This window comes from Paenibacillus chibensis (genome assembly GCF_004001045.1).
Taxonomy (GTDB): domain Bacteria; phylum Bacillota; class Bacilli; order Paenibacillales; family Paenibacillaceae; genus Paenibacillus_AQ; species Paenibacillus_AQ chibensis.
This window is the reverse complement of the sequence record NZ_BIMK01000030.1, coordinates 1-57671: the sequence shown is the minus strand read 5'-3', so window position 1 is coordinate 57671 and position 57671 is coordinate 1. Positions and strand designations below refer to the sequence as shown.

At 53.3% G+C, this 57671-nt stretch carries 45 protein-coding genes (1 of these 45 running past the window's edge); 17 read left to right on the top strand and 28 right to left on the bottom strand.

Annotated features, from left to right (window positions below; translation table 11 throughout):
- From PCH05_RS20200 to PCH05_RS27390, 4 genes are all read right to left on the bottom strand, one after another.
- Positions 1-1098: the 5' portion of a peptidoglycan D,D-transpeptidase FtsI family protein gene (locus PCH05_RS20200; RefSeq protein ID WP_127605221.1), read on the bottom strand. It extends 1029 nt beyond the left edge of the window; 1098 of the gene's 2127 nt are visible here — the first part of the coding sequence; it begins with the start codon at positions 1096-1098; its stop codon lies off the left edge, out of view.
- Positions 1099-1372: 274 nt separating this feature from the next.
- Positions 1373-2338: a helix-turn-helix transcriptional regulator gene (locus PCH05_RS20195; protein ID WP_127605219.1), complete on the bottom strand. Its 966-nt coding sequence runs from the start codon at positions 2336-2338 to the stop codon at positions 1373-1375.
- Positions 2339-2505: 167 nt separating this feature from the next.
- On the bottom strand, positions 2506-3204 hold the full coding sequence (locus PCH05_RS20190) for a hypothetical protein (RefSeq protein ID WP_127605217.1): 699 nt from the start codon (positions 3202-3204) through the stop codon (positions 2506-2508).
- A 372-nt stretch (positions 3205-3576) separates the two neighbouring features.
- On the bottom strand, positions 3577-3738 hold the full coding sequence (locus PCH05_RS27390) for a hypothetical protein (protein ID WP_164766731.1): 162 nt from the start codon (positions 3736-3738) through the stop codon (positions 3577-3579).
- A 289-nt stretch (positions 3739-4027) separates the two neighbouring features.
- On the opposite strand from PCH05_RS27390, the gene PCH05_RS20185 reads away from it, so the two are divergent.
- From PCH05_RS20185 to PCH05_RS20175, 3 genes are all read left to right on the top strand, one after another.
- On the top strand, positions 4028-4462 hold the full coding sequence (locus PCH05_RS20185; protein WP_127605215.1) for a hypothetical protein: 435 nt from the start codon (positions 4028-4030) through the stop codon (positions 4460-4462).
- 42 nt (positions 4463-4504) lie between these two features.
- Entirely contained in the window at positions 4505-5206 is a 702-nt protein-coding gene (locus tag PCH05_RS20180) for an AIM24 family protein (protein WP_127605213.1), read from the top strand.
- A 69-nt stretch (positions 5207-5275) separates the two neighbouring features.
- Positions 5276-6541 carry an MFS transporter gene (locus PCH05_RS20175; protein WP_127605212.1) on the top strand — a complete coding sequence of 422 codons (1266 nt, stop codon included), beginning with the start codon at positions 5276-5278 and terminating at the stop codon, positions 6539-6541.
- 94 nt (positions 6542-6635) lie between these two features.
- Here PCH05_RS20175 and PCH05_RS20170 read toward each other — a convergent pair whose 3' ends face one another.
- Positions 6636-7490, bottom strand: a complete 855-nt coding sequence (locus PCH05_RS20170; protein ID WP_127605210.1) for an EcsC family protein — start codon at positions 7488-7490, stop codon at positions 6636-6638.
- A gap of 121 nt (positions 7491-7611) precedes the next feature.
- A complete protein-coding gene (locus tag PCH05_RS20165; RefSeq protein ID WP_127605208.1) occupies positions 7612-8067 on the bottom strand; it encodes an Lrp/AsnC family transcriptional regulator in 456 nt (151 codons plus the stop codon).
- Between the two features lie 207 nt (positions 8068-8274).
- Here PCH05_RS20165 and PCH05_RS20160 point away from each other — a divergent pair, with 207 nt between their 5' ends.
- Both PCH05_RS20160 and PCH05_RS20155 read left to right on the top strand, forming a co-directional pair.
- On the top strand, positions 8275-9108 hold the full coding sequence (locus PCH05_RS20160; protein WP_127605206.1) for a sulfite exporter TauE/SafE family protein: 834 nt from the start codon (positions 8275-8277) through the stop codon (positions 9106-9108).
- Positions 9105-9464 (top strand): DUF1634 domain-containing protein, encoded by a 360-nt coding sequence (locus PCH05_RS20155; RefSeq protein ID WP_127605204.1) that lies wholly within the window; start codon positions 9105-9107, stop codon positions 9462-9464. Before PCH05_RS20160 ends, PCH05_RS20155 begins: the two co-directional genes overlap by 4 nt.
- Before the next feature lie 77 nt (positions 9465-9541).
- Here the strand turns inward: PCH05_RS20155 and PCH05_RS20150 are convergent, their stop codons facing one another.
- Complete coding sequence (locus tag PCH05_RS20150; protein ID WP_127605202.1) at positions 9542-11086, bottom strand: potassium/proton antiporter; 1545 nt, start codon at positions 11084-11086, stop codon at positions 9542-9544.
- Between the two features lie 320 nt (positions 11087-11406).
- Here PCH05_RS20150 and PCH05_RS20145 point away from each other — a divergent pair, with 320 nt between their 5' ends.
- Positions 11407-12537: a GNAT family N-acetyltransferase gene (locus tag PCH05_RS20145; protein WP_127605200.1), complete on the top strand. Its 1131-nt coding sequence runs from the start codon at positions 11407-11409 to the stop codon at positions 12535-12537.
- A 71-nt stretch (positions 12538-12608) separates the two neighbouring features.
- On the opposite strand, the gene PCH05_RS20140 is transcribed toward PCH05_RS20145, so the two are convergent.
- Positions 12609-15155: a beta-mannosidase gene (locus tag PCH05_RS20140; RefSeq protein ID WP_127605198.1), complete on the bottom strand. Its 2547-nt coding sequence runs from the start codon at positions 15153-15155 to the stop codon at positions 12609-12611.
- Between the two features lie 308 nt (positions 15156-15463).
- Between PCH05_RS20140 and PCH05_RS20135 the strand changes: the two genes are divergently transcribed.
- Positions 15464-15739 carry a hypothetical protein gene (locus PCH05_RS20135; RefSeq protein WP_127605196.1) on the top strand — a complete coding sequence of 92 codons (276 nt, stop codon included), beginning with the start codon at positions 15464-15466 and terminating at the stop codon, positions 15737-15739.
- Here PCH05_RS20135 and PCH05_RS20130 read toward each other — a convergent pair.
- Positions 15717-17576, bottom strand: a complete 1860-nt coding sequence (locus tag PCH05_RS20130; protein ID WP_164766730.1) for an ATP-binding protein — start codon at positions 17574-17576, stop codon at positions 15717-15719. The genes PCH05_RS20135 and PCH05_RS20130 overlap by 23 nt on opposite strands.
- Before the next feature lie 264 nt (positions 17577-17840).
- Here PCH05_RS20130 and PCH05_RS27385 point away from each other — a divergent pair, with 264 nt between their 5' ends.
- Both PCH05_RS27385 and PCH05_RS20125 read left to right on the top strand, forming a co-directional pair.
- Entirely contained in the window at positions 17841-18011 is a 171-nt protein-coding gene (locus tag PCH05_RS27385; RefSeq protein WP_164766729.1) for a hypothetical protein, read from the top strand.
- A gap of 146 nt (positions 18012-18157) precedes the next feature.
- Complete coding sequence (locus PCH05_RS20125) at positions 18158-18550, top strand: hypothetical protein (protein WP_127605192.1); 393 nt, start codon at positions 18158-18160, stop codon at positions 18548-18550.
- A 56-nt stretch (positions 18551-18606) separates the two neighbouring features.
- Here PCH05_RS20125 and PCH05_RS20120 read toward each other — a convergent pair whose 3' ends face one another.
- Positions 18607-19638: a YeiH family protein gene (locus PCH05_RS20120; protein ID WP_127605190.1), complete on the bottom strand. Its 1032-nt coding sequence runs from the start codon at positions 19636-19638 to the stop codon at positions 18607-18609.
- A 315-nt stretch (positions 19639-19953) separates the two neighbouring features.
- Here PCH05_RS20120 and PCH05_RS20115 point away from each other — a divergent pair, with 315 nt between their 5' ends.
- Entirely contained in the window at positions 19954-20844 is an 891-nt protein-coding gene (locus tag PCH05_RS20115; protein WP_127605188.1) for a LysR family transcriptional regulator, read from the top strand.
- Here PCH05_RS20115 and PCH05_RS20110 read toward each other — a convergent pair.
- From PCH05_RS20110 to PCH05_RS20095, 4 genes are all read right to left on the bottom strand, one after another.
- A complete protein-coding gene (locus tag PCH05_RS20110; protein WP_127605186.1) occupies positions 20841-21656 on the bottom strand; it encodes a formate/nitrite transporter family protein in 816 nt (271 codons plus the stop codon). The two genes, PCH05_RS20115 and PCH05_RS20110, sit on opposite strands and share 4 nt — an antisense overlap.
- A 309-nt stretch (positions 21657-21965) precedes the next feature.
- The gene (gene moaA, locus PCH05_RS20105) at positions 21966-22979 is read right to left on the bottom strand and encodes a GTP 3',8-cyclase MoaA (RefSeq protein WP_127605184.1); all 1014 of its coding nucleotides are present in this window, start codon (positions 22977-22979) and stop codon (positions 21966-21968) included.
- Between the two features lie 119 nt (positions 22980-23098).
- Positions 23099-23932 (bottom strand): formate dehydrogenase accessory sulfurtransferase FdhD, encoded by an 834-nt coding sequence (gene fdhD / locus PCH05_RS20100; RefSeq protein ID WP_127605182.1) that lies wholly within the window; start codon positions 23930-23932, stop codon positions 23099-23101.
- A gap of 6 nt (positions 23933-23938) precedes the next feature.
- Positions 23939-24286 (bottom strand): Na-translocating system protein MpsC family protein, encoded by a 348-nt coding sequence (locus tag PCH05_RS20095; RefSeq protein WP_127605180.1) that lies wholly within the window; start codon positions 24284-24286, stop codon positions 23939-23941.
- A gap of 384 nt (positions 24287-24670) precedes the next feature.
- Between PCH05_RS20095 and fdhF the strand changes: the two genes are divergently transcribed.
- Complete coding sequence (gene fdhF, locus PCH05_RS20090; RefSeq protein ID WP_371860567.1) at positions 24671-27586, top strand: formate dehydrogenase subunit alpha; 2916 nt, start codon at positions 24671-24673, stop codon at positions 27584-27586.
- An 18-nt stretch (positions 27587-27604) separates the two neighbouring features.
- On the top strand, positions 27605-28078 hold the full coding sequence (locus PCH05_RS20085; protein ID WP_127605176.1) for a helical membrane plugin domain-containing protein: 474 nt from the start codon (positions 27605-27607) through the stop codon (positions 28076-28078).
- 144 nt (positions 28079-28222) lie between these two features.
- Here PCH05_RS20085 and PCH05_RS20080 read toward each other — a convergent pair whose 3' ends face one another.
- From PCH05_RS20080 to PCH05_RS20030, 11 genes are all read right to left on the bottom strand, one after another.
- Positions 28223-32647, bottom strand: a complete 4425-nt coding sequence (locus PCH05_RS20080; protein WP_127605174.1) for a DUF4855 domain-containing protein — start codon at positions 32645-32647, stop codon at positions 28223-28225.
- Between the two features lie 409 nt (positions 32648-33056).
- Positions 33057-34352, bottom strand: coding sequence for a Gfo/Idh/MocA family protein (locus tag PCH05_RS20075; protein WP_127605172.1), 1296 nt, complete (start codon positions 34350-34352; stop codon positions 33057-33059).
- 85 nt (positions 34353-34437) lie between these two features.
- The gene (locus PCH05_RS20070) at positions 34438-36105 is read right to left on the bottom strand and encodes a response regulator transcription factor (RefSeq protein WP_127605170.1); all 1668 of its coding nucleotides are present in this window, start codon (positions 36103-36105) and stop codon (positions 34438-34440) included.
- 16 nt (positions 36106-36121) lie between these two features.
- The gene (locus PCH05_RS20065) at positions 36122-37852 is read right to left on the bottom strand and encodes a sensor histidine kinase (RefSeq protein WP_127605168.1); all 1731 of its coding nucleotides are present in this window, start codon (positions 37850-37852) and stop codon (positions 36122-36124) included.
- A gap of 39 nt (positions 37853-37891) precedes the next feature.
- Entirely contained in the window at positions 37892-38770 is an 879-nt protein-coding gene (locus PCH05_RS20060) for a carbohydrate ABC transporter permease (RefSeq protein WP_127605166.1), read from the bottom strand.
- Between the two features lie 21 nt (positions 38771-38791).
- Positions 38792-39697, bottom strand: a complete 906-nt coding sequence (locus tag PCH05_RS20055) for an ABC transporter permease (protein ID WP_174806283.1) — start codon at positions 39695-39697, stop codon at positions 38792-38794.
- A gap of 131 nt (positions 39698-39828) precedes the next feature.
- Positions 39829-41475, bottom strand: a complete 1647-nt coding sequence (locus tag PCH05_RS20050) for an extracellular solute-binding protein (RefSeq protein ID WP_127605347.1) — start codon at positions 41473-41475, stop codon at positions 39829-39831.
- Positions 41476-41841: 366 nt separating this feature from the next.
- The gene (locus PCH05_RS20045; RefSeq protein WP_127605164.1) at positions 41842-44997 is read right to left on the bottom strand and encodes a PAS domain-containing hybrid sensor histidine kinase/response regulator; all 3156 of its coding nucleotides are present in this window, start codon (positions 44995-44997) and stop codon (positions 41842-41844) included.
- Positions 44998-45273: 276 nt separating this feature from the next.
- Entirely contained in the window at positions 45274-47709 is a 2436-nt protein-coding gene (locus tag PCH05_RS20040; RefSeq protein WP_127605162.1) for a glycoside hydrolase family 94 protein, read from the bottom strand.
- Positions 47710-47814: 105 nt separating this feature from the next.
- Entirely contained in the window at positions 47815-48861 is a 1047-nt protein-coding gene (locus tag PCH05_RS20035; protein WP_127605160.1) for a LacI family DNA-binding transcriptional regulator, read from the bottom strand.
- Positions 48862-49026: 165 nt separating this feature from the next.
- Positions 49027-49572 (bottom strand): glutathione peroxidase, encoded by a 546-nt coding sequence (locus PCH05_RS20030; RefSeq protein WP_127605158.1) that lies wholly within the window; start codon positions 49570-49572, stop codon positions 49027-49029.
- A gap of 263 nt (positions 49573-49835) precedes the next feature.
- Here PCH05_RS20030 and PCH05_RS20025 point away from each other — a divergent pair, with 263 nt between their 5' ends.
- Positions 49836-50579 carry an SDR family NAD(P)-dependent oxidoreductase gene (locus tag PCH05_RS20025; protein WP_127605156.1) on the top strand — a complete coding sequence of 248 codons (744 nt, stop codon included), beginning with the start codon at positions 49836-49838 and terminating at the stop codon, positions 50577-50579.
- Positions 50580-50679: 100 nt separating this feature from the next.
- On the opposite strand, the gene PCH05_RS20020 is transcribed toward PCH05_RS20025, so the two are convergent.
- On the bottom strand, positions 50680-52029 hold the full coding sequence (locus tag PCH05_RS20020; protein ID WP_127605154.1) for an N-acyl-D-glucosamine 2-epimerase: 1350 nt from the start codon (positions 52027-52029) through the stop codon (positions 50680-50682).
- A 134-nt stretch (positions 52030-52163) separates the two neighbouring features.
- Between PCH05_RS20020 and PCH05_RS20015 the strand changes: the two genes are divergently transcribed.
- Complete coding sequence (locus tag PCH05_RS20015) at positions 52164-52562, top strand: hypothetical protein (protein ID WP_127605152.1); 399 nt, start codon at positions 52164-52166, stop codon at positions 52560-52562.
- A 9-nt stretch (positions 52563-52571) separates the two neighbouring features.
- On the opposite strand, the gene PCH05_RS20010 is transcribed toward PCH05_RS20015, so the two are convergent.
- Both PCH05_RS20010 and PCH05_RS28120 read right to left on the bottom strand, forming a co-directional pair.
- Positions 52572-53051, bottom strand: coding sequence for a TraX family protein (locus PCH05_RS20010; protein WP_326069295.1), 480 nt, complete (start codon positions 53049-53051; stop codon positions 52572-52574).
- Complete coding sequence (locus tag PCH05_RS28120) at positions 53042-53206, bottom strand: TraX family protein (protein WP_326069296.1); 165 nt, start codon at positions 53204-53206, stop codon at positions 53042-53044. Before PCH05_RS28120 ends, PCH05_RS20010 begins: the two co-directional genes overlap by 10 nt.
- Before the next feature lie 142 nt (positions 53207-53348).
- Between PCH05_RS28120 and PCH05_RS20005 the strand changes: the two genes are divergently transcribed.
- From PCH05_RS20005 to PCH05_RS19995, 3 genes are all read left to right on the top strand, one after another.
- Positions 53349-54539 carry a MalY/PatB family protein gene (locus PCH05_RS20005; RefSeq protein ID WP_127605150.1) on the top strand — a complete coding sequence of 397 codons (1191 nt, stop codon included), beginning with the start codon at positions 53349-53351 and terminating at the stop codon, positions 54537-54539.
- A 116-nt stretch (positions 54540-54655) separates the two neighbouring features.
- Positions 54656-55447, top strand: a complete 792-nt coding sequence (locus PCH05_RS20000) for an SDR family oxidoreductase (protein ID WP_127605148.1) — start codon at positions 54656-54658, stop codon at positions 55445-55447.
- Positions 55448-55659: 212 nt separating this feature from the next.
- The gene (locus PCH05_RS19995) at positions 55660-57627 is read left to right on the top strand and encodes a methyl-accepting chemotaxis protein (RefSeq protein ID WP_246049795.1); all 1968 of its coding nucleotides are present in this window, start codon (positions 55660-55662) and stop codon (positions 57625-57627) included.
- Positions 57628-57671: the final 44 nt, after the last annotated feature.

Below are 57671 nucleotides of genomic sequence, written 5' to 3'. Positions count from 1 at the left end.
CGTCGAAGCGGACCCGGTCTTCCATATATTCGTATCGTAATCCGGAATGCTGGCCATGGCCACGATATTGCCCGTATCCACTTCCATCGCGACCGCGTAGCCCGTCACCGCCTCGGGATGTGTTTTCCCGGACACCGGATGGGTGTGGAGCCATGCCAGCTGATCCTTGATCGCCTGTTCCGTCTGCAATTGAACTTCTTTATTGATCGTCAGCCACACGTCATTCTCCTTAACCGGGGGGACGATTTCCTCGACCTCCTCCGGAATGTTGGCCGAGCTGACGGACATGACTTTATAGCCGTTCTGCCCCCGCAGCTCCTTTTGGAAGGAGGCCTCCACGCCGTCGACGCCGACAAGCTCATCCCTCATATAGATATTGCCCAGGTTCTCTCCGCTCGCGGTTTGCACGCGGGCATCGTCGTATGCCTTCATGCTTTCCGTACGCTTGAAGGTCTTGACGTATCCTACCGTCTGTACGGCCACCGTTGCCGGATCATAGAGCCGGATGGTCTCTTCAACGATCTCTATCCCGGGAAAATCGGATTTATGCTCCATAAAATATTGGATCTCCTTTTGGTTCAGATCCGATTTAATCCGGCGCGGGATATATCCTTTGTCGACCCGGGATTCCAAATCCATGGCGCCGATGATCTCCTCCTTGGTCATCCGTTTGTCGGGGCTGCCGAGCTTATTGAAGGCAGCCGCCATCTGATCGGCCATTTTTTCCGCTTCCGGACGGTTCTTCTTCCCCTTGTCGGTTCCTGAATTGTAATCCTTCATAAGCGTAATATAAAGGGATTCAACCGGCTTGGAATAAGCAAGTTTGCTTCCCGTGGCATCACGAATGCTCCCGCGGTCGGACGGGAGGGGAATGTTCTTTGTGTTCTGATTCTCCTCTTTTTGGGTAAGGGTGGGCGCTTCCACGAACTGGATGACCGCCAGACGGACAATAATGACGCAAAAAATGATGAACGTGCTGAAAAAGAACATATTAATTCGCAAATTCAAGCTGTTTTTCTGATCGTTTTCCGTTTCTTCTGGTGATTTTCCTGACGAAAAAAAGCTCAATGTCCTCTCCCCGTTTCCTTGAATATCCATAATTTAGGGTATCGTCATATCAATTTTAACATATGAAACCATAATAAGGAAAATCATTTCCCGGGCTATAATAGATCTTCTTTAAAGCTCCAGTCATGAAAAGTGAGTTGGAGATTTCGGGAGGGAAATTCCGTGCGTAAGGGGAGGGTCGGAAACGGCCCAGGGCAGGATAACGGAATTCAGCCAGAGATGCGGGCCGGCATATCGGCTGTATAAATGGGATGCTGGCCTTTTCTCTGGTGAATTGATGTAATAAAGCGCTAAGACCCATGAATTACCCATACACCGCAAGCCATTTTTTCAATTGGCGTTTCATCATTTCACGATACTGGACAGGCTCAACAATTTCCGCGTCGGACCCATATTGGGACAGCCAGCTCATGAACCCGGGTACATCCGAGACCACGAGCTCTATGACGACACTGCCATCCGGTTCAATGGTTTCCGCAATGGGTGTAATCCATTCCTTGTCTTTGTACTTCGGAATGATCGCAGAGGACAGCCTGATTTTAACGACTGCCGCTTCTCCTTCGCTTTCGCGAAAATATTCATGCCCTTCTTGCTGGATGTGAGTATGTACTTTCATAAAAACATCATCAAGCACGACGACACGCTCAAAATGCTTTAACCTGTAAGTATGGAGCTTCCCGGTATTATGGTTTCGTCCTACCAGATAAAAGCGCCTCTGCCACGGAACCAACAGATACGGATCTATTTTCCCGTAAAGCAGCTCATTGCGCTCCGGAACATAATACTCGGCTTGAATGATCTGCTGTGTCAAGGTGGCAAGCAAAATCGGAATCAGGTATCGTGATTGTCCATCTTGGGATACTTCACCGGCAGCTTTTCCTGAATGAAGCTGACCTCTGACCTGGAGCTCTGTTTCTATTCGATCGGTTCGCTGCTTATGATGGGCTGCAACGACCTTCTCGTATGCCCCTTCGAATTTGTCAGGCAGCAGAGGTTTGACCTGATTCATCACTTGCGCAAGAGCGTTGAAGCTCTCCGCTTCTTCATCCGTCCAATCGAAAGGATATAATGCGAATCTGCCGATAAACTGATATCCTTTCCCGTAACCCAAATGGGTGATCGGGATATGCATTGCGCTCAAGGCTTCCATATCACGATAAATGGTGCGTTCGCTGGTACTGCATCTTTCCGCCAGCTCCCTGGCCAATATTCCTGGTTTTGCTTGCACAAGGGTAATAATGCGCATTAATCGAATCAGTCTGTCAGTCATGTGGATTCTCCTAGCTCATATAGTAAATTAGACTCATATTAACTGCTTGATGTAGTCCATTCGACTTGTGGCAAAGTGAATCCTTCCTAAAAAAACCAGTTCCGTTTCACCTCATGGCTTGTCCTCTAAGCTTGGTGTATGAAACTTCGAAATGAAGCGAACCTGGTTTAACCGTTTTTTGTTTTCAGGACCTTTCGATTCCGGTAGGTGCTCACATAATGTTCGCTTAGCTGATAGAGCATATCTGCCTCTTCAAGTAAACGTTCGTCCGTAAATCGCAAGGCATCAATGAGCAGTTCATCTCCTTTCCTTCGCAGCAGCCATTCTCCGCGGTCAATATTTCCATATTCAAATAGATGGATGGCCTCCTTCAGGACGCTTTGGGTTTCCAGCAGCTTAACGTGTTTTCTCACATGAAAATTTTCCGGCTGCTGCAGCAGACCGGTATGATAGGTGTAATTCATATATAATTCCTTCACAGGAAGTTCCTTGATTCTTTCCTTATTCTTTTCCTTGTATTTCCATTGGGCAGACAAAACGCCATGCATGCCGGTATGCTGGGGTTGAAGCGCTAGCTCAATAGCTATAAACTGTTTGACGCCATCATACAGATGGCCGAGTGGAATCATGATTGACTGCCCCAGGTTTTTCATCGCCTTCGCTCCATACACACGGATTAATGAAACTTGCGGTTCAAACCATAAATGGAGCTGCATGTCCTGGGCGATCAGTTTCGGTGTGCTTCTCTTTCGGGTTTGACGGAAGGATCCCCCATACCATTCAACCAACAAAATCACTCTATTGGAGCCGCTTGCAAGGATGTGACTGCGGTTCCATGTAAAATTTTCCTGAATACCTGACTGCATGGATTTCACCCCTTTTCGTGTCATCTCTATATCGTACCAATATGGACTGACAGCATACTGTCACGAAACATATGTTCGTACAATATATTTCTTTCATACTAGCATATGTGTAGCAAAATTGGTGAATATATTTATTTATTCGCATCTGACCCTCCATTCTTAATAACATGCGCAAAAATACCTAAACAACCAAATCAACAATAGTATATAAGAACTACACAAAAATATATGTCGAAATATGTAACTTTCTTCTAAATAAAACGTTTTTATTTAGACATTTTTAAGAGCCCTCGGGGCCGGCATCAATAAAAACCCGCGATCTCAAAAGGATCACGGGTTTTTAACGCCTAGTTATGATATTATGGTACAAAATCAGCTAACGGCGGCTGCTTCCGCATTTACCTCTGCGGATTCGACATTCCGTTCACCGATTCCTACCGGTGCGTACGTAATTTTATCAATCCAGATTTCTCTGCCTACTGGTTTGTCATTCACGGTAATTAGCAATTTTTTGTATTGTTGTTCTTTTTCCATGTGGATCTTCTCCTTTTCACATTGCATAGCATGCGCTGTAGACTACGGTGTCGTCCACAGCTTGATCTATGTTATTTGTTCTGCGTATTTTTTTATGGATAGGTTCATTAGATAAAGCGGGTAAACACAAAAGGACAAGGAAGGCTACTTACTAGATATACCCTTCCGAAGCCGTTATTAAACTTTGAAAACGTTCGCCCGAAAAATCCGTATACCTTTCAAATACGAAGGATTCGGGGTAATGATCATATACCAGGCTCATTCATACTATGCGGCAGGTGATGAAAATATGAAAAAAAACAAGAAAACTCATTCCGGATCCAAGGTGCGCGCGGCCGCCTTGCTCTTCATTTTGATCGCTGGTCTGCTCGCGGCCGTCCCTTCGGCCCATGCGAATTACTTTCAGGATTTTTACAATGGGGTCGAAAAATTCTCCGATCTGCCCGGGCAGGTGAACCAGCTGAAAGAAAGCTACCAGGAAACGCTCGATGAGCTGGACCGGACGAAGCAAAACGCCAAGGCATTCGAGGAGCAAAACGCACAGCTCATGGAGCAGAACCGCCAGCTTGCCGAAACGGTCAGCCAATTAAAGCAAATCAACGAACAGAAGGAAGCCAAGGCCAAAAAACTGAAGGTGACACTCATCACCGTCATCCTGCTGGTAGCCGGTTATTTTGTCGGCATTCGGCTGCTGCGGCTTCTTATGCGGCGTTCCAATCGATAAGGGAATATCATTCATGAAGACCATAGAAGGAAGGGAAGAGGCTTGAATATCAGAATACGGGAATCCGGGGGCGGTAACGGACAGGCTGTCGACTTCTCGCTTGGCGGTGGAGAAACGATGCACATTCTGCATCCCGAGCAAATTATCGCTTACCGGGGACCGTCCGATGGACGCAGCGACCGTTTGATGAACGTGAAGGGGATGTACCGCAAAAAAAGGCTCGTTCAGGCTGATCTGGCCGGCCCCTGTCAATTTACCACAGCCGTTCCCCCCGGATTCGCCATCAAAACCGTTGAACTGAAGGAATACAGCGACCTGCTGTACGATTTTCGCAACCTCTTTTTTTACAGCTCCGGGATCGAGATGCATTCCAAAATATTGAAAATCAAAAACATGCTGATCACCAAGGATGCCATCAAAATGAAATTTTCCGGCTCCGGAACGATCGGGCTTTTGACGGAGGGCGCAGTTTATGAAACGGAGCTCCATCCTTCGGAGCCGCTGTACGTCGATGCCAGCAGCCTCGTCGCATATCCCGAGAACGCGAAGGTCGATCTGACCGTCTACGGCAATACGCTCGCCAGCCAGCACATGAATTATCACTGGAAAATGACCGGCAGCGGAACGGTGCTGTTTCATGCGAGCGGACAGGCCGGACGCCTGCAAAAAGAGATGGAGAACGAGGGCCTGCTGAAAAGAATTTTACGCGAAGTGATCCCTTTTGGCGGCGTGATTATCAAGTAAAGGGTATACGCCTCCCCTTTTTCTGTCATATAATCTTCCTATCCATTTTGATGAGAGCAGGAGGTTCATATGTCAGTTCCCACTGTAAACAGCGCCGCACCGCAAAAAGGACGGCAGCCGCTTGCCGGTTCCGATGCCAGCGCTACCGTCTTCCGCATACTGATCGCGATCAGTCTCGTTCACTTATTCAATGATTCGATCCAGTCCGTAATTCCAGCCATTTTTCCGATCCTGAGATCCTCCATGCATTTGAACTATACACAGATCGGCTGGATTTCCTTCGCCATAAACTTTACTTCTTCCATTATGCAGCCCGTCGTGGGCTGGTTTGCCGACCGCAAACCGACGCCGGCCCTGCTGCCGATCGGCATGGGCTTCACCTTTACGGGGATGCTTTTGTTAGCCTACGCCGATACATACCCGGCGGTCCTGCTTGCCGTCGTATTCGTCGGCCTCGGCTCGGCGGCCTTCCACCCGGAAGGCTCACGGGTATCCCATATGGCTTCCGGCACCCGCCGGGGCTTGGCGCAGTCCATCTTCCAGGTGGGCGGCAACGCCGGGCAATCCCTGGCTCCGATGCTGACCATGTGGATCTTCATTCCACTTGGCCTGTTCGGCGCCATCTGGTTTACGCTCGTGGCCGGGGCTGGCATCGCCGTCCAGATTTATGTTGCCAGATGGTACGGACGCAAGCTGCAGAGCGGCGCGCAAGTGAAGAAAAAAACGGCTGCACGCAAGCTGAAGCCCGAGGTGCGCAGCAAGGTCCGGTTCGCGATCGTCATGCTGATCCTGCTGGTTTTCGTCCGGTCCTGGTACAGCTCGTCGATCAGCACCTTCTTCCCGTTTTATTTGATCGATCATTACGGTCTAAGCGTCAACGACGCTCAAATCTTTATCTTCCTGTTTCTGGGTGCGGGAGCCGTCGGGACCTTCTTCGGCGGACCGCTCGCGGACCACTTCGGCAAGCGGAACATCATTTTCGGCTCCATGGTTTGTGCCGCTCCGCTCGCGCTGCTGCTGCCGCATGTGGGACTATGGGGCGCCGGCATTCTGCTGGCGCTGATCGGACTCATCGTCTTCTCGAGCTTCTCGGTTACCGTGGTATATGCCCAAATGCTGTTCCCCGGCAAAATCGGAACGGTATCCGGCCTGATCACCGGTCTCGCCTTCGGACTCGGCGGCCTCGGGGCGCTTGTGCTGGGCAAATGGATTGATCTGGCCGGCGTGAACACCGTGATGACCCTTTGCAGCTTCCTGCCGCTGCTTGGCATCCTGACCTTCCTGCTGCCATCGGATAAGCTGCTGAACCGCTGGGCAAGCGAGAACGAGGAATAATGCGCTAGAACGATAACGAAGCTTGCTGCATGCAAAATAGCCGACCCTCGGTTGTTCATACCGAAGGTCGGCTATTTTTAATAAGGATGGCATTTCAGGAGGTCGACTTCAGCCGTTCTAAAATCCTCCGTTTCCGGTACAGCATTTTGCCCGCTTGCGCCACATCCTCCATCGTCCCTTTATTGCTGATCGAACCGAACAGGATGCCTGCGACCGGCACGAGCTGAAACAGCTTCTTCCAGCCGAAGCTGTCGCGATAGGTCTGAACGACCTCGCGCCAGCCCTGAATCTGGGAAAATACCTGCAGCGATTTATGATCCTCCTCAAACAAGGACAGCTCTTCAAGCACTGCCTTTTTGCCTACGATGTCCGCCGAAGCGAACTGCAGGCATTTCACGATAAATACCCGCTCCTGCTCTGAACGTGGATCGTATCCATAACACAAAGCAATTTCCTGAAGAACCTTCAGCGACAAGCCCAGGACCATCGGGATATCCGCTGCCAGCGTGAACACCCCTCCGACCCCTGTTGTCGCACCCTGCGCCGCCGCAAATTTGACGCGGCGGCCGATCAGCTCTTCCGCCGTGCGATCCATCGTTTCAAGCGGCAGATGAGCCGCTTTCTCCAAGGTAAGCACACCGCCCTCGCCGCCTGCTTCATCAATCTCATGGCGGCGGCCTCCCTGCCGGTTGTGCTCGGCAGCCTGCAGCAGCTTCAGCACGCTTTTCTGCTGGACAAGAAACTGTCCGCCGGTCTGGAGAAACCGGCCCACTTCACCAAGCGCATCCCCCAGCTTGTCCCGGATCAGCTTCGGAGTCAGCCGGTCGAGCAGCATGAACGGCAGACGGCTGAGCTTTTCCCAGAACCACGCCTGCTTCTGATCCTTCTCCCAAGCTTCAATCCTCTTCAGCTCATCCGCCAAATACGCGGTTTCTTCCGTGGCAGCCATCAGCATACCCCCCTTTCAACGAATACGTTCCACATCGTTTTCCATTCTCATGCTTATGCCGGCTAACGAACCGCAGGATGGGAAATACTTTTCCCAACAGGGACCGGTTTGAACCCGTGAATTAAATTAACAGGCCTTCCCTTTCCTTAAACCGTTTGATCAAAAATTCGCTATGGACGTTTGTAATGCCCTCAAGCGCCTGCAATCTGCGGAGATACCGCACCACATGCTCCTGATGGTCCATCAGGGCATGCACATGAAGATGCGGACCACCGCTCATCTGATACACGCTGGTGATTTCCTCGTCGGCGAGAAGCTGCTCTGCCACGGACTCCAGCATGCTCCATTCCACGTCGATGTTAAAATAAACCGACAGGCTTTTGCCGGCTTTCAACGGATTAACGCTGACCGTGAATTTATCGATAATCCCCTGCTCCATCAGGTTGTTAACCCGTTCCCTGACGGCCGCTCTCGTCAGATGGACGAGACGCCCAAGCTCGGCATGGCTGAGTCGGCCATTGTCCAGCAGATGCTTCAGAATCAATTCGTCCTTTTCATCCAATTGGTTAAAACGCATAAGCCTCTCCCCGCTATGATCGAATTTACAATGTAAATCAAAACAAGAAATTAAATGATCGAATGTATATTATTTATTATACAATCGTTGTATAATAAATCGGTATTCCATCCGTTTGTCAGGATATTCACTCCTAGTTTACAGGTACGCCGGAGTGGATTGCAATCGGGTAACGTTATTTGGAGAGGAAGGTGTCTTGACTTGGTTATGTTTTCGCTAGAAATCCTTCTGATCGCCATATTGGCCGGAATCGTCGGATCCGTTCTGGGGCTTGGAGGAGGCATTATCGTCACCCCTGCCCTGACGCTGCTGTTCGGCGTCAGCATCGAGCATGCCATTGGAGCCAGTATTATTTCGGTTATCGCCACTTCGAGCGGTTCCGCGATCGCCTATATCCGCGACCGGATTACCAATTTGCGTGTAGGCATGTTCCTGGAAATCGCGACGACGGTCGGGGCCATCACCGGAGCTTTCATCGGCGGTCTGATCGCCCCGAATCTGCTTTATATTATTTTCGGATTGCTGCTCATCTACTCGGCGATCAATATGATCAAGAAGAAGAAAGGCGATCAGCAGGAGCTCGTTCAAATGCATCCTGCCGCCGCCAAGCTGAAGCTGGCGGGAAGCTATTATGACAAGGCCGTTCAACAGCAGATTCCATATCATGTCGGCAACGTCTACGGCGGATTTGGCGTCATGTACGGTGCAGGCATCATTTCCGGGCTTCTCGGAATCGGCAGCGGCAGCTTCAAAGTGATGGCCATGGACGTTTTCATGAAGCTGCCGCTCAAGGTATCGACAGCTACCAGCAACTTCATGATGGGGGTCACGGCAGCCGCGAGCGCCGGCGTATATCTGCTTCGTGGCGACATTGATCCACATATTGCCGGGCCGGTCGCGCTTGGCGTTCTGGCGGGAGCAACGATCGGCGCGCAGATCATGCAGCGCATGAAAAGCAAAACGATCCGCATGCTCTTCATCCCCGTACTGCTGTATGTTGCGCTGCAAATGATGTATGAAGGGATGGGATTGGGCAAATGAACGACAACAGCGAAATTCAGGATGTCGAGCTTGCCGTCAGCCGCTGGCTCCGCATCGGGGTGATCATCAGCGCCGCTGTGATCGTCATCGGATTGATCCTGCTCTTCATTCATGGCGGCAGCGGGTATCCGGACGATTACTATCCGCACAGCCTGTCGGAAATTTACAGCGGCACCATCGCGCTAAAGCCGTATGCCGTCATCACGACCGGACTGATTCTGCTCATCCTGACGCCTGTGCTGCGGGTCGCGATTTCGATATGGGTTTTTGTCCGTGAAGGCGACAAGCTGTATGTCATCATTACGTCCATTGTGCTCGCGATTCTGATCATCAGCTTTATCCTCGGCAAAGCATAATACAAACACGGCCTGGCAAAGCGACAGGCTGTCACCAAACAAGCCCGGACTCCTCGTTGCGAGGGGCCCGGGCTTTCTTAATCCTCCTTATTGTGATGCTCTTCCGTAGGGGGAAGTATGTTTGTCGCTTGATCCGCCGGCTGCTTTTCCTCCGTCAAATGTACCACGGGGAGCGCCGGGGAGGTCAGGATCGCTTTCAACTGCTTGCGCTTGGATTTCGGGCTCAGCATATAGAGCGTGTCTCCCGCTTCGATCCGCGTGTTGCCGCGGGGAGCGATGATCTGCTCGTTGCGGATAATCGCCGTGAACAGGATGTCCTCCGGCAAATCCAGCTCCAGAATTTCTTTGCCGGCAATCGCCATGGAGGTATTCACCTCAATGTGATTGATTTCCGATTTGGTTTTGCCATGAGCGGTGAGCTCCAGCAGGGAAGGATTGGTGGGCTTCAGATCACCGGCCAGCCCCATTTTTTCAGCCAACGGAGATACCGTAGCTCCCTGGATGATCGCCGAGGTCATCACGACAAAGAAAACGACGTTGAAGAACAACCTGCCGTGCTCCAAATGGGCCAGCAGCGGGTATGTAGCGAGCACGATCGGAACGGCGCCGCGAAGCCCCGCCCAGGATAGCAGAATTTTTTCCTTGAATGAATATTTCATCGCGATGGTGCTGATAAAAACACCGATTGGCCGGGCCACCAGCATAAGAATAAGCGATAACAAGAGTCCCGGGCCGATGATCGACGGCAGTTCGCTCGGAAATACGAGCAGTCCGAGCAGGACGAACATGACAATTTGCATCATCCAGCCGAAGCCCTGATTGAAGTGCATAATCGACCGGCCGTAAGCCAGCTCCGAGTTGCCCATGACGATCGCGGTCACGTAAACGGCAAGCAGGCCGCTGCCGCCAATGATCGAGGTGCCGCTGTAAGATAGGACGGCAAACCCCAGCGCCATCACCGGATACAGCCCCGAGGAATCAAAATTGATTTTGTTAATGACATACACCGCCAAACGGCCGATGAGTAAGCCCAGAACGAGACCGATACCCATTTCCCAAATAAAGGACAAAATCAGTTTGAGGATGGAAGTATCCGGATGCTCGAAAAATTCAATCAAGGAGATCGTCAGGAACATCGCCATCGGATCGTTGCTTCCGGACTCCGCCTCCAGCGTGGAGGTCAGTCGTTTCTTGATGTTTTTACCGCCGAGGACCGAGAATACGGCCGCCGCGTCGGTGGAGCCGACGATCGCACCGAACAAGAATCCTTCTGTCCAGGACAAGCCGAGCACGAATTTGGCAGCAACGCCAACGACGAAAGCGGTCAATAACACGCCAACGGTAGCCAGCGAAAGGGCCGAGCCGATCACCGGCTTGATATCATCGAATTTGGTCTGCATGCCGCCTTCGAACAAAATGACAATCAGGGCCAGTATACCAACAATCTGCGTAATGAAGGCATTGTCAAAGTAAATAAAACGGGTGATGACCATGCCGACGGCGATAAACAGCACCAGGGCCGGCATGCCGAAACGGGAAGAAAATTTAGTGGTCAGGACGCCGACAAGCAGCAGCCCCGCCATCAGCAGAACCAGAGAATTGATCAGTGTAGTAGATTCCAAAAGCCTCGCCTCTTTAGAGTAGTATTCAAGCCTCATCATTTGCGTAATTCATAATATATATAACCTTTCCAAGCCTGCTTGCACCCCGCTCCCCTAGCAAAGGTTGGTTCTAAGGGATCAGCCTGTGCTTCCACTCCACTACATTTTCCTTGAGGGTTCCGCTTTATTCCCTGCTTTATTCCTCCCTTGGTTGCACTCACCTATCCGTATGTTGATGTGCCCCTGCCGTTTAAGAGTCCAAATGAAGGATGGCTTTTGCGTCGAGGTTCCTTATATACTGAAAAAAGAATTTGAATAAGCAGCATTTGGAGGCGTAACCGATGATCATCCGCATTTGTTTACCGCATGAGCTTGAAGAGGCTGCCGCCTTGTCCGATTTCGTTTTCCGCCAGCCTGATCAGCAGTCCATGGGCAGCATATTTCCATACTTATTCCAACCGGGCATCAGCCAGTCATACGGTGCTTTTACCGAGGAAGGACAAATGGTCGCCTTTATGGGGATGGTTCCCGAGGTCATCCGCGTGGGGAGCGCACGCCTGAACGTCTACGGACTTGGCTCCGTCTGCACGCATCCCGAGTACCGCGGCCAGAATCTCGCCAGCCGGCTGCTTGAAGCATGCATGCTGCATGCCAAACGCTCCGGGGCATCGCTTGTTTTCGTATCGGGAGACCGCTCCCTTTATACGCGCGCAGGCTGCCGCTATATCGGCCGGATTCGGTATGCCGCACTAGACTCCTCTGCATCAGCAGCGCTTCAAGCGGAGATTCAGAATCAAGACTGGACCCTGAGAAGCATGATGCCTGAGGATGTGTTTGCCGTTTCCGCTCTCCTGGAAGCAGCCCAAACTGGTTATGAACAGGGCCCGGCGCAGCTGCTTAAGCTGCTGGGCGCAGGCGCGATCCCCGATATTTACCGTCTGCAGGCGCAGGCGTTCGTCGCCGTCAAGAACGGCAGGGTTCAAGCTTTCGCGGTCGCAGCCGTGCATGCTGCGGACGGAAGCAGCGCTTCCGATTCCAAGGAGCCCGCCCACGCCGTCGAATGGGCCGGCGATATGCAGGGCTGCGCGCTGCTGTTTGCCGAAATGCTACAGCGCTTTCCGGCAGAGCAAATGATCGTCCCCGTTCCCTGGCAGCAGGAGCGCCTGCTGGAGCTGCTGACGAGCGCAGGGGCCGACGTCACCGACGGTCGAAACAGCGGAACGGTTTGGCTTGCCGGCGCCGGCTCGCTTTTGTCCCAGTGCGCGCCGCTGCTTCCGCCGATTCTTGACAGCCTCCTGAAGCTTCAAGGCGATGGATCGTATCTCATCACGGACGGAAAAAGAGAAGAAACGATCGATGACGACGGATTGCTCTCCCTGCTCTTTGATCCGGAATCGCCGCATCTGGCTTTGGCTCCGAAAGCTTTCCGCACCATTGCCCTTCCGTACCTTTCCGGACTCCATTTTGTTTAATTGTAATCAGCAAAAAGACTGCCCGGCCGTATCCTCGGCGTAAGCAGTCTTTTTTGTTCATCTCATAATGATCAGGAATTCCGTATAAAGTCCGTCATGGATCTGACACTCAGCGCGCCCGGCACCGCCGGCATCAAAGCGTCATCATCCTTCGCGCGGCCGAAGAACTGAACCGTGCGCGCGACGCCTGGAACAAGATCGAAGAAATTATCGCTGAAGAATCCTTCCGCATCGCCGGATATCCATACTTGTTTGGCCAGCTTGCGGCTCCGGAGCTCAAACGCGGTTCCCCCGCTTCCTTCCGCTTCATGAATTTCGATATCCGGCGCTTCCAGCGCAAGCTCCTTCATCGATACGAAATAGTGCAGCTTGGTATCCATGATTTCATCTGCGATTTCAAGGTGCGCCAGCACAAAGGTATCCTGGCCGCTACGGCCTTGGAGAAGCTCTTCCACTGCGGACGTCACCACTTTCACAGAGGCGTTCTGCTCCATGGCGAACGCCTCCCTCATGTCTTTCAGAACCGTACCCTCCATATTCATCACCTGAATGTGAACCGTGCCGGAAACCGGTTGAAGCACATCGGATATCACATAGAAGCCTACTTCACCTTCACGGGTACCATCGATCGACAGAGCAATATCCCGGAAGCTGTTTTTGGCCGTATATTGAAGTGCCTTCCATCTTCCGAAATAATCCATTCCGGCCCAGGAGGCCACCGGCCAGCAGTCATTCATCTGCCAATAGAGCGTTCCCATGCAGTACGGCTTCCGGCGGCGGTGAGCCTCAATCGCCATTTTCATCGCCTCGGCCTGCAGCACCTGGCTCATATACAAGAACGAAGGAAAATCCTTGGGCTCATGCATGTATTTATCCATATACTGCTTGATCAAGCGGTTGCCGTGGCCGTTCTTCTGATGCGCCAGCATGACGGGCGATTCAAGCTGCAGATCGCTCTCCTCGGCATAGCGGCGTACCGACTTGTACTCGGGAAAGGACTGGAATCCGTATTCGCTCATGAAGCGGCCCACGTATACATTATAATGCTCAAACGGCTCCTCATTGTGCCAGACGCCCCAGTAGTGAATGTCCCCTGCCGCAGAGTCATTCGTCGCATGCTGCCTGACGTCACCCGTCAAATCGAACATCGGGGAAGAGGGCCAATAGGGCATGCCTGGCGCGAATGCCCCTACCGCATCGGGCAGAATCGCATGGAAAATCTTCTCGTAGTCGCTCCACAATTTTTCGCGAATGTCGGTCGTATACTGCTGCTTCCATCCCCATCCCCCATGTTCGGTATAGTGGGACCACGCGGTGTCAATCTCGTTGTTACCGCACCATAAGACAATGGACGGATGATTGCGAAGGCGTTTTACATTCTCCTCGGCTTCAACGCGCACGTTATTCAGAAACGCCTCATCCCCGGGATACATGCTGCAGGCAAACATGAAGTCCTGCCACACCATGATGCCATACTCATCGCACAGCCGATAGAAGATATCCTGCTCGTATATGCCTCCGCCCCAAACGCGCAGCATATTCATGTTGGAGGCTGCAGCTGTCGCAATTTCATGGCGGTACCGCTCCTCCGTCACTTCGGTAATGAAGCTGTCATTTGGGATATGATTAGCCCCTTTGGCAAAAACCGGCACGCCGTTCAGTTCCACGTAAAACGAGGAGCCGGCTTCATCCTTTTCCCGGACCAAACGGACGGTGCGCAGGCCCGTCTGTACGCTTTTCGAAGCAATTACTTTTTCACCGCTCAGCAGGTCGGCCCGGAATTCGTACAAATTCGCTTCTCCCATCCCCCGGCACCACCACAGCTTCGGACTCGGAATCGTAACCGGCAGCTCCACCCGGTTGATGCCATGGATCAGCTCCACCTCCTGCTCCCATACAAAATCGCCCGTACACAGCCGGATCATGCGCGACCCTTCGGCTTCGGCCTCGATTTCAGCCACAGCCTTCAGTCTGGCCTCTGCCGCAGATACATTCATTTGCTCAATGAACAAATCCTGAATGCGGTACTCTTCCCAGCCTTCGATCCACACGTCTCGCCAAATTCCGCTGGTCACGAACCTTGGGCCCCAATCCCAGCCGTAATGATAGGGAGCTTTGCGGGCAAAAATGCTGACTTTCCGCTCGCCCAGCCCGCCGACCTCCGATTGATCGTTGGAAGCCGGCAGCGCATAACCCAGCTTGTCGAGCTTGGGCAGATCCTCCTGCACGGGAGAGCGGAAACGGATATGGATCGTGTTGGCCCCTTGTTTCAACAGCGGCTTTACATCGGCTTTCCAGGTACGGAACATGTTATCCGCGCTCAGCAGCGGCTGCCCGTTGACGCTGACGTCAGCATAGGTGTCAAGCCCGCTGAAAACGAGCTCCAGCCGCGGGAGGCTCAGCAGCTCATCCGGTACATCGAATCGGCTCTCATATTCCCAATCCTGTTTGTCGATCCACTGCACTTCCTTTTCATTTGTCCCGTAAAAGGGATCGGGTATTTTTCCGTTGGCCAGCAAATCCGTATGTACGCATCCCGGTACATTGGCCTTCAGCCAATCCTGTTCGTCGCATGCTTTAAAGCTCCAGTCCTTTAGAATCCATCTGGTTTTGCTCATACTTAACCTCCTGATGATGAATTAATAAGTTATATTTGTTAGCTTGATATATTATAACAAAAATAACGTTTTTCGAAATCTATTTTTTATCGTATACCTATCAGCATTCGTCGCCCTTCCGTTCCTTCAGACAACATCCTTTGAATAATTCCAGGGGCCAGATACCACAGGCACAGTTTTCCGTCTATTTTGCTTGTATGCCGGAACGGTAATCTGATAGCAGACATAATCTAGAATGAGTTCACAACGCACCTGAGTGAGTCAGCATCCCAATGCACATGCCGCTGCATTCAAAGGAGTGTCCCCCTGTGAAGCCTGTAAAAACAAAAAGTATCAGTCGTACCGAAGCAAAGAAACCAGGTTGCTTTGATTTCCGCCTTGCTGTTTCTGATTGCTGCCCTACTCAGCTTGTATGTCGCCTGGCAGGATCTGCGAAGCGGCGGCTCTTCCGAGGTTCTCATCTAAATGCACGCAAAAATGACGCCGCTAAAGACAGCAGGCGCCATTTTGCGTCCAATCCTATTCTTTTTTCCAGTTCAAGTTTTGAGCTGTGCCTGACGTTTACGGTGCCGGAAACCGGATGATGACCTCGGTTCCCACTCCCTTTTCGCTGAGAAATTCCATTTTTCCCTTCATGACTTCGATAATGCGGAACGTCACCATCAGGCCGAGGCCCGTCCCTTTCGTCTTGTTGGAAAAATAAGGCTCGCCGAGTCTGGCGACTTCCGCCGGCTCCATACCTTCCCCGTTATCCTGTACATGAACGACAATCTCATCGTTTTGCCTGTATGCCCAGATCTGAACCCGTCCGCCCTCATCCAGCGCCTCGATGCTGTTTTTAATAATATTGATGAAAGCCTGCTTGAATTTCGAAGAGTTGCCCTCGATATATAGATTTTTCGGAATTCTGGAGGTCATTTTACCGCCCTGAAAATTAGCAAGCGGGATCAGGATGCCTTCGATATGCCGAAATTCCTCCGTCAGCTCCAGAAGCTGCACATGATCAAGCTCCGGCTTGGCAAAGGTCAGGAAGTCGGTGATAATGCCGGAAGCCCGGTCCAGCTCTTCTAAAGCCAGCATGAGATATTCCCGGTCCTTGTGTTCCGACTTTTCGAGCAGCAGCTGCAGAAAGCCCCGGGTCACCTGCAGGGGATTACGGACCTCATGGGCTACGGAGGCGGCAAGCTCGCTGATGATTTCCATCTTTTCAGCCCGCTGCAGCTCCATGTTGAACATCTCCAGCTCTTTGGAATATATCAGGATCTGGCGGTGATTTTCAGCGAACTTTTGGCCTAAGACGGCAATGAGCGCGATGGCGAATCCAAGCACGCCCCATTTCCACCAGTACAGCTCATAGTCTCCGGCGCTGATCATGAAGCATACGATTTCAACGAGAACCGTTAACCCGAATACGGCAAAGCCCAGAGTGAAAATCAGCGCATCCCTGCTGCCTTTGACCGCATAGGCGATGGCGCTCGCGACAATCAGGATCATCTGCAAAATGATCAATATGCCGAGTATCTTGACCGAGAAAAAATAATACAGGCTGTACAAACGGTCATGCAGCAGCATGTTTATGGTCATGAAGACGAGGCAGAAAAGGGAGTATACCGTTTGAAACCTGCGAAAATGCCGGATCCACTGCTTGTATCCCGCGCCCACCGTCTTTTCAAAATAAAAGCTCAAGGCAGGCAGAACGGTCAGGAGCGCAAGATCGAATACCATCACGAACCACTTGCCGTAGCCGTTAAAAAGAATGTATGGCAGCGGCGAGTACGTCAGGATCAAGGTTCCGATCGACAGTACAATGATCGTCAATGCGAGCCAGGCCGCCAGCTGGTTTCTTCGCATGAACAGGGCGGCGATGGCCATCACGAGACCTAGAAAGATCATGGAGCTGCCTAAAATCAGGTCGTCCAGGTCGGACATCACATACACCTTGAGGAGTGACTGGTAGTCCCCTGCCAGCGCCCTCCCTTCCATACCGACATTTTCTCTATCCGCCTGCAGCATTACACGCAGCGTTTTGCCCGCATCTTCCTGGCGAAGGGGCAGCAAGATCTCATTCTTGTCATACATATAGCTTCGGGTCTGCTCATACACTTTGCGCTGGTCCACAAAGATCGCAATATGCCGGCCATGGACTTTTTCCAGGAGCAGCGCAGAGGTTCCGGAGTAGAGCTCCGGAAGAACCGTTCGATACCACGCGACCCCGTCATTATGCTCGTGCCCGGTCTGATCGTCGAGAGAGGCAAGCCGGCTCCAGCCCGTTCGCGGGGCCTGACTCCCCGTACCGGCGGAGCTTCCTTCGGCTTTCTGCTCCCATTTGAATTCCCAATCCGTTACCGGCTTGTATTCAGGCTGATTGGCTGCAAAAGCCGAAACGGAACTGCACACCGATAAAACGAACATGGTGAACATGATAAAGACCGTTTTGAATGCAATCCTCATATCCCACCTCAGCTAGTCTTTATTATCTGTATGAGGTAGAAACCTCTCCATTGATATGGATTTGTTAAATTCTCTCGATTCATTATGTAATATATCGACATTTTTCGCAATTTTTCTATAGTCCCTGCACGGGTTTTTTCGGTCAGCTCGTTTCTGTTTCACCTTTCGGCCCTTTGTTTATTAATGTACCAAGCAGATTCTGTAAAAATTGACGATGAAGGAGGAGAAGCAGCCATGCGTGAACGCGAACCTTATGAATCCAATGTTGAGGTAGACCGGACGGAAGTTCACAAAAAATCCGATTCGAGTCTCGTTGCCGCCACATTCATCAAATATGCGGCTTACATCATTATCTTTTTCGGTTTTCTCTACTTCCTGATCCGATACGTTTTCCCTAAATTCTAACCGGCCCTCGCATACAAACCAGCCTTCCCGGGACTCACCGCCCCGGGGATTTTTTATTCCTGTTTTATCCTGCACCCGGCAGGGTTTATTCTCCCTTGTTTCGGGTAAGGGTAAAGTATCGAAACATATCGAAGGAGATGACATACATGATCGAGCCCTACAAAAACGAAGCCGAGCTAACGTATGAGCGTTATGAAAACGACAGGGAGCATTCGCTGGAGGAGCTGCTGCCGGAAGATGACTTCCGTGAAGTCAACACGGAAACCAAGCAAAGCATATCAAGCAAGCCGGAGGACACTGACGTGGAGTTTTATACGCGCTCGGACATGAGCCCGTTCCTTGGAACCCGCCAGCCTGTCGATGGAGAATCGTTTGAGCCGGCCGCAGCGGATGAGACGTTGGAGGAAGAAACGGAGCTTGAAGACGTGCCGGATGCGGATGCGATCCAGAAGGACAGTCCGGTTGACCCCGCTGCTACCGTCGAGGATATGCACGGGACGGATTTAATTAACGGATTCGATGGAGACGAAACGGAGTAGTACCCTCGTGTGCAACAGAAAAACGGACTCTGCAGAGGAGTCCGTTTTTGCATCTTTTAACGGTTGAAGCCAAGCAGGTGAATGAGGGCAAAGCCCATGCCCGCAAGGATAACCGAGCCCAGCAGTCCGGCAGCGAACGGCTTGACGCCGTTGCGGCGGAAAAAGGCGAAATCTACATTGAGGCCGAGCCCCGCCATCGCCATTGCGATCAAAACATACGCAAGATTGATGATCTGCACAGTAACGGCATGAGGAATGATGCCAAGCGAGTTGACGGCGCTCATCAGCAGAAAGCCTAGCACAAACCAGGGAATTTGAATTTTGCTTTTTTGATGCGTCTTTTCTTCCGATCTGCGGCTCGCCCAGAATCCCACGCATAGGGAAACCGGAACCAGCAGGGCGACCCTCGTCAGCTTAACGATCACGGACATGTCCTCTGCCTCCTTGCCTCCTGGCGCGGCGGCGGCGATTGCGTGAGCTACTTCATGCAGCGTCCCTCCCGCAAATGCTCCGTATCCATTCGGCGTGAGCCCCAGGAATGGATACAATCCTACATATATCAAGGTAAACAGCGTGCCGAGAATCGCCACCGTGGCTGCGCTCACCGCCGTCTCCTGATCCTTTGCTTTAATGAGCGGAGCAATGGCGACAACGGCTGCCGCCCCGCAAATGGCCGTTCCGCATGCGGTCATGAGCGACATCGTGCGATCCACCTTCAGAAGCCTTGCCAACCCGTATACGATAAAGATCGTCACCGTGATATTGATCGCCGCCAGCAAAACGACCTTTGGACCGGCATGAGCGATATCCATCAGATTCAAACGCATGCCAAGCAGGATGATCCCGAAGCGAAGCAGCTTTTTATTGGAAAAGGAAATGCCGGGCAGGATCGATTCCGGCACGCCGACCGATGCCCTGTAGATCATCCCCAGGATGATGGCCAGCACGAGCTGGCCCATGATGCTGAGGAACGGAAGCAGCGACAATCCTTTGGCGAGCAGCGACAAAATCAATGTCAGCCCGATCCCCAACATAAAAGCTTTGGTTTTTCTCTTTCTGCGCGGAACCGCAGTTTCTGGTGCAATCATGGCATAGCCATCCCCTTTGTTTAATCTCGGTTGTTCTCATACGCTCACTATAAAGAGGATGGCTTAGGAAGTGAAATACCGATTTGCTATGCCTATCATGAGGAAAACTTATGATTGCCGGACGTATCATCTGCTACCTGCATCATTCCCCCGGCTCCATTACCTGTATACTGCTTCATGCCATGGTTATGATACAATGCAGACACGGAAGGTGCTGCATGCCCTCCGGACAAAGAGCAGTCACTTCCGAGCGGCGCGATGACCACCCGCGGGTTCAGGATGAATGTTCAGGGAATGTAGGGGAGGCGTCGCATCATGATTACGGATACATTAAAAGTGTTTGTTACGGTTGCCGAGCAGCGGAATTTTTCCCAGGCCGCGAAGCTTCTGAATCTGTCCCAGCCGGGCGTGAGCCTGCATATCCGCAACCTTGAAAATGAACTGGGAACCAAGCTGATGCACCGCTCACCCAAGCTTGTGAAGCTGACAGAGGCTGGAGAGATATTATTCGGCAAGGCCCAGCAGATTCTGGCGACCTATGAAGAAGCCAAGCAGGATATCCATATGCTCAGGGATGAAGTCACCGGTTCATTATATATGGGAGCAAGCTTTACGATCGGGGAGTATATTTTGCCGAGAGTATTGGCCGAGTATGCCCAGCAGTATCCGCTTGTGGATGTGCAGGTTCACATCAGCAACTCGGACAATATTTTGCAGGATATCCGGGCGGGGCGATTCCATATCGGTCTGGTTGAAGGAAAAGTCGATGCCAAGGACCTGCAGGTCACAACCTTTATGAAGGATGAGATGGTCCTGATCACGGCTCCCGACCATTCGCTTGCCGCCGCAAAAAGCGTGGATTTTAGCCAACTTCAGGGGCAGGTGTGGGTCATGCGGGAGACCGGTTCAGGTACCCGTGCTTACAGCGACAGGCTGATTCAGGACGGAGGTTTGTCGGTGAAGCGCAGCTTTGTGTTTAACAGCAGTCAGGGCGTAAAAGAAGCTGTAGCCTGCGGCCTTGGCATCGCTTTACTGTCGCGCTGGGTCGTCCGCAAGGAGCTTGACAGCGGCGAGCTGCACGAAATTTCCATCCGCGGAACGAAGATCAGCCGGGATCTGTCCCTGCTGCAGAGCAAGGACGAACCGGCTGTCATGGCGGTGTTGAAGTTTATACAAACGCTGAATCAAAACGTGCAGTCGCTTTAGGCGGATTTTTGCCCTTCCTGCGGCTTTAGCATCGCTGCGTTTCCGGCAGGCTGGCGGTAAGCAACGAAATAGGCTCCGGCTACGAACAGCGCGCCGCCGATCAGATTGCCGAGGAATACGGCACTAAAGTTCGGGAAGTACTGTCCCCAGGTCATTTGCCCTGCAAAAATTGCGGCCGGAATGACGAACATATTGGCGACAACGTGCTGGAAGCCGATGGCCACGAAAGCCATGACCGGGAACCAGATGCCGGCGATTTTGCCGGCGAAATCCTTCGCTCCGTAGGCGAGCCATACGGCAAGGCATACCAGCCAGTTGCAGCCGATTGCGGAGACAAAAGCCTGCGTAAAGGAATCGTGAACCTTGGCGTTCGCGATGGCTACCGTTTTAGCCAGGAACGCGCCTTCCGTCAGTCCGACGATATGTCCGAAGAAATAAGCGACGAACACGGCGCCGACAAAGTTGGCCACGGTGACCAGGATCCAGTTTTTCAGCACGGACCCGAATCCGATCTTGCGCGCAAACCAGGCCATCGGCAGCGTCATCATGTTGCCCGTCAGGAGCTCTCCGCCTGCAAGCACGGTCAGAATCAGCCCTACAGGGAACACGGCTGCGCCGAGGAAGCCCGCCACGGAACCCCACTCCTTGGGCGCGGTACCGATCACGCGGATATCCAGCAGAAATCCGAGAGCGATGAACGCCCCGGCCAAAAAGCCCAATACCAGGATGGCAGACAGGGAAGTTTTCGCCTTCTTTTCTCCAGTTTCAACCGCAATCTCCTTGATTTGCTGCGGTGAGTAAAACGATGACATAATGCATTCCTCCAAAATTTTTTTCGAATGTTCAGTCCGGGCAGAAACATAACAAAAAAACCGCCACGAATCCTTCCTTTCGCAAATATACGAAAAAGAAAGATTTGTGCCGGTTAATTCTCCTACCCGTTTCCTATAGGAGCATCGAACTCATTCACACGTTCATGTTATCAATAGAGCAGCTGCAACACCTACAGCCGTTCCATTACTATGACATTTCATACACATGATAACACAGGTTCTTTTTTTGTCAACAATGTGAACTTATACACAATGTAACAGGATTATGCATGTCTTGAACCCTGTAAATCAGCCGCCAATCCGCGACATTTCCACTTTGGCACCAATGCTGCGCTCGCCGCTTGCTGTTCCGCGTTCCAAGGAGTATTGGTCATGACGGCCTTCCCAAATGGACGTAATTTTTTCCAAAATGGCCTCATCGTCCGTTTCGGAGCGCAGCAGCTTCCGCAAATCATGCCCTTGCGTGGCAAACAGACATGTATAGAACATGCCGTCCGCCGACAATCTGCCGCGCGTGCAGGTAGAACAAAAGGCGTCGCTGACGGAAGAGATGACGCCGATCTCTCCTTTGCCGTCCAGAAAACGAAAACGGGAAGCCACCTCTCCCGTATAATTAGGCTCGACCGGCACCAGGGGAAATTCCGCTCCGATCCGATCCAGCATCTCCTTCTTGCTGACCACTTGTTTCCAGTCCCAACCATTGGTATTCCCTACGTCCATGTATTCGATCATGCGCAAAATATGACCCTTTTCACGGAAATAACGAACCATGGGCAGCAGCGCATGCTCATTCACGCCCTTCTGCACGACCATGTTAATCTTCACCAGCAGCCCGGCTTCGGCTGCGGCATCGATGCCGTCAAGCACCTGCTGCACGCGGGCTTTCCCACCGTTCATCTTCATGAACGTTTCATCGTCCAGCGCATCCAGACTGACCGCCACGCGCATGAGTCCCGCCTCACGCAGCTTGGCGGCCTGCTTGGCCAACAGGCTTCCGTTTGTCGTTAATGCGATATCCTGAATCCCTTCAATCCCGGCAATGCCTGCGATAATGTCTGGCAGCTCCTTGCGCAGAATGGGCTCTCCGCCTGTTATCCGCATTTTCGTCACGCCAAGGCGTGCAAAAATACGGGCGATCCGGATCGTTTCATCCACGGAAAGGACATGATCGCGGGATAAAAATGGATAATCTTGATTGAAAATTTCCTCCGGCATGCAGTAACGGCACCGGAAATTGCAGCGGTCCGTCACGGAAATCCGCAGGTCTTTAAGCACGCGTTTGTAATAATCATTGGTTTCCATGATGCTCACTCCATTTCTGTGCGCAAAATCCCCCGTAAATCGGATCGAATGCGAAACAATGCCACGATCCTTTGCATGAGAAGCCGGTATTAGAGCAGCCGGATGCTGATGGCATCCGGCTAGTTCTCGATCTCCGTATGTTTATCAGGCTGCTCCCTGCATTCCAGAATCCGCTGCGGGTGGGTGTAGACGTTGCAGGAGCTCCCCCTTACGAAGCCTACCGTCGTAATCCCCAAGCTCTCCGCGAGCTCTAGCGCAAGTTCGGTTGGAGCCGATTTTGAAAGAATGACGCCGCAGCCGATCTTGGCAACCTTCAGCAGGATTTCGGACGAAATCCGGCCGCTGAACACGATGATTTTATCATTCATGGGGATGCTGTGCTTCAGGCAGTAACCATAAATTTTGTCAAGTGCATTATGCCTGCCGATATCCATCCGCTCCAGTATGATGCCGCTGCGGTCGCATAATGCCGCATTATGAACCCCGCCGGTTTGGCTGAAGATTTCGGCGTTCGCCTGCATCTCCTTGACCAGACGAAAAGCATCGTCAAAGGACAGCTCCACCGGCACATCATGCAGACGTTTCGCCGTTTTGGCATCGTTGAAAAATACGAAGCCTTGGCGGCTTGCCCCGCAGCAGGAGGTCACGTACCGCTTGCTGTACAGCTGGCGGTGAAGCGGGCTCCACCGGCTGACCGTGGCGTGGACGAAGCCTTCGTCTTCCTGCACCCACAGGTCCTGTATTTCATCGATGCCGGAAATGACGCCTTCCGAGGCGAGATAGCCGACAGCCATATCCTCAATGTATTCAGGCGTGCAGACCAGCGTCGCGAATTCCTCGCCGTTGATTTTGATCGTCACGGGATGCTCCGCGACGACAAGATCCGTCTTGTTCGTGATCTGACCTTGCTCGTAGCGGATGATATTCCCCTTCTCATGCGTTACAGCCCTCATCCGTCCTCATCCCTGCTCTATATTTTTTTCAAACATGAATACGGATATCGCGATATCCTCATCGACCTTGATATCCGAAAACAAATGGACCAGCTTCGATCCGCAAAGCTCTTCCAAGCCTTCCGGTACTTGGTTTTTGTATATTTCCTGAATCATGTACGTTCGGGCATTATGCACCATCTTTTTGCCGTCCGTCGTTTGGGCAATAAACTTCTCCGTAGGAGTAAAATTACCGTACATCCGGGTGATCGCCATGTTCTCAACAAAGGTCGTATGAATACGCTCCGGGCCTTTGCCGAACGTATCTTTTCTGACTTTCCGGATGATATCGTTAAACGCAACTTCCTTCTTCATCCCTCAATCACCTCATCACAAGTTTAACACTATACTAAATCCTAGTTACAATGTACAGGACGTTCTTTCAAAAATCCACAAGGCGATTTTTCACACCGATGGACCCTGAGCCAAATAATTCAATCTTGTTTTTTGAAGAGGAAGTAGTATAATCAGGGCGAGACACAGTTTTGACAAAATAACGGGAATGATCTGTTTAGTAGGCCATTGCTAATCGGTTACTCCACTACAACCTGCCGCACCAGAACTAGCGGACCAGGTTTAGTGGAGTTTTTTGTTTGTGGAATTTTTTATGAACAATCCGCTTATATTTTGGCAAAACCTTCCGTTATGGTGAAAAAATTGGGGAAATGAGGTTATTTCGTGAGCCAGGTAACTGTAAGTATAGCTTTGAACGGACAAAAGGTTGAAGTCAAAGAGGGCATGACGGTCCTCGAGGCGATTAACCTTGCAGGATTAGAACACCCTCAAATTTGTTATGTACCCGAAGTGGACCCGATCCAAACATGCGATACCTGCATTGTTGAGATCAACGGGCAATTGAAACGCGCCTGTTCTACCAAAGCAGCAAACGGCATGGACATCAAGCTGTCCTCGGACCGGGCCAAAGAAGCCCAAACGGAAGCCATGGACCGGATTCTTGAAAACCATCTGTTGTACTGCACGGTCTGCGACAACAACAACGGCAACTGCAAGGTGCATAATACCGCCGAGCTGATGGAAATCGAGCATCAAAAATACCCTTACCGGCCGAAGGTCGACGCTTCCGAGGTCGATATGTCCCATCCGTTCTACCGGTACGATCCGAACCAGTGTATCGCCTGCGGTCAATGTGTGGAGGTCTGCCAGAACCTTCAGGTCAACGAGACTCTTTCGATCGACTGGGAAGCCGACATTCCGCGCGTAAAATGGGATGGCGGAACCTCCATCAACGATTCCTCCTGCGTCAGCTGCGGACAATGCGTGACCATCTGTCCTTGCAACGCGCTGATGGAAAAATCGATGCTTGGCGAAGCCGGATTCATGACTGCAATCGATAAGCCGATCCTTGATCCGATGATCGATCTGGTCAAAGAGGTGGAACCGGGCTACAGCGGCATTTTTGCCATTTCCGAAATTGAGGCCGCCATGCGCGATACGAGAACACGCAAGACCAAAACGGTCTGCACCTTTTGCGGCGTCGGCTGTTCGTTTGAAGTATGGACTAAAGGCCGCAAGATTCTAAAAGTCCAGCCTTCGCACGACGCACCGGTCAACGCGATTTCGACCTGCGTCAAAGGCAAATTCGGCTGGGATTTCGTGAATAGCGAAGAACGCATCACAACGCCTTTGATCCGTCAGGGCGATGCTTTCGTTGAGGCAACTTGGGATGAGGCACTCTCTCTTGTTGCGGAACGTTTGGGAGGCATCAAGAAGGAATACGGCTCGAATGCGCTCGGATTTATTTCTTCCTCCAAAATTACCAACGAAGAAAACTACGTCATTCAAAAGCTGGCGCGTCAGGCATTCGAAACCAACAATATCGACAACTGCTCCCGCTACTGCCAATCGCCTGCATCGGACGGCTTGATGTCCACCGTAGGAATCGGCGGCGATGCCGGTTCGATCAAGGATATTGCTGCGGCAGGTCTTGTCATCCTGATCGGCTGCGCGCCTGCGGAAGGCCATCCGGTACTCGCAACGCGCATCAAGCGTGCCCATAAGCTGCATGGACAAAAGCTGATCGTAGCCGATCTGCGCAAGCATGAGATGGCGGAACGCTCGGATCTCTTTATTCGTCCGAAGCAGGGCACCGACTTCGTATGGCTCTCGGCCGTTACGAAATACATGATCGATCAGGGCTGGCATGACGAAGCGTTCGTGCAGCAGCATGTGAATCAGTACGGTGAATACGCACAGCTGCTGGAGAAGTTCACGCTGGAATTCGCGGAAGCCGAAACCGGCATTTCCAAAGACACGCTCATTTCGATCGCAACGATGATTCACGAAGCGGACGGAACCGCGATCTGCTGGGGAATGGGCGTCACGCAAAACGTGGCGGGTTCGCATACTTCCGCAGCCATCTCAAACCTGCTGCTCGCAACAGGCAACTACATGCGCCCAGGCGCAGGGGCTTATCCGCTCCGCGGACACAACAACGTGCAAGGCGCCTGCGACATGGGTACCCTGCCGCCATGGCTGCCGGGCTACCAGCATGTATCGAACGATGAAGCCCGTACCCGTTTCGAGCAAGCTTACGGCGTAAGCATCTCACCGAAGCCGGGTATGGATAACATTCAAATGCTGAATGCCGTCGAGCGCGGTGAACTCAAAGGGATGTATCTGGTCGGCGAGGACATGGCTTGGGTCGATTCCAACGCCAACCACGTGCACGAACTGCTCAGCAAGCTTGACTTCTTCGTGGTGCAGGACGTCTTCCTGTCCCAAACCGCGCAGTTTGCCGACGTCATCCTGCCTGCCGCCCCTTCCCTCGAGAAGGACGGAACGTTCACCAATACCGAACGCCGCGTGCAGCGCCTGTACCAGGTCATGGAACCCATGGGCGATTCCAAGCCGGACTGGTGGATTACGACACAGCTTGCGAAGCATCTCGGCTTTGACTGGAACTACAGCCATCCTAGCGAAATTTTCGCTGAAATGGCCAGCCTGACGCCGTTCTTCAGCCAAGCCAGCTACGAAGTGCTGGAAGGCTGGGGCAGCTTTACCTGGGGATCTCCGACAGGCGAAAGCACGCCGCTCTTGTACACTGAAGGATTCCATTTCCCGGACAAAAAAGCCCGCTTCTCGCTGGTTGACTACATTCCACCGGTGGAATTCCCGGCGGAATTCGATCTCGTGCTGAACAACGGCCGTCTCCTGGAGCAGTTCCATGAAGGCAACATGACCAACAAATCGCACGGCATCAACCTGAAGCTGCCGGAGGTATTCGTGGAAATTTCGCCGGAGCTTGCGGAGCAGCGCGGTGTGGAGAGCGGATCGCTGGTTCGCCTCGAATCTCCATATGGCGCCATCAAGCTGAAGGCGTTGGTGACGGATCGGGTACACCGCAATGAAGTGTACGTTCCGATGCACTCCACCAGCCACGAAACGGCCGTCAACCTTTTGACCGGCGGCGCGGTGGACGTGCGCACGCATACCCCTGCCTATAAGCAGACGAAGGTCCGGATGCAAATATTGAACATCAAGGGAACCAACCCGCTGCCGCTTAGCAATCCGCGAAACAAGAAACGGCATCCGCAAAACGGGGTCGAGGTCGAGCGCAAGTGGAACCGTCCGGGCTATGTATCCCTGGTGGACTAAAGGAAAGGTGGTATAACGATGGCAGAACCTATTTCTTTCATCAAAAAACGCGTGCTCACCGAAGAAGAGATGAAGCAGCAGTCTATCGACCAGCTGACGGATTCCCTCGCCGAGCATGAGCAGGCGATTGACAAAGCGATCGACGTGCTGAGCGAGCTGTACGGAAGCGGCATTCTGGAAGCCGCGGAATCCATGCTGAAGGCAAAAGCCAAAATTGCCGAAATCGCCCTGCACCAGGTGAAGCGTCCTGAAATGACGAATATGATCAATAACGGTCTAGCCGCGGCTGGAGCTTTATCCGCGATCGATCCCGACCAGACCTCGAAGCTCCTCAGCAGTGTAGCCAAAGGTCTGGAGGAAGCAAACGCGCCGCAGGACAAAAAGGTCAGCGTATTCTCGCTGATGAGCGCCCTGAAGGATCCGGATGTGAACCGCGCCATTGGCTTTGGCTTGCGCTTCCTGAAGGGCATGGGCAAAGGACTGGGCGAATAAGAGGGTATTTTTTCTTTCGCTTCATATTTATAGATGCTCTCCCCATGTTATATAGATGCTTTTCCCTTAGGATTGAAAAAGGCAGATTCCGCCAGCGGAATCTGCCTTTTCTTTTTTTTGTGAAGTTGTCCCGGGGAGCTCCCTTTACAATCCCGTGTCGTTCAGAATGCGGTACAGAAAAACGGCCGTTTCGGCGCGGGTCGCCTGCCCCTTCGGTTCGAGCATGCCGTTATGCCCTTGAATCAGGCCGAGCTCGACGAAACCCGCGACACTGGCGAGTGCATACCCCGAAACACCGCCTGCATCCTTGAACCCTTCAAGCGCGGCCTTGGCTCCTTGAATTTCTTGCTTCTTCGCCGCTTGGATGGCCCGCGCCACCATGACCATCATATCCTCCCTCGTGATTTTGGCATTCGGTTTAAACTGCCCATTGTTCATACCGATCACGATGCCCAGCTGCTTGGCGGTCGCCACGGCTTCGGCATAATAATCCTGCGGTTTGACATCAGTGAAGGAGCCGTCCGCTTCGGCTTTCAATCCGAGTGCACGTACCAGCATCAGGATAAAATCCCCCCTGGTCACCTGTTCGGCCGGGCTGAACGCACCCGCGGACGTTCCCTTCACTATCCCGGAAGCCGCCAATGTCTCGATCGCGTCTTTGGCCCACGGATAGGTTTCGATATCCGCAAATTCCGGCGTCGCTTCCACATAGATCACCGTGTAGACGCCGGTACGGTCCGCCTCGAACGTTACGAATTTGCCCGCATCGTCATATGCGGCTTTCCGAATCGTCCGTCCGGCTTGCTGCGGGATGGCGAGCATCACGCCGATGCCGGAAGTCGATTCGTTGCCGGCACGCTCGTAAGGGACCGAAACGTTCATTGGCGCCTCTTCGTCCTTCCAGGACACGGAGGTGCCGTTCACGATAAACTCCAGTTGCACGGCAGGCCTGCTGCCCGCAAGCTTCCTCACTGCCGGGTCCAATGATTGAAGATCCCGCTCGCTCACCTTAAAGCGAATGGGTTGGACACCGACTGCAATGGAGGATAGCGTCTTGGAGGCGAATGTGGCTGAAGCTTTGGGCGTGATGACCTCCATCCGCAAACCGGGATGCGAGAGAAGTACGTCAGCCGGCAGGTCGACTGCATATTGGGAAGCGCCGGCGACGGCGCTCAGCTCTAGGACAATCTTCTGCGTACCCCCGGCATGGGTCGTTGCCAGGGATATGGCCTTCAGGAGTTCCGGCCCGCCGATGGCGCCGGAGGCTGTAGTACCGTCTGCTTCGAGCTTGGAAGCAAGGATTGCCCGCACGGAGCCGTCCGGCTGCGCCCGGAAATTGGCCGAAGGCGCGGCGGCCGTTCCTGTGGACACGGCATTCGCACTGCCGCTCTGGCTCCCGTTACCGCCGCTGCCTTCAGTTCCTCCGTTCCCTCCGCCTGTCGAAGCCTTCTTGTATTCGAACGTCACCTTTTCCGGGCCCGTCATCCCGTCCATGGATACGTAAGCTTCATAGATGCCTTCGGCTTCGCCCTTCAGCGTGAATGCGAAGCGGAAATCCCCGGCTTCCGTGCTAGCCGTTTGGGCTTCGACATTCACCTTGCCCTTCGGATCCAGGACTTTCAGCTTTACCTGCGCAAGCTCGCCGGTCATGACCAGTCCGTCCAGCGTGATTTTGCGGGATGCGTCATCCACGGATGCGCGCAGTCCGTCGATCGGTTTGGCTTCCGGGGCATCCGGAAGCTGGTATACGCCGAATTCATAGAAGGAATAGCCGTAATCCGTGTTTCTTTGAATGCCTTGGAATTTTACGTATCTGGCCTTCACCGGATCGAAGCGAAGCGTTTCCTTGCCATCATGCGCCGTGATGATGCCGCCGTTGTCCTTCACTACGCTGACCCAATTCTGTTTGTCGTCGGAAACCAGAATTTTATACGTTTTGGCGCGGGCATACTCCCAATCCATCCGGATAGTATCCAGGGTTCGGGATTCGCCCAGATCGACCTGATACCAGCTGTTGTCGTCGTAATTGCTCGCCCATCTCGTCGCAGGGAATCCGTCCACGGCTTTGGAAGGGGCATAATTCTCGTTGTTTCCTTCAATTGAAGAGGCTTGCGCCGGTTTGTTTTCCGCCAGGTTGCCCGCCAAATCGTATACGTCCTCCTTCAACGAGCCGTATGCCTGTTCCTGAACGAGGGACTGTTTTTTCAACAGATCAAGCTTCGTATTAAACCCTTTCAAATAGACATCCTCTCGCGCTGCATCCTTGCCTTCGTACCGCTTCATCAATTTGAGGTAATTATTCAACGCTCGCGGCCCTTCCGCATTCGCAAACTGCTTTTGTTCAGCAAAACGGTTCACCAGCGTTATCATGCTGTCCGCGTTCGGTACCGCACGGATGATGTAAGAGGTTTTTTGCGACTTGCCCGCCGTGACGGCAACGATCAGTTCATGCTTTCCGGGCTTGCCCGTCAAATCCAGAGCCGTGCCGGAGGTATACGGCTTACCGTCGAACATGGCCGTGACCTTCGTCAGGCCGCTGCCGTCATCGTTTTTAAGCTGCCACGTGAACTTGACCGGTTCGGTTTCCGTTACGGCGGCGCCGCTCTGAAACGGCTGACCGTTCATTTGCACGACGGCCTCCGGAGGCGCCGCATTGTTGATTTGATACGTGCCTTTCACATATTGGTACAGCCAATCGTACAACACCCGGTTCGACGGATCGGCGTTCATCGCGGCATTGTATACCGCATTGTTGCCTTGGTAGTAGGCCCTGAAGCCGTTCTGCATCAAGCCCGTTTCGACGCCGCTGTTCAAATAATCGATATAGCGTTCGCGGAACACGCCGTCGCTCAGCATCCGGTCGTCAAACTCGACCTCGTTCGAGATGCCGTATTGCTTTGCCAAATTCGCGGCATCCTCGAAGCGGTCATACTCCGTTTGCTCGAAGAAATAGTTCGGCTGGAAGGCCACGGCATCAAACCCGACGTCCTTCCACATAAATACTTTGTATCCCATGAAATGCGGAATCCAGAAAAATTTCAGTTGCTTGTCGTGAATTTTCCCGCTGACGGCCCGAAGCAAGTCCGGACCGTCCGGGCTGGTGCTGATCTGCTCATCCAGCCAATAGATCCCGGCAAGCTCCAGGTTGGAATAATTCGCGTTCTGAAATGTGCGCTCCACCTGATCCAGCCACCAATCCACGGCCTCGAGCCGATTTGCAAGCGCTTTCTCTCTTCCGATCCCGGAAGCGTTAAAGTTCTCGCTGATGCCGTCCCCGTCGACGTCGCCGAAATCGCTCAGGGATTCTCCCGGATTCGGAACCATCAGAACGACCTTTTCCTTATAGTCGGGCTGATTCAGCTTTTCGGCCACCTCCCGGGTCGCTTCGTTCAGCTGCTCCATATCGCCTTTGTTCTGAAAGGTTTTATTCAAATACCACTTCCATTCATCCAGGTTCGCCTGCCCCAAGCCAAAATCATGGCCAGCGGGGGAAGACAGCCCCAGATACAGAACACCGTCGAACAGCCAGTCGGTCGGATGGCCGTCTTTATCGACGTAGCTGATGTTCGGTATGATCCGCTCTTTCGTCCAATCGCCCAAACCGTCCTTGTACTGCCCGTTATAGAGCAGCCCGAGATTGCGGATGCCCGCGGTCGCGTCGCCCGGCGCCATGAACTGCGGGTCCTTGGCCGGAACCGTCGCGGCTCCATCGGACCGGCCGTCCAAGCCCCAAATTTCGATCTCGTCGATGAACGTCCATTGCGTGGGATGCATCGTAAACGTGACCTTCACGTAACGGGCATACGCCATCTTGGCGCTTGGATTCCCGCCTTTGATACCGTCCCGGCTGCCGTCCCACTCGTACGTTTCAGTCGTGGCCGGCTCCTCCCCCCACAACCGCTGGGTCGCATTGTCAGAGAGCAGTCCCCAGTGAACGTTGTCGTCTGAAACGTACATCGAAACCGTCAGCGGATTGAGGATCGAATTCGCCGGATAGTCTTTCAGGAAATTGGCTTTCACGCTGGAGATCGATTTATCTTCACCCAGATCAAACACGACTTCGCGCGTTTTTTTGTGCCAGTGCCCGACCCATGCCGGATCGTTCATATCCAGCGCGCCGTACACGCCGTCGGTCAATTGATTCCCATTGTCCGGGTGCGAGGCGTCCGGTTCCTCTGACCATGTGTAGGAGAGCCCTGCCGCTAAATTGCGAGGCTCTGTCTGCTGTGTTTCCTCCGGGGCTGCCGGCTGCCCGGCTTCACCCTCCGCCTTTTCCGCGTGGTTCGCCGGATCATGTTCGCCGTCCGCCGGCTGCTCCGGACCGGCATCGGTTCCACCCGGATTCGCTGCCGGCTGCTCCGCTTCAGGTGACCCTGACCCCGCATCCGGTTCGCCGGTGCCCGGTGCCGGCTCTGTCCCTTCGTTCCCTTCGCTCATGCCCGTGTTCGCGGATGCCAACACTTGCGCGGCCATGCCCGATTCCTTCGCCTGCAAGGCATGCACCGGCGTCAGCAGGAGGGCTGCAATCGCGAGGATTGATGCCCATTTTTTGTTCCATTTCATCTTCATCAAAGCCAGCTCCCTTCAAAATCTTCGAGTCGCATACGAGTCTTCCGACTGCCGCCGATCCGTTGCAGGATCCGCCCGATCCCCTCCTTTCGAAGGCATGTTCCAACCGTTGATTTTGTAAGCACCTGCAATGACTCTACTGTATGCAGTTTTAGGCGTGCATCAAAGAGATTTCTAATGACTTTCGATATACTTTTGTTTACTCGTGCTTAAGAACTCGCAATACACGGGCATTTCTCCCTCCAGAAAAGTCCTGTTCTTGCACGCAAGGGTTGATCTATGGCTTGAAGACCTATGCATGTCATGCTTTTGCTCGATTCAGAAGGATCGCGGGACCGGACGGCGATCTCGATTAAACAACAAAACCGCTTGAAAACCCGAAGTTTTCCAAGCGGTCTCGTATAACGTTCTAGTTAGGCGTGCCGGAAGGTTGATCTGCCGCCCGTTTTACCATCTCGTCCAGTTCGACGATCATGCCTCCCTGAAGCCGGGATGCTTCCGCGGCAAACGCGATCAGGTGGCTCTGCAAGGAAGCCGTTGCCGATGTCAGACCCGCTCCCGAAACACGGTCATACTCGCGCTCGCGCACCTGGCGCACGAAATCGTAGATCATGCGTTCATCTCCGCCGCCATGCCCGTCCCCCTTGACCCCGCAGTGAAACCGGATCGTTTCGCCGGTGGCGTAGCGGTTAAGTGTAAAGCTCCCGGCTTCCATATCGCCGTAGATTTCACCTTTCGTTCCCATGATGCGAACCCTGCGGAATTCCTTCTCTGCGAATGCCGACAGTGTAAAAGTGGCGTTCGCCCCGCCTGCGAACTCCATGTTGACGATCTGATGATCGACGACGTCATTATCACAGCGGTACACGCAGCGGCCGAAAGGCCCTTCCTTCAGCACCTGCATAATGCCTTCCGCAGACAAATCGGGGGTGATGTAGCGCGCCCATGGATGTTCCGGAGGCTGGTTGTACAGCTTCAGCGCTGAAAAAGGGCAGCTGCGCTCGACAAGGCAGCCGTCCGTGCACCGCTCCGTGGAGCCTTCCGGCGCCTGTTCCTCCCGGAAATGCAGCAGCGACCCGAAGGAGCTGACGCGGGTACAGGGCTGATCCATCAGCCATGAGATGATGTCGAGATCGTGGCAGCATTTGGCCAGAATCATCGGGCTCGACTCGCTTGAATTGCGCCAATTGCCCCGCACGTAACTGTGCGTCATATGACGGTAGCCCACGTATTCGGAATGCTGGATCGTCGCGATCGTACCGACCTCGCCGGCTTCGATGCAGCTTTTAATGCCGGACCAGAAAGGCGAATACCGCAGCACGTGGCTGACGGTCAATACCCTCTGCTGCGCCAGCGCGGCCTGCTCGATGCGGATGCACTCTTCGGCCACAGGCGACATCGGCTTCTCGAGCAGGACATGGTATCCCAGCTCCAAAGCTCTCATGGCGGGCATGTAATGGAGGCGGTCGAGGGTGCTGATGATCATGGCATCCGCGATGCGCCCGTGTTCGAAAGCCTGCTCCCAGGACGCATAGACGCGATCCGGCGCGATGCCGTGGATCGCCACGATCCGCTCCCGGCGTTCCGCATTCGGCTCCGCGACCGCCACGATTTTCAAATCTTCGGGGTGCTTCTCCGCATAAGGAGCATAGATATACCGTCCTCTGCTTCCGGCTCCAAGCAGAACCGCAGTCACTGTCTTCACTTTACGTTCCTCCTCGTCATGGTGCATACTGTGCCCTGATTGTACGCCACCTGCCGGCGGAGCCGAAAGAGATTAATCGATACATTCATATACTCTTCTTGACTTCCCCCGCCTGGCGTTGAAGCCGGTATTCCTGCGGGGTGGACTGATTTTGCTTTTTGAAAAAACGGATGAACGCGAGCGCCGAATTGTAGCCAAGCGCCGCGGCGATCTCATTCACCTTCATCGTACTGTTCAGCAGCCATTCCTTCGCCTTGAGGTTGCGGTATTCATTGATGTAATCGGACAATCCCGTCCCCGTCAGCTGTTTGTACAAACGGGAGAAGTACGAGGGATTCAGGCCGACGTGGTCCGCGATGGCAATCAGCGAAATGTCCTGGGCCAGGTGCTCCTCGATGAAACGGTGTACCTTTTTAACGAGATCGGTCGGCACCTGCCCGCCTTCCGCAGCCTGGCAGGCAAAAAAGCAGTCAGCCATGCTCCAGAAATACTGCTTGATTTCCGGCCATGGAACATCATCGTTTTTATGGTAAAGGAGAGCTATTTCGAACTTTTCATGGACGGCCTGCCGGAACGCTTTATGAAGGTCAAGACAGGAGAGGAAGATGGAGGCCATCGAATGGTACAGCTCCATTTTTCGTCCAAAGGCATGGTTATCCGGCGTCCATATCCCCGTGACATGCAAATACAGCTTGTTGAATTCCTCCCGGTGATGATTCTCAAGGCACTGCTGAAGCAGCTGCAGACGGGTGTGATAGCAGTAATCGCTCGCTTCCGCCCCGCTTTCCTGGAAATTGATGAGATCCGAGTCCGTGACGATGACGGCGGGGGACAGGCCGCTGCCATAAATGAAGCAATATTTCAGCATATGGAACCGCTCCGAGATCGCCGCCCAGTCCGTCGGTTCGCTGCCAAGAGCGAAGGAAACCGACACCCGCAATAGCCGCATGCAGGTCTGCTGGATATTCTCCAGCATAGCGCTGATATGCGCGTATCCTTTTTGCCAGGCCGCCTCTTCATCGGCTCCGGAATCCTTCGGCTGAAGCATCCACACGATCCGTGAACCGTCATACACGCAGGAATGGCACTGCAAGCCGGATCCGGCATATTCTTCGGCGATATTCTGGACGCCGTACAGCAGCAGCGTTTTATCGAGCGGCGTGAACGATTCCTTCCAGGTATCGACCCGCCCGAGAAGCAGCAGCACCCGCCGTTCGGCCTGAAGCGGAATCGCCAGTTCTTCCAGACGCCGGGCCAACTGCTCCCGGGTTTCCTGCTTGCCCTGCAGCAGCTCCCACGAATATTCCTTCTGCAGCAGCGGAAGCGCTTGGCGCATCCGCTCGTTGGCGCGCTCCAGCATCTGGAGCTGCCCGCCCTCTTCATCGAGCTTCGCGGCGGCCCGCTCTACGGAAGCGATGATCTTCTCGTCGCTCTCCACCTTCAGAATATAATCAAAGCCGCCGTACGCCATGGCGCTGCGGATATATTGAAAATCATTGTATCCCGTCAGAAAGATCACTTTGCAGGCAGGCCAGTCCCCCTGGATGACCTGCAGCAGCTCGATCCCTTCAAGGCCCGGCATTTTGATGTCGGAGATCACGATATCAGCCGGAGTTTGGCGCATGACCTGCAGCGCTTCGTCACCTGAATACGCCTTCAGTACCTCCAGATCCAAATGCTCCGTGCCTTGAAACAATTCCAGCAGCCCGTCTACAATGATGGGCAGATCGTCTACGATAAGCAGCCTGCGCATAGCCTTCGGTTCCTCCTTATTCTACGCCAAGATGTATAAGCACTTTGAGTCCGCCAAGCTTCGAACGGGACGCCTCGAGTCCGTAGTCCGCCCCGTAATGCAGCTGTATCCGCCGATGAACATTCAGGAGACCCGTCGTCTCTTCCAGACGGTCGGCCGAGTGAACGAGCTTGCAGCTCAGCTGCTTCAGCTTGTCGTCGTCCAGATTGTTGCCGTTGTCCTCCACGCAAATCGTGAAACGCCCCTCATCCATGCAGCTCGTAACGGCCAGCTCGCCTGGGCCGGCCATTGCGCCGAATCCATGCTTGTAGGCGTTCTCGATGATCGGCTGCAGGATCAGGCGCGGCACCCGCAGCGGGGGCTCTTCAACGTCGAACCGTACACGAATCCGGTCTCCGTAGCATATGGTCTGCATGTCGAGGTACGTGCGCGAATGCTTTGCCTCGAGCGCAAGCGGAATGACGTCCTCGTCGTCGCGGGTGATGAATTGGAAGTATTCGCCGATGTAAAGACAAAATTGGTACGCCTTATCTTTATTCTCGGACTTGATCAGCCGGCATAAGACGAAAAAACAGTTGTACAGAAAATGGGGATTGATCTGCGACTGCAGACGCTTGAGCTCCGAACGCTGGCTCCGGATCTGCTGCTCGTAGTTTTGCTCAATCAACGTTTTCAGCGAATGAACCGTATCGTTGAAGGCCTGGTACAAATATCCGAATTCGTCGTGCCTGCGGTCGATCGAAACCGGGATGAGCTCCAGCTTTTGCACGCGTTTAAAGCCGTGGATGAGCCGCATGAGCGGTCGGTACATCAGCTTGATGAGCGAATATGAAAAAAACGTTCCCGCGACGACCGCAAGAGCGCATGCCCATAAAAACCACTGCCTGTACGTATGGATCGGGCCGAGCACGGCCGACTCCGGTATGCAGGCAATCAAATATGTCTTCCAGACCTCCGAGTATTTGAACACGGTGAGATATCGCTTGCTTCCAAACCGAACCATGTCATAACCCTGCTTCGCGCCCGCAACCTGCTTATGCTGGATGAAGGATTGGAGCGAATTCGATAGTTCGGAGTCATCGTTGCTGCGTATCTCCCAGCCCCGCTCCATGTTCATGAGCATGCTTTCGCCGCTGAGCGTTCCGGTGATCTGCTGCAGCGCCTCCTTGATTTTGTTCACGGACAATTCGACGCCCACGACGTATAGCGGACTTTTGAACGTATTCGTGGGATAGGACATCGTCAAGAACAGACGATCCTTCCAATAGATGAACGGCTCGCTGTAATTCGGCCCGCCATGCTGCATCGCGGCATATTCCTCCTCGTCGATCGAGGTTTCATATTTGACGCTGAGCAGCGTGCGGCCGATCTTCGGCACGTAGGCCTTGGCCTCGCGGATGAAGGGACTGGAGTTCTTCATCAGATCCAGGCGCTTTTGAATCATCGTGATGCTTTGCGCTCGTTCGTAATACGTCATGTCCGTACCAATCGCCGCGAGCTCCATCAAGTCGCTGTCCGTCACGTAATTGGGCAAGTACTGCGAAATGCGGTCAACCTCCTTATCCAGCGAATCCAGATAGAAGCTCGCCGTGTTGAGCGTGGAACGCGATATTTCCGTTTGAATGCTGCTCGCCCCCCGCTCATTGATCAACCAGGTAATCATCATGAGGGGGAGCAGCACGCTCAGGAATACCGCCATCATTTTCATGAAAATCGAGGAGTCCTTCAGTCGGAATAAGAGCTTCATGGTTCGTTCCCCCTGGATGAGTTGATCGGCGCGGAACTATTATTCTTTGACACTCCCCATCACAATTCCTTTAATGAAAAACCGCTGCAGCACCGGATAAATGACCAGGATCGGGAAGGCGGCAACGAAAATCTGCGCGGCTTTGCTCGTCCGGTCGGACAGCTTCTGCATCAGCTCGATGTCCTGCGATTTCAGGAAGCGCAGGTCCATTTTGATAATGATCGACTGCAAGAAGGTCTGCAGCGGGTACCCGTCCGGATGATTCATCAGAATCATGCCGTCGAACCAGCTGTTCCAGTGCCAGACGATGGTGAACAGCCCCGTGGTCGCAAGCGCAGGCATGGAAAGCGGCGCATAGATTCGCCACAGTGTCGTGAAGTGTCCCGCCCCGTCGATCTTGGAGGATTCCTCCAACTCCTTCGGCAGGCCCCGGTAGAAGTTCAGCAGCAGAATGATATTGAAGACCTGAACCGCTCCCGGCAGCACCAAGGCCCAAATTGAATCGATGAGACCCACCGCCTTGACGGTCATGTACCACGGAATTAATCCTCCGTTGAACAGGATCGTGAACACGAAAATCCAGGCGTAAAAGGTGCGCATGCCAAACTGGGTCGTTTCTTTGGATAGCGGGTATGCCGTCAGGATGGTAAGAAACATGCTGATCGACGTGCCGAGCACGACCCGCTGGATCGTCACCCAAAATGCCCGCATGTATTCAGGCCTGCCAAACACGTTCTGGTAAGCGGCCGGAGTGAAATCCACAGGCCACAGCAGAACTTTGCCGGCCGATGCGGCATTGCCCGAACTGAAACTGATCGCTAAGATATGGATGATCGGCATCAGACATAGACAGGATAACAGCGCAAGGAATACGACGTTGCAGCCCAGAAACAGCCGTCTGCCCAATGACTTTTTCATACGTATGACCGTTCTCCTTTGCTAGAAAATACGATAATTGGCGATGCGGTAGGCCAAGATATAGGATACGGAGATCAGAATGAACGAAACGATGGACTTCAATAGTCCGACCGCCGTCGCGAAGCCGTACTGCGCCTGCTCGATGCCCATCCGGTAGACGAATGTATCGATCACGTCGCCGCTCTCGTATACCTGCGGGCTGTACAGGTTGAAGATTTGATCAAAGCCCGCGTTGAGCACGTTGCCGATATTCAGCGTCAGCATCAGCACGATAATCGGCATCATGCCAGGCAGGGTGATATGAAGCGTCTGCTTCCAGCGGCCCGCGCCGTCGATATCCGAGGCTTCGTACAGGGACGGGTTGATGTTGGTCAATGCGGCCAAATACACGATCGTGCTGAAGCCGAATTCCTTCCATACGTCCGTTATGACCATGACATACGGAAACCACTTATTGTCGCCGAGAAAAAAAATAGGCTTGATGCCGACCAGCCCGAGAATCTGGTTCAGAACGCCCGTCGACGGAGACAGCACGTCGATGATGATCCCGCTCAGCAGTACCCAGGACAGGAAGTGGGGCAGATAAACCATCGTCTGGAATGCCCGCTTCATCCATTCCTTGCGCAGCTCGTTTAACAGAATCGCGACCGTGATCGGGACGATCAGGCCGGCGATGATTTTCATCGTGGCAATGTACAGGGTATTGAACAGGATCCGGCCGATGTCCGGGTAATCCATCAAAAACTTGAAATTCTTCCATCCAACCATCGGAGACCCGAACAGCCCCTTGGTGGGAATGTACTTCTCAAAAGCCATCATAATGCCTGCCATCGGAACATAGCTGAATATGATAATGAAGGCGAGTCCGGGGATGAGCATGATATGCAGCGGCCATTCCCGTCTCATTCTGCGTGTCAACTGAACCATTATGCATCACCTTGCCCTGAGTCAAATTAGAAAAAAGGGGGAATCGGAGCTTGCCGATTCCCCGCGTGCGGCCGCAGCTTGGAGGCATTCCCGCCGAAGCGGTAATACGCTCATGTATGCTGATCGCATGATTACTTGCTTTTGGCGTACCATTCGTTGACTTCCTTCGTGATGTCGTCTCCGCCCAACTTCTTCCACTCGGCCACGAACTTGTCGAATTCGTCGATGGAGACCTGGTTCATGATGATTTTCGTGAAAATCTCGTCGCGTTTGCGGTTTAGAATCTCGCGTTTTTCCACCATCGTCGGCGTCGGCGCGCCGTAGAACTTGTTCTGATGGAACAGGTCATGCGCTTTCAAATACGGAATATTGGATACGGCGCCGTTCGGGCCGGAAATGAGATATTCCCACCACATGCTGATGTCTTCCCCGTTCACGTATTTCATCGCCCGTTCATAGCGCGTTTTTTGGTCCTTCGTCACCGCCAGGCTTGCATCCTTCGTCTCGATCGCCTTCGGCAGCACTTCCCCGTTGTTGCTCGATAGATTGAAGGCCATGACCGGGTTCAGGAGCCAGTAGTTATTGCCTTTTTCCTTGAGATCTTTGCCGTACTCGTATACCTTCTGCTCCGGCGTCGGATGATTATCCACAGCGATCCATTGGTTCAGCAGCTTAATCAACGCCTCCGGATGCTTGGCTTTTTTGGATACGACATAATAGCTGCCCGTTCCCAGCTCAATCTGCGTCGAAGCCTCCGTGCCGTCCACGGAAGGAAGGCGGTATACTTTCCAATCCTGAACGACCTTGCCGTCCTTCACGGCCCCTTGGGCCAGATGGGCAGGCGTCCATTCCGCGCCATAGAGCACGCCGATCTTGTTGCTGAAGATGAGTTCCGATTCCTTCTGCATGTCCTTGACCGTGAATTCCGGATCGATCAAGCCTTTCTTGAACATATCCTGCAGCGCACGCAGCGCTTCCTTCATCTCAGGCTGAATGTCGCTGTTCATGAGCCCGCCTTGGCCGTCGTCCATCCACTGGTTAAGGTACGCATGGTAGCCGTTCATGAAGCCGACCATGCCGAGCGCGCCTTCATCGAATTTCTTGTTCAGCGCAAGGCCGTAAGATTTTCCCGTGCCGCCCGGATCCTTCGTCGCGAAGGCTTCCATGATGTTCATCAGATCCTGCATCGTTTTCGGCTCGGGCAGGTTCAGCTTTTTCATCCAATCGGAACGAACCCATACCAGCTGCGGCGCAAACGGGTTGCCCGTCTGAGGAATCGCCATCAGCTTGCCGTCGAAGGTGCCGGATTTCATCTGCAGGCCGCCGTCCTTTTGCATGAATTCCTTGGTCTCGTCACTTGCGTATTGGTCGTACACGCCGGTCAGGTCCTGGATCATATCCGCTTCGATCAGCTGCTGCACCTGCGCCGGGGTGGCCGGGAAGAAGTCGGGAATGTCGTTGGTCGTGATCGCCATCTTCAGCTTCTCCTGAAATTGCGGCCCGTCCACGGTCCCGTCCACGACCCATTGGTTCGTGATTTTGACGCCGATGTCTTTTTCGTAAGCATCGTATACGGCGTTCTTATCGAAGCTCTCGCCCTCGTCAAACTTCAAATACGGATCCTGCGCTCGCACCGTCGAAATCTCCAGGACGCCCTGGTCTTTTGCGGCCTCCTGCTTCTCTGTCGCGTCATTTGCCGCCGGCGGGTTCGTTTCCGCCGTTTTGCCGCTGCATGCCGTCATCCCGAGACTCAGGATGAGGGCAAGAATCAATCCCATTTTTCGCCTGTTCTGCACGTCAGACCCTCCTCATTGTTGAACGACTTGATCATGATTGCTTCTATCCTCATTATAGGTAGCGTTTGCAGAAGCACGCTATATACCGGTCTTTACTTCTGTATACAACTGTTGCGGGACGTCAGGAAACGCTGCTTCACACGGATCTGGATGGTTTCGGTAAAAAATAAATAAGGCAGCTTCCGTTAGCGGAAGCTGCTTTTTCGTATCCTTGCATATAAAAAACAGACCCCGGCGCATCGGGCACCGGGGCATCAAGCAATATATTATAAAAGGGGTATGGGTTTATTATAAGAGGCTTTTCTTAAAATAAGATGAAAATAACCTTCAAGGCAGCTTAATTTTCCTTCAAATTTCCCGCGACTGATCCAGATTTCCCCATTTTTCCAGCACCCGCTCCAAATCCTTCACCAGCACCGGCTTGCTTATAAAGTCATCCATTCCCGCCCCCAGACACATCCGGCGGTTATCTGTACCGGCAAACGCGGTAACGGCGATAATGACGGGCCGCTTCTTTTGACCGGCATGACGGCGGATAAACTGCGCCGATTCAATTCCGTCCATGACGGGCATCTGGACATCCATGAATATCAAATCATAGCGATCGCCTGAGGCCGACTGGAGCGCTTCGAGTCCATTCTCCGCCGTATCCGGATGGTATCCCATCTTATTTAACACCGTCGTGAGCAGCTTGCGGTTTACCGGATGATCATCCACCACGAGGATCTGCAGCGGACCGAAGGGCGGCAGCGTCCTTTCCGGAAGCTCCGGACAACCCGATGGAGCGGCTAGGCCGCCAGTGGCAAGCGTCCCCTTCTCCTGGCTGTCATCCGAATCCGCTTCCGTCTCATTCATCTCATTCGGCTCCCCAGGTGTCCAAACTCTCGTTTTCAAGGTGAAATAGAACGTCGTTCCCTGCTCTTCCTCTCCGCCCTGAATGACACCGATGGATCCTCCCATCAGTTCAACGAGCTTTTTGCAGATCGAGAGGCCAAGGCCTGTCCCCCCGTATTTGCGGTTGATGGCCGGATGCAGCTGGGAGAAGGATTGAAACAGCTGATCGAGCTTATCCGAGGGAATTCCGATTCCCGTATCCTTCACGAAAAATTCCAGCTGCAATTCATCTTCGGCGGAGTCGCTCGCGACACGTGCCGTGACGGATACTTGACCCGCGTCGGTAAATTTAATTGCATTGCCGACCAGATTAATCAGCACCTGTCTCAGCCGGCCTTCATCGCCACGGATCAGTTCCGGCATATCCGCTGATATGTCCAGGGTCAGTTTGAGATTTTTTTCGAAGGCTTTGGCGGTGAACAGCTCGGTCACCCCGCTTAGCGTTGAGCGGATCTGGATCGGGTCGTCGCTGAGCACCATTTTCCCGGCTTCGATTTTGCTGAAATCCAAAATTTCGTTCAAAATTTGCAGCAGCGCTTCGCTGCTCTGGCGGATGATGTCCATATAGCTTCGCTGCTCCTCGTTTAGCGGTGAATCCGCAAGCAGCTCCATCATCCCGATAATTCCGTTCATCGGCGTTCGCAGCTCATGGCTCATAATGGCCATGAATTCCGATTTGGCCCGGTCCGCGCGTTCTGCCGATTCCTTGGCTCGAAGAATCTGCTTCTCGTTGGTGATGTCGTTAAAGACGATGACAGCGCCCATGCGCTCGCCTTTGTCAAACAGGGGCGTGACGCCGTACGAAGCCAGGAAGCTCGACCCATCCTTCCGCCAGAATACCGACTCCTCCTTGTACAGGGCGACCCCTTCCCGGACCGCAGTCATGACGGGCGATTCCCTGGGTTGATAATGGCTTCCGTCCGCCCGGGTTTGCTGCAGCATGTCCAGGAATGTCTGACCTATCCATTCTCCCGCGCCGAATCCGAGCATTCGGGCCCCGGCGGGATTCATAAAGCCGGCCCGCCCATCCAGATCTACCCCAAAGATGCCTTCGGACACCGAATTCAAAATAAGGGCGTGCTCGTAGCTCAGCTTCTCGATCTGTTCCAAATGCTTTTTGCTCTCCGTAATATCGCTGGTAATGCCGTAAACGCCGACAATGTTTCCATGCAAAATAATCGGCACGTTAATGACGCTCACTTCAATCCGGTGACCGTCCCGGTGGCGCAGGCCGATTTCATAGCTCTGAGGCTTGCCTTTGGCCGCGAGACTGAAATGGTAAGCGGTCTTCTCCACGTCGACCGGGTCGATCAGCGGCGTGAAATGGTTATGGACCATTTCTTGCTCCGTGTAGCCCGTCAGCAGCTCCTGGCCGCGGTTCGCCGACAGCAGATTGCCTTCCAGGTCAAGAGAGGCTACGCCTACGGGGTTGTATTCGAATAAGGATTTGTACTCCTCCAGCTGAAGATCAATTTGCTTGCGCTCCGTGATATCCCGGGAAACCGAAATGACCTCTTCCACTTCTCCGTTCACGTTATAGGTATACCGGCTGTTGGTTTCGAACCAGATATACGTACCGTCTTTGCGGCGGAAGCGGAAAGTAAAGGCCTCCGGAGAATCGATATCCAGCGCGGAAATCAAATGATGCCGAACCTTCTTCACATCGTCCGGGTGAATATAGCTGCGGCTCGATGTCCCGACCATTTCCTCCGGTTCATACCCCAGCAGGCTACGGCATATCGGAGAAACGTAAATAAAGGTCAGATCCTCGTCAACCTTATGCCGCGAAATAAAGTCCAACGAATAATCCATGATGAGCTTATAGTCCTGCTCGCTCTGCTTAAGCTTCTGCGCCATTTCGACCCGTTCATTGACATTGCGGCCGATCGTCAGAATACGCTTGATATTGCCGCCTTGGTCCTGCACAATTTGATAAGCCGTCTCGAGCCACAAGTAATGACCGTCCTTATGCCGGACACGCCGGGTGAGCACACTGTCAAGCGAATACAGAGCGCTCCCGTTCAGCATGTCCGCCGCGTCATCCGGATGATAAAAATCCGCACGGTGCCGGCCGATCATCTCCTCGGGCTCATAACCGAGAATACGCTTCATCGATGGGGAAACCTGCTGAAGAATGCCATCCGCGCTGCTCGAGGAGAAAAGAAGATCCGAATTTTTCTCGAACAAAATCCGCATATCCGGATCCATGGCGGGAATCTCCTGCGCCGTTAGGGTCTCCGGCAGCAGCTCGGCTTCCTGGACCAGATAAGCCGGATCTCCTTCTTTACCGGTATAGGCCAGAGAAACGTTCAGCTTTACCCGGATTTCATGTCCGTCTTTATGTATATATCTTTTATCAAGACAGGTGCTTTGACCTGAAGATTCCTGCAGCCGTTCGGCAAGATATGCCGGAGATAGCGTTCTGTCGTCCGGATGCGTCAAATCCGGTTCTGTCACGGTTAACATTTCGGTTTCCGTATATCCCAGCATCGCAGCGTGAACGCTGCTGACGGCCACCCACCGCCCTGTAGCGGCGTCAACCATGGCCAGCGGAACCGATACATGCTTATATATTTGCTGAAACATATCGTTTTGAAGCGAGTTATTCACAGCTTGTCCCCCTTGCTTTAACTTGTAGGATGCTCCCAAAATGTATAGCGGCAATCGGTTGAATCCCTCTCACCCGAGAACGATTGGAGAAATAAATCTCCGGAACAAACAGATCCTATCTATGTATATCAATAAACCCAATGGTCTGGCTTTGTATCATCATCATAAAAATACATTTATCATGCCGCTCGGCGACCATTAAAAAAGCAATCCGGAAGGAGCCCTCCCGGATTGCTTTTCAAGTACGATATGTCGAGATCTTCGGTTCAAGGCGGATTAACCAAGCACAACTTCAACCGTATGCGTTTGACCGTCACCGTACACAGGCAGGATATTTCCCTGAACGGCACTGCCGTCCACGCTTACGGAAACAACCCCTTTACTGGCATGGTTCGGGTTTGTGATATGAATGACGTACGTGTCGCCGCGGAATACGCGCGTAATGGTATACTCCTCCCAACCCGCCGGGATGCAAGGATCGACCTTGAGCCCGTCATAGTCGGGTTGAATGCCCAGAATCGACTGCGTAATCGCCACAAAATTCCATGCTGCCGTTCCGGTGAGCCAGGAGTTTTTGGCCTCGCCCTGACGGACCGCATCCTTGCCGGCGATCATCTGCGAATACACATAAGGCTCTGTGCGGTGAATCTCGCTGATTTCTTCCAAATAAGCCGGCGCGATTTTCCGGTACAGCTCGAAAGCACGATCACCGCGGCCAATCACGGTTTCAGCCATCATGACCCATGGATTGTTGTGGCAGAAAATGCCCGCGTTCTCTTTGTACCCCGGCGGATACGAGGAGATTTCCCCGAGATTGATATAATATTTCGAATAAGGCGGATTTTGCAGCACGATTCCGTATGGCGTTTCCAGCCTTTCCGCTACAGAATCGAGCGCTTTCTTAGCCAGCCCTTCCTCTACCCCGATGCCGGCCATCACGCAGAAGCCCTGCGGCTCGATAAAGATTTGCCCTTCGTCGCACTCCTTGCTGCCGACCTTTTGTCCGTAATGATCGTAAGCGCGCAGGAACCAATCGCCGTCGAAGCCGTGTTCCAGCGTCTTCTCCCGCATCGTTTGGATATGCTTCTCCGCCGCAGACGCTTCCTCGGCCAAGCCGCGACGTCTGCACAGCTCCGCAAATTCCGGTCCGGCAAAGACGAATAATCCGGCGATAAAGACGGATTCTGCCGTCCGTCCTTCAATATGCTGCGTCGTCTGGAACGATTCGTCGGGCACGTCGGAGAAGCAGTTCAGATTCAGGCAATCATTCCAGTCCGCACGCCCGATGAGCGGCAGACCATGTGGTCCTAGATTCTCAATCACGTGGTAGAAGGAGCGTTTCAGATGCTCGAACAGCGTCGCCGTATTGGCAGGATTGCAGTCAAAAGGTACCTGCTCATCCAGGATGGCGAAGTCTCCCGTTTCTTTGATGTAAGCCGCCGTTCCCACGATAAGCCACAGTGGATCGTCATTGAAGCCGCCTCCGACCTCGTTGTTCCCTTGTTTGGTCAAAGGCTGGTACTGGTGATACGCGCCGCCGTTTTCAAACTGGGTCGAAGCGATATCCAGAATGCGCTCCCTGGCCCGCTCCGGAATCTGATGGACGAAGCCGAGCAAATCCTGATTCGAATCACGGAAGCCCATGCCCCGCCCGATCCCGGATTCGAAGTAGGATGCCGAGCGCGACATGTTGAACGTCACCATGCACTGATACGGATTCCAGATGTTCACCATGCGGTTCAGCTTGTCGTCACGACTTTGAATCATGTATTTGGACAGCAAACGGCTCCAATATTCCTCCAGTTCATCCATCGCATCCTGAACGCCCGCATCATCCGCGAAGCGTGCGATCATGGCTTCGGCGCGGATTTTGTTGATCACTCCCAGCGCTTCCCATTTATCCTCTTCCGGATTTTCCACATAGCCCAGCACGAAATTCAGGGATGTCGACTCACCCGGCGCCAGCTCTATCTCCACGCAGTGCGAAGCGACCGGCGACCAGCCGCTGGCAACGGAATTGGCGGACTTGCCGGCGGCAACGGTTTGCGGCGCCTCGAGGCCGTTATACAGACCGAGGAAGGACTCCCGGTCCGTATCGAAGCCCGCGATCTCCCGGTTCACCGCGAAAAAGGCGTAGTGATTGCGCCGCTCCCGGTACTCCGTTTTGTGATAAATGACCGATCCCTTTACTTCTACCTCGCCTGTGCTTAAATTGCGCTGAAAGTTGGTCATGTCATCGTAGGCGTTCCACAGGCAAAATTCGATAAAGGAGAACAGCTTGATCTTTTTGGGAGCCGCCGAGGTGTTCGTTACGGTCAGCTGATGCACTTCGCCGTTATATTCGAGCGGAACGAAAGCCAGCTGTTCGGCGCGGATTCCGTTCCTTTCCCCGGTGATACGGGTGTAGCCGAGCCCATGGCGGCATTCATAAAAATCCAGTTCCTTCTTCACCGGCATCCATCCTGGCGTCCAGAAATCCCCGGCGTCATACAGGTAAAAATAGCGCCCTCCGTTATCGACCGGAATGCTGTTGTAACGGTACCGGGTCAATCGGCGCAGACGCGCATCCCTGTAAAAGGCATATCCCCCGCCCGTGTTGGACATCAAACCGAAAAAATCTTTCGTGCCCAAATAGTTGATCCACGGATAAGGCGTCTTGGGTGTCTGGATAACGTACTCTTTGCGGGCATCGTCAAAAAAACCGTACTTCATTCGCTGTTTCCCCTCTCAAACGATTATGTGAACGCGCGTTTATTTTGCGCTATGATCAAGCCCGTTACCGGGCTTATCTCTGAAAGCTGCCTTCATTCACTCATTTCATTTCAAACTTTTACAGGTTTCCCGCACCATCAGCCGGGTTGGAAAGCTCATCGTACTGAAGGAGCCGCTGCCCTGCTCGCACATCTCCACAACATGCTGCGCCGCTGCCTGCGACATCTCGTAAATGGGCAGCCGGACCGTGGTGAGCGCGGGTGACAGCTGGGAAGCGATCGGGATATCATCGAAGCCGATGATGGAAATATCGCCGGGAATCCGAAGCCCCAGCTCCCTGCAGGCATCCATCGCTCCCAGCGCCATTTCGTCGTTGGCCGCGAAAATAGCCGTGGGACGATCGTTTTGAAGCATCCGTTTCACTTCCGCATATGCCTTTTGCCGGATAAACAGCCCGTTGACGATCCATTCCTCGGGCACCTTCAGCCCATGCTCCTGCATGGTGTCCACAAATGCCTGACGGCGTTCCCGTCCCGACAGCGTATTCAACCTTCCGCTGACAAATCCGATCCGCTCATGGCCATGTTCAATCAAATACCGGACGGCCATGGCTGCCCCTTCGTAATCCTTCGAATTGACGACAGCGGCATATTCTTTGTCGAGCCGGTGCTCCAGCAGCTCCGCGATATCGTAATCGATCAGTACGAACGGGAGCTTCAGCTTCGCGATGGCACGAACCATACCGTCGTTTTTCTCTGTGCCGACAATGATGCCCCCGTCGATTCTCTTTTGCAGAAATGCCTGCTTGACCTTGAGAAAATCATCCTCCGAATAAACCGTATGGATCAGCACGTAGTAGCCGAGACGGTTCAACGTATCCACGATGGTTTCTACGAAAGGGGCGAAATAGCTGTTCTGGTAAATGCGGTTCGGATTATGCTGTTCCGCGGTGCTGACCACGAAAAGACCGATGGTGTTCATGCCTTTGCCGGCAAGAACCCGCGCGGAGGTGTTGGGCTCGTAATGGTTCTCCTCGATGACCTTCATCACCTTGGCGCGCGTCTTCTCCGGGACGTTGGCATAGTTGTTGATGACGCGGGAAACGGTGCTGCGGGACACCCCCGCCAGTTTGGCAATGTCTTCGCTGCGCATGGAATCTCCTCTTCTTGTGAAACCGCGTTTATTTTCCAATTGTAACCTCACCTGCGGGCAAAAGACAATAACCAGATTCATTGAACATCGTCTTTCCTGCCGAAAAAAATAAAAAACACCCGAAGCCAACAAGCAGGCTCAAGGTGTTTCAGTTTTCATATGGGATTACAGCAGCGCTTCAATTGCGTTCTCCAGGTCGAGCGGACTTACGGGAGATTCGAAGCGATCCACTACGCTGCCGCTGCGGTCAACCAGGAATTTGGTGAAATTCCATTTGATATCGTTTCCTTCGAGCAGCTCCGGCTGCTCCTTCTGAATGTACATCGACAGCATTTTGGCTTCCGAATCGTTCAAGTCAAAGCCGCGGAATGGCGCTTCCTCGCTGAGATAAGCGAAAAGGGGATGCTTGTCCGCGCCGCGAACATCGACTTTTTCGAACAGCGGGAAGGTCACGCCGTAATTGATTTGGCAGAACGTGTTGACTTCCTCATTGCTGCCGGGCTCCTGCCCTCCGAACTGGTTGGAAGGGAATCCGAGGATGACGAGTCCGCGATCCTGATATTTTTCATGCAGCTTCTGCAAATCGGAATACTGGGCGGTAAAGCCGCATTCGCTCGCCGTGTTTGCTATCAGGAGCACTTTGCCTTCATATTCAGACAATGCTTTTTCTTGACCGCGAATATTTCTTGCCTTGAATTCGTATACGCTCATTGTTTGATCCTCCATTTAGGGCCAGTGGATATGCCAGCAGCCTTTTATTTTAATTCCCTGGATTCTTTTTTTGATTTTATAAAATTATATTTTGAACAATATAAATATAGCACAGCTTCATTCTTACATGCAACTTGCGGTGCCGATCAGGATATTTTTAGAAAAATGGGTAATATATAAACGATGCATTTTCGGGAAACATGCTTAGCTCTGATTGGATGCCTCCCGATATTATTCACTGCTACCCAAAAGGAGTGTTGACCATGAAATTATCCGGCAAGACAGCCATCATTACCGGTGGAGCCAGCGGGATCGGCCAGGCGACGGCGCGTTTATTCGCAGAGGAAGGCGCCAACGTGGTCATAGCCGATTTTTCCGAAGCGGGACAGGAGGTTGCGGACCGGCTGCAGGATGACGGCCACCGCGCGATCTACGTCAAAGTGGACGTCACGGAGGAAAAGGATATCGAGGCGCTGATTGAGCGCACGGTGCATACGTTCGGCCAGCTCGATATTATGTTCGCCAATGCGGGCGTCGCCAACGACGAACCGGCGGATTCGCTCTCGCTCGAAAAGTGGCAGCGTACGCTGGACGTGAATCTGACGGGCGTATTTTTGTCCGATAAATATGCCATCATTCAAATGCTCAAACAAGGCACGGGCGGCGCGGTTATCAACACCGCCTCCATTCACGGACATGCCGCGAAGGCCGGCGTTACGGCATACGGCTCATCCAAAGGCGGCGTCGTCATGCTTACCCAAACGCTGGGCATCCAGTATGCCAGCCGCGGCATTCGCGTCAATGCCGTTTGCCCGGGATACATCGATACGCCGCTGCTCAAGGTGCTGCCGCCGGAAGCGAAGCAGAAGCTCGTCGATCTGCACCCGATCGGACGGCTCGGAAGCGCCGAAGAGGTCGCCAAGGCCGTCCTGTTCCTGGCAAGCGAAGATGCCTCCTTCGTGGTGGGCAGCAGCCTGATGGTCGATGGCGGATATACCGCGCAATAACCCAAAAAAGCGTCCGGCTCATGGCCTTTCCAGGCTGGCTGAGCTCCGGACGCTTTTTCAATGTCTTGCAGTCGGTGCTGCTGCGGAGTTTGTACCAAGCTCACTCTACGCTGATCCAGGTTCCGGCGGGTATTTCATTCGTCCTTTTCCCTTTTACATGCCATAAAGCCGGTACATCCTTCACCTGCAGCAGTTCCACCTCAAACGGCCTCTTTTCCGGCAGCCTCTGAAACCGAAGACGCAGCCGGTTACCGTCCACCGAGCTTTCCTCGGGCTCCATCGCTTCCTGATCCCGGTTATCCACGCTTTCCGGAAGAATCCTCCCTCTGGAACCTTGATCGACCCGCTTGTTAAAGGAGATGACCACCTCGTTCTCCCCTTGAATCCGGGCAGATAGCGGTATGGGGGGATCATCGTACATGTATCCGCCCAAATGGTATTCATATGCCGTCCAGGAATGATAACCCAAGTCATATACCGTGTTCTGGAAACGGTTCAGCCATGAGCGATCCTTGACCATGTTCGCCCTTGAGCCGATATCCGCTTGGATGCCGAGCGGAAGGTCGGGATAAGCGGCCCGGATCGGTGCCGCAAAGCTCTCGTAGCCGCTGGCGTAATCCGCTTTGAGATTGCGCTTCATCCAGTCCGGCCAATGCGTCTGCAGCACATGCAGATCCGGCTTGACCTTGCCGATCATGGAGATCGCGTCCAGCCCCTGCCATTCCTTCAGCCGCAGCGTCGACACCGACCCGCCGTCCACGGCGAGCGACCAGGTCGCGACCAGAATGTCCGGCCGGGTCTCGCGCGCGCCGCCGCTGCCGTTAATCACTTCATCGATGAGCGTATTCACGGCCTCCACGCGAAAATCAATCCATTTAGCGTATGTATCCGGCGTTTTTTTATAATAATTGGCTGCAAACCGGTTCACGAATTCAGGGACGGACAGTCCGTGCTTTTCATGAAATGCCTGCTGCGCCGCCGGTCCAATATCCCCGTATACGCCGCGGCGGATGCCATCCCATTCGGGAAAATAAGGCTCGGCAATCTCGATGCCGTCAAACGGATACTCGCGGAGCATCCTGGATACAGCCTGCTTTTTCCACTGGACGTACTCCGCGGAAAATGGGGAAAACCGTTCAAAACCATCATTCAGTTCCTTGATGAGTCCCATTTTCCAGGATGCCCATTCCGGCGGTAAATGCGAGGTTGAAAACGTCCCGTTCCCGAGCACCAGTGCCCAGACCGCAATGTCTCTGCGATGAAAGGCGTCGATCAGTCCGGCATTGATTTGGTTTTCATTCACCACGAAGTAATGAACGGTTTCGTAGCCCGCGAGCTGTATTTCTTCAGCAATGCTGTCTGCGGAACGGTTAAGATAATAAGGAAACAAAGGATCGATTTGAATGCTCGGCCCCTCCAGGGCCCAGGCTCTTGCCGGTTCGCTTCTCACGTCTTACTCCTTTCTGTGAAGCTAGGGGTCTTGCCCCTGTACACGTAAAAATACGTTAACATTCATAATCCCCGCACCAGCCCAAATTCCTTCTCATACAATAGAGCAAACCATGCATAGCGGAGGGATGCTCCATGTCTATACTGAAGCTCAGGAATCACATTACGCTGCAGCAGCGTCTGGCCCAGCTGACAGGCCACCTGGTCGAAATCAACGGCGCCGGCCTCGGACTCGAACCCGGAAGACTGCAGCGTGTATTCAAATGCAATTTCATACAGGTGCAAGGAGAGCTGTTCGTCCCTTTAAGTCTTCAGACGATCCGGGTATTCGATATCAAGCCAGCTCCCCGCTCGGTCCGCGTCGGCCTGCGCACCACCTTCAGCACCGGCTCTGCATTTTCCAGCATACGGCTGGTCCAGATCGGAAGCGATTTTGTCGAGGTCGAATCCAAAGGGAAATTCCCTTCACGCATTTTGTTCCCTTTGAATAAAATCGAAGGCATATTCCCTCTGCGCCTCAAATCGAAGAGCTGAACAATGACCTTACAGCTCCGCCCATTTTAATACGGCCAAGGCGGCCAGATGCACCGGATAAAATGAACGCCACAGCCATTTTCGTACCCGGATTTGCTCCAGCCGCTTCCAGAGGTTCGGACCATAAACGATCAACAATGTTGGAGCGATGCTGAGCATCTGTACCAGCCCGCCAGGTCCATAGGCCAGCAGATACAGCAAATTGAGCGCCAGATGGGCAGCAACCAGCCGCTCGCCTCGGAACCAGCGGAAGATCAGCACCATAAACAATCCGTAAGCGCCATAGTCAAAGGGAAAAATCTGCATGATTGCCGCGGCTCCGATAACCATGCTTCCTTTGACCCATAAAGACGGCGTCTGATCCATAAGCTGCATGACCATGGCAGCCATAAGCAAGGTTGCGATCACGTTCAGGCCATGCGGATTCAAAGCCAGCTGATACGGGATTTGTGACAGCAGCGCAAGCGCAAACAGTCTTGTCAGATACATCGTTCTCGATCTTGTATATATATATGCCCCTGAACCAAAGCGTACGCATAAATCGGAAAAGCGATCCTGCCGATCACGCGCAGCCACGTTTGTCCTTCAAACCAAACCATGCCCAGGTGGTCCACCAGCATGGTCAGCATGGCGATCAGCTGCATCGGCCCTTCCTCCTTTTTGCCTGCCCGGCTTTTGTCTTACATTCTATTTTACTTTGTGCAAGCTCTTTCTCCAAGTTCCGCTCCTGGTATGATATATTCATAAAAGAAATCATATCAACTCGCCTTAAGGAGGGTCACAACTTTGAATTTTGACAAACAGATTACAAGAAACCTCACGGGCTCTGAAAAATGGGACGGAATGAACACAATCTTCGGTACAGCCGATGCCCTGCCCATGTGGGTGGCCGACATGGATTTTGAATCCCCCCCATCGGTTATCGAAGCCATGCAAAAGCGCGTCGAGCACGGGGTTTTTGGCTATACCATGCAAACGGACGCCTACAAGCAGTCGATCGTAAACTGGATGAAGCAGCGCCACCAGTGGGAGATCGAAACGGATTGGCTCGTATTCTGCCCGGGCGTCGTTCCTGCGCTCAGCTTCGCCGTTCAGGCGTTCACCGAGCCGGGAGACAAGATCGTCATTCAGCCGCCGGTCTACCCACCGTTCCACAGCGTCGTCCAGAATCACGGACGTGAGCTTGTCCTGAATCCGCTTAAGCAGGAGAACGGACAATACGCCATGGATCTTGAAGCGCTGGAGCAGATCTTCAGCCGCGATCAAGTCAAAATGCTCATTCTGTGCAGTCCGCACAATCCGGTGGGCCGGGTATGGAGCGCCTTAGAGCTTGAAGCGTTGACGCAGCTGTGCATCGAGCATCATGTACTGATCGTGTCCGACGAAATCCATGCCGATCTCGTTTACGAGGAGCAGAAGCATACACCGCTTGCCAACATATCGGAGCAGGCCCGCAGCCGTTCGATCATCTGCACCTCGCCAAGCAAAACCTTCAACATCGCCGGACTGAACACGTCCAATATCATTATTCCCGATCCGGACATCCGCGACACGTTCAAAAAAGCGCTCCAGCTGTACCATGTAGGTTCCATCAGCGCGCTTGGAAGCACGGCCGCGGAAGCAGCCTACACGGGCGGAGCCGAGTGGCTGGATGAAGCGCTTGTCTATATGCAGCACAATATCGACTACGTCCTGGATTATCTGCAGGAGCGCATTCCTGAAATCAAAGCCCAGCGGCCGGAAGCCACTTACCTGCTGTGGCTGGATTTCCGCGCGCTTGGCATGACACCGGACGAAACGGCGGCATTCCTGCTGAGCCGGGCCAAGCTTGCCTTCAATCAGGGAGCGGCTTTCGGGCAAGGCGGGGAAGGCTTTATGCGCATGAATATTGCGTGTTCCAAAGCCACGGTTGTCGAGGCGATGAAACGGCTCGATCGCGCCGTTACCGAGTGGCGGCAGGAGCAAAAGAACGCCTGATCCTTTGGAGGGCGCAGGCTCTACCATCTTGCTCCGTCATTGAGTCTTGATTCAGTTCATGCCATAAGGGTACTTAACTACTGATATGTATAAGACATCCAAGGAGGTTATCTACCATGGCAGAACAACGACTTTCCGGAAAAATAGCCGTCGTCACCGGAGGCGGCTCGGGGATTGGTGAGGCGACAGCCATCCGCTTCGCGGAGCATGGAGCCAAAGTGTACATGCTCGACCGGACGCCGGAGCACGCGGAGAAAACCAAGGAGCGGATTAAGGCAGCGGGCGGCGAAGCGGTGGTCATCGCATGCGACATCTCCAAGCCGGAGAACGTGAAGCAAGCATTTGACCGCATCGCCGAGCTCGAGCCCCGGATCGATGTCGTCTTCGCCAATGCGGGCATCAACGGCACGACGGCTCCCATTGAGACGATGGAGATCGAGGAATGGGATCAGACCATCCATACCAATCTCCGCGGAACCTTCGCGACGGTGAAATATGCGATTCCCCTGCTCAAGGAGAAAGGCGGCAGCGTCATTATCACCAGCTCCATCAACGGTAACCGCGTGTTTTCCGGCATCGGCTTTTCGGCGTACTCGTCGACGAAGGCCGGACAAGTCGCATTCATGAAAATGGCGGCCCTGGAGCTTGCCCGTTACAAAATCAGGGTGAATGCCGTTTGTCCCGGAGCGATCGACACGAACATCGACGATAGCACCTATCCTTCCGACGATCTGAAAAAGGTCCAGATTCCCATGGAATTTCCGGAAGGAAGCCATCCTCTGGAGCACAAACCAGGCGAGCCTGAGCAGGTTGCCAACCTGGTTCTTTTCCTGGCATCCGATGAATCCTCCCATGTCACGGGCACCGAAATATACGTGGATGGGGCGGAATCATTGCTTAGGGGCTGAACATCAGCGCATCTCCTCCAAAAAGAGTCCGAGCCCCCCGGGCTCTTTTTTTTTTGAATATTTAGATAAAGGCTATGAAAAAAATGACTCATTTTGTCGAAATATAGTAGAGGTTTCTCCAATTTCAGGCAAATGGAGAATCACTATACATATAAAAAACATCTGGGGGAATTTTTTTGAAAGATCAGCGTAAGGGAGTCTGGCAGAAATTCATGATCAAAAGACTCCGAAGCAGGCTCATGCTCATCATCTGTCTCATGGTCATCATACCCAACATCGTCATCGCCTTGTTTGCCACGAACAGCGCGAAAAGCCAGCTGCAGGATAAAATGGAGGATACGACCCAGTCGAGCGTCACGCTGCTGAACAAGCTGATCGACACGATGGTTCAAATGGAAGTCTCCAACGTGAACCAGCTAGCCAATCAGATCACGTCGGAAGATATCGATCAGCATTCCGTAAAGGCACGCAAGCTGATTAATGATTATAAGGCCCAGCACCCGGAAATCGAAGTGGTATCCATCGGCAATGACAACGGCGCCTGGATGAAATCGCCGGATCCCGGTCAGGAGGAGTTTGATCCGCGAACCCGCGCATGGTACACCCTGGCCAAAAAATACCCGAGCCAGGCGATGGTTGCGGATCCCTCCGTCTCGTTCAGTACCCATAAATATGTACTGACGATTTCCAAAACCCTGCCTGACCGCCTTGGCGTCGTCAATCTCAGTCTCAGCATCGCAGAGTTGGACAAAATCGTCAAAAACATTCATCTCGGCAACAAAGGCTATTTATATCTAATGGATCGCAACAACATCATGATGTCGCATCCTCTTCTTCAAACCGGAGAACAATCCAAGGGCGCGCAGCTGGAGGTCATGAGCCGCCAGCGCGAAGGTTTCCTGGAATACGTCAATACCGATACGAACGTGCTTCAGCATGCATATTACACCACGAACAGCAGCACCGCGTTCAAGATCGTGGGCGTACTTCCCGACAGCGAATACGATAAAGCCGTCGCGCCTATTTTTTATACATCCGTCATCGTCCTCGTGATTTCGGTCGCCATCGTCTTGGTGCTCCTGTTCTTTATTATCCGCGGTATAACCCGCCCGATAGAGCAGCTGAACCGTTCAGCCATTCGCGTCAGCGAAGGTCATCTGGACGAACAAGTGCTAACAAAGCGCAAGGATGAGATCGGAACGCTGGCCGGCAATTATAACGGCATGGTCGCCTCCTTGCGGCGCATGGTTATCGAGATGGGCGACACGTCCGGCCAGCTGGCCGCCTCCAGCGAGGAGCTGAATGCAAGCACGGAGATGAATGCCCAATCGGTAGAGCTCGTATCCAATCTTGTATCGGAATCCTCTGAAGGGGCCCAAATTCAGGCCCTGGCGACAGAGGAAACCGCCCGCACCATTGAGGAAATGACCCGCGGTATCCAGAAAATCGCCGAATCCGCCGGCATGATCGTGGATTCATCCGGCCGTACCGAAGAGGATGTACATGCAGGAAGCCGGAAAATCCGCCAAGTCAGCGAACAGATGGACACCATCCTGCATTCCACGATGGAATCGGCCGAGCTGATGGAGCAGCTTCATGATCACAGTGCGAATATCGCCGCCATGAGCACGGCCATTGCGGAAATCTCCAAGCAGACGAATCTGCTCTCGCTGAACGCCGCCATTGAAGCGGCGCGCGCAGGCGAGCATGGGCGGGGCTTCGCCGTGGTGGCGGATGAGGTCCGCAAGCTGGCGGACCAATCGAACATTACGGCCGCCGACATTCAGCAAACGATCGTGCAAATGACGGAGCTCATCGGTAGTGCATTCGACGTCATGAAAAACAAAGTCCAAGCCGATGTGAATCAAGGGCTCGGCGTGACCGCCGAAGCGCTCGAAGCCTTCGTGAACATTGAGCAGTCCGCGAAGCAGATCTCCGATCAGGTTCAGGACATTTCCGCGGTAACCGAGCAGATGTCGGCGAGCAGCCAGGAAATCTCCGCGGCGATCCACGAGGTTGCCGGCATTTCCCGTCAGACGGTCGATTCCTTTGAACGCGTGAACGCCGCCAGTCAAGAGCAGCTGGCATCGATGGAGGAGATCACGTCTTCCGCTGCAGGGCTCGCACGAATGGCGACAGACATGCAGACCATGATCGACCGTTTCAAAATGGAAAAATAAATGATGTCGCCAAAAGGAGCAATAAAAAAGGCCGACCCGCATGT

Bases quoted from the DNA above. Each gene is read 5' to 3' on its own strand.
- PCH05_RS20195 (WP_127605219.1), bottom strand. From the start codon at position 2,338: ATGACTGACAGACTGATTCGATTAATGCGCATTATTACCCTTGTGCAA.
- PCH05_RS20190 (WP_127605217.1), bottom strand. From the start codon at position 3,204: ATGCAGTCAGGTATTCAGGAAAATTTTACATGGAACCGCAGTCACATC.
- PCH05_RS27390 (WP_164766731.1), bottom strand. From the start codon at position 3,738: ATGGAAAAAGAACAACAATACAAAAAATTGCTAATTACCGTGAATGAC.
- PCH05_RS20185 (WP_127605215.1), top strand. From the start codon at position 4,028: ATGAAAAAAAACAAGAAAACTCATTCCGGATCCAAGGTGCGCGCGGCC.
- PCH05_RS20175 (WP_127605212.1), top strand. From the start codon at position 5,276: ATGTCAGTTCCCACTGTAAACAGCGCCGCACCGCAAAAAGGACGGCAG.
- PCH05_RS20170 (WP_127605210.1), bottom strand. From the start codon at position 7,490: ATGGCTGCCACGGAAGAAACCGCGTATTTGGCGGATGAGCTGAAGAGG.
- PCH05_RS20165 (WP_127605208.1), bottom strand. From the start codon at position 8,067: ATGCGTTTTAACCAATTGGATGAAAAGGACGAATTGATTCTGAAGCAT.
- PCH05_RS20160 (WP_127605206.1), top strand. From the start codon at position 8,275: ATGTTTTCGCTAGAAATCCTTCTGATCGCCATATTGGCCGGAATCGTC.
- PCH05_RS20155 (WP_127605204.1), top strand. From the start codon at position 9,105: ATGAACGACAACAGCGAAATTCAGGATGTCGAGCTTGCCGTCAGCCGC.
- PCH05_RS20145 (WP_127605200.1), top strand. From the start codon at position 11,407: ATGATCATCCGCATTTGTTTACCGCATGAGCTTGAAGAGGCTGCCGCC.
- PCH05_RS20140 (WP_127605198.1), bottom strand. From the start codon at position 15,155: ATGAGCAAAACCAGATGGATTCTAAAGGACTGGAGCTTTAAAGCATGC.
- PCH05_RS20130 (WP_164766730.1), bottom strand. From the start codon at position 17,576: ATGTTCACCATGTTCGTTTTATCGGTGTGCAGTTCCGTTTCGGCTTTT.
- PCH05_RS27385 (WP_164766729.1), top strand. From the start codon at position 17,841: ATGCGTGAACGCGAACCTTATGAATCCAATGTTGAGGTAGACCGGACG.
- PCH05_RS20125 (WP_127605192.1), top strand. From the start codon at position 18,158: ATGATCGAGCCCTACAAAAACGAAGCCGAGCTAACGTATGAGCGTTAT.
- PCH05_RS20120 (WP_127605190.1), bottom strand. From the start codon at position 19,638: ATGATTGCACCAGAAACTGCGGTTCCGCGCAGAAAGAGAAAAACCAAA.
- PCH05_RS20115 (WP_127605188.1), top strand. From the start codon at position 19,954: ATGATTACGGATACATTAAAAGTGTTTGTTACGGTTGCCGAGCAGCGG.
- PCH05_RS20110 (WP_127605186.1), bottom strand. From the start codon at position 21,656: ATGTCATCGTTTTACTCACCGCAGCAAATCAAGGAGATTGCGGTTGAA.
- moaA (WP_127605184.1), bottom strand. From the start codon at position 22,979: ATGGAAACCAATGATTATTACAAACGCGTGCTTAAAGACCTGCGGATT.
- fdhD (WP_127605182.1), bottom strand. From the start codon at position 23,932: ATGAGGGCTGTAACGCATGAGAAGGGGAATATCATCCGCTACGAGCAA.
- PCH05_RS20095 (WP_127605180.1), bottom strand. From the start codon at position 24,286: ATGAAGAAGGAAGTTGCGTTTAACGATATCATCCGGAAAGTCAGAAAA.
- PCH05_RS20085 (WP_127605176.1), top strand. From the start codon at position 27,605: ATGGCAGAACCTATTTCTTTCATCAAAAAACGCGTGCTCACCGAAGAA.
- PCH05_RS20080 (WP_127605174.1), bottom strand. From the start codon at position 32,647: ATGAAGATGAAATGGAACAAAAAATGGGCATCAATCCTCGCGATTGCA.
- PCH05_RS20070 (WP_127605170.1), bottom strand. From the start codon at position 36,105: ATGCGCAGGCTGCTTATCGTAGACGATCTGCCCATCATTGTAGACGGG.
- PCH05_RS20065 (WP_127605168.1), bottom strand. From the start codon at position 37,852: ATGAAGCTCTTATTCCGACTGAAGGACTCCTCGATTTTCATGAAAATG.
- PCH05_RS20060 (WP_127605166.1), bottom strand. From the start codon at position 38,770: ATGAAAAAGTCATTGGGCAGACGGCTGTTTCTGGGCTGCAACGTCGTA.
- PCH05_RS20055 (WP_174806283.1), bottom strand. From the start codon at position 39,697: ATGGTTCAGTTGACACGCAGAATGAGACGGGAATGGCCGCTGCATATC.
- PCH05_RS20050 (WP_127605347.1), bottom strand. From the start codon at position 41,475: ATGGGATTGATTCTTGCCCTCATCCTGAGTCTCGGGATGACGGCATGC.
- PCH05_RS20040 (WP_127605162.1), bottom strand. From the start codon at position 47,709: ATGAAGTACGGTTTTTTTGACGATGCCCGCAAAGAGTACGTTATCCAG.
- PCH05_RS20035 (WP_127605160.1), bottom strand. From the start codon at position 48,861: ATGCGCAGCGAAGACATTGCCAAACTGGCGGGGGTGTCCCGCAGCACC.
- PCH05_RS20030 (WP_127605158.1), bottom strand. From the start codon at position 49,572: ATGAGCGTATACGAATTCAAGGCAAGAAATATTCGCGGTCAAGAAAAA.
- PCH05_RS20025 (WP_127605156.1), top strand. From the start codon at position 49,836: ATGAAATTATCCGGCAAGACAGCCATCATTACCGGTGGAGCCAGCGGG.
- PCH05_RS20015 (WP_127605152.1), top strand. From the start codon at position 52,164: ATGTCTATACTGAAGCTCAGGAATCACATTACGCTGCAGCAGCGTCTG.
- PCH05_RS20010 (WP_326069295.1), bottom strand. From the start codon at position 53,051: ATGTATCTGACAAGACTGTTTGCGCTTGCGCTGCTGTCACAAATCCCG.
- PCH05_RS28120 (WP_326069296.1), bottom strand. From the start codon at position 53,206: ATGCAGCTGATCGCCATGCTGACCATGCTGGTGGACCACCTGGGCATG.
- PCH05_RS20000 (WP_127605148.1), top strand. From the start codon at position 54,656: ATGGCAGAACAACGACTTTCCGGAAAAATAGCCGTCGTCACCGGAGGC.
- PCH05_RS19995 (WP_246049795.1), top strand. From the start codon at position 55,660: ATGATCAAAAGACTCCGAAGCAGGCTCATGCTCATCATCTGTCTCATG.